This is a genomic window from Fructilactobacillus fructivorans (genome assembly GCF_000814735.1).
Taxonomy (GTDB): Bacteria; Bacillota; Bacilli; order Lactobacillales; family Lactobacillaceae; genus Fructilactobacillus; species Fructilactobacillus fructivorans.
This window is the reverse complement of the sequence record NZ_JOJZ01000007.1, coordinates 1-57,671: the sequence shown is the minus strand read 5'-3', so window position 1 is coordinate 57,671 and position 57,671 is coordinate 1. Positions and strand designations below refer to the sequence as shown.

Genomic DNA, 57,671 nt, shown 5'->3' with positions numbered 1-57,671 from the left:
GTTGACGGTTGTGACTGATAATTTTATAATTAAGTTAGTTAAATAACTGACCTTGATGAAAGATGGTTTATATTTATGACATCTCAGTGAAGCCACGATGGTGAGAAGTGGTCGATGTTAATATGGATTGGCACTTTCGGAGTCGTTTAATCTCGAGTTGCTGATTAAGTTCAGAAGTAGGGTGGAACCGCGAATAAATCGTCCCTATGTAGAAGTAGTGATACTTTTGCATAGGCTTTTTTATTTGCTTATTAATTAGGAGGAAAAAGTAATGACGGAAAAATTATCGGTTCAAGATATTATCAGTACTTTAGAGTCATATTGGAGTTCATTAGGTTGCATGAGGATGCAATCATATGACACGGAAAAAGGTGCAGGAACCATGAGTCCTTACACTTTTCTACGTGCAATTGGTCCAGAGCCCTGGAACGTTTGTTACGTGGAACCATCAAGACGTCCCGCTGATGGTCGTTATGGCGAAAATCCTAATCGACTGTATCAACATCATCAATTTCAAGTTTTGATGAAGCCCTCTCCGGACAACATTCAGGAACTGTACATTAATTCATTAGAGCAGTTGGGGATTAATCCTCTTGAACATGATATTCGTTTCGTTGAAGACAACTGGGAAAACCCTTCAATGGGATGTGCGGGAGTTGGATGGGAAGTCTGGCTTGATGGAATGGAAGTTACCCAGTTTACTTACTTCCAAGTTGTTGGTGGACTTACCATGGATCCTGTTGCCGTTGAAATCACATATGGACTTGAACGTTTGTCTTCATACATTCAAGATGTTAATAATGTTTTTGATCTTGAGTGGGGTAATGGAGTTAAGTATGGTGATATCTTTAAAGAACCTGAGTATGAACACTCCAAATATAGCTTTGAAGAGTCCGATCAGAAGATGTTGCACCAAATGTTTAATGCATATGAAAAGGAAGCTAAACGATTAATTTCCCTTGGACTAGTTCACCCTGCTTACGACTATATCTTGAAGTGTAGCCATACTTTTAATTTACTCGATGCCAGGGGCGCCGTTTCGGTAACCGAACGTGCTGGTTATTTATCACGAATTAGAAAGATGGCACATGCGATTGCGAAGGCTTTTGTAGCAGAACGTAAAAAGCGTGGTTTCCCACTCATTAAGGATGAAAAGAAACGACAAGAACTTTTGCATGATGATCAAAAAGATAAAAAGAAACATAAAAAACATGGTAATAATCGTAATAACGGAAAGGGGGAGAAATAAATGTCAAGAACATTTTTATTAGAAATTGGATTAGAAGAAATGCCAGCACATGTGGTTACTCCCAGTGTCAATCAACTGGCAGATAAGACGGCTGCATACCTAAAAGATCAACGAATTTCTTATGATCAAATCAAAAAATTTTCTACCCCACGCAGATTAGCAATTCAGATTACGGGGCTGGTTGATAAGCAGCCTGATGTCGATGAAGAAGTAAAGGGTCCTGCCGAAAAAATTGTAAAGGATAAAAATGGTGATTGGAGTAAAGCTGCCATTGGATTTACTAAGGGACAAGGATTATCTCCAGCGGACATTGTCTTCAAAGACGTCAAAGGCACAAAATATGCCTTCGTTAAAAAGCACATTGAAGGGAAACCAGTCCAGGTCGTCTTAAGCGGACTTAGTAATGTTGTTAAGTCCATGACATTTCCAACCCTTATGAAATGGGGAACAAATAAGTTTGAGTTTATTCGTCCCATTAAATGGATTGTGGCCTTGTTAGATGATGAAGTTATTCCAATGCAAATCGTTGATGTTCATTCAGGTCGAACTACTTGGGGACACCGATTCTTAGGAAAAGACGTCGAATTAAAAAATGCTAAGGATTATGAAGAAGCATTAACTAACCAACATGTAATTGCTGATGCAGACAAACGTAAGGACTTAATTCGGAAGCAAATTGAAGCCATTGCTAAAAAGCACAATTGGAAAATTAACATTGATAGTGACTTGCTTGAAGAGGTTAATAACCTGGTTGAATGGCCAACCAGCTTTGCTGGGAAATTTGATGATCATTTCTTAAAAATCCCACGTGAAGTTTTAATTACCTCAATGAGAAACCACCAACGTTTCTTTTATGTTGAAGATCAAGATGGCAATTTATTACCTTATTTTGTTTCCGTACGTAATGGGGACGAAAATCATCTTGATAACGTGATAGCTGGAAACGAAAAGGTTTTAACTGCGCGTCTTGATGATGCTGATTTCTTCTATAATGAGGATCAACAGCAAACAATTGATGACTATGTAAATAAACTTAAAACGGTAAGCTTTCATGATAAGATTTCATCTGAATATGATAAAATGCAACGTGTTCAAGTTATTGCAAAGTTGATTGGTGAAGAAGTGGGCTTGGATGAAAAACAGTTAAAGCATTTACAGCGAGCTGCCGAAATCTATAAGTTTGATTTAGTGACTGGAATGGTAGGCGAGTTTGCCGAATTACAAGGTGTGATGGGTGAAAAATATGCCCTATTAGCTGGTGAAGATCCTGAGGTTGCTACCGCAATTCGGGAACATTATCTTCCAATTTCAGCTGATGGACAGTTACCTAAAACTAAAGTTGGTGCAGTTCTTTCCGTTGCTGATAAGCTTGATAGTGTTATGACTTTCTTTGCTGCTGGCATGGTTCCAAACGGTTCTAACGACCCATATGCCCTTAGAAGACAAGCAGCTGGAATTGTTAGAATTGTTACCAATGAAAAATGGCGGATGCCACTTGTTCCGCTTATGAAAAATGCGATTGCTCAAGAGAAGCAAGCCGACGTTTTACCAAAGGTTAATCAAAATCCAATTGTTTCTGATGTGGTATCTTTTATTAAAGAAAGAATTAAGCGACAATTAAAATCACAGGATATTCGTTATGATCTGATTGATGCAGCCGTTGGTTCCACTGACAGTGACATCTACTTTAATGTAGAAACGGCAATGACGTTAAATGATCATAAGGATGATGCTCACTTTAAGGAAGCCATTGAATCCTTAACAAGAGTGGTTCGAATTGCACAAAAGGGTAATTTTAAAGACGGATTACTTGAAGTCGATCCGAACATGTTTGAAAATGACTCCGAAAGGGTCCTTAATGAACAAGTTGACCGAATCAGCCAAAACTTCGATGAATTAAATGCTAACCAAACTTTTGAAGAACTTACTTCTTTGCGTCCAGCCATTAATGATTATTTTGATCAAACCATGGTGATGGTTGATGATGAGAAAGTTAGAACGAACCGATTAGCTGAGTTAACTAATTTGGCACGTTTGATTGATCGATTTGCGGCGGTTGATGAAATCATTGTTAAATAAAAATAATAAATAGTAGTATGTAATCCTAAGAAGGGATGGTGATTTCATGGCAAAAATTCCCGAAACGGTAATTGATGATGTCTTAAATCAGACCAATATTACTGACGTTGTTAGTAAATACGTTAACTTGAAAAAGTCTGGGAATAACCTATTTGGTTTGTGTCCGTTTCATGAAGAGAGAACACCATCCTTTTCTGTGTCCGAAAGTAAGCAAATTTTTCACTGCTTTAGTTGTGGTCGTGGAGGGAATGTTTTTAAATTCCTAATGGATTTACAGGGAATTTCTTTTCCCGAAGCTGTAATTGCAGTGGCTAATGATGAGGGAATTAAGCTTCCTGATTCAATCCAAAATGGTGGTGATAACTCTCCGGTTCACACTGAGAAAAATAATCTTATTCAGTTACAAGAAGAGGCCGCCAAACTTTATCATCATGTGTTGGTTAACACCGAACTAGGTGTCCCAGCTCTTAAGTATCTTCATGATCGAAAAATCACGGATGACATGATCGAAACTTTTAATTTAGGTTTTGCTCCAGGGCAACGATTATTAAAGCCATTCTTTGAGAACAAAAAAGCCGATTATCAACTTTTGAGGAAGTCGGGGTTATTCATTGAAAATTCAGATGGAGAACTAAGCGATCGATTTACAAATCGAATCATGTATCCGATTAGGAACGATAGTTCTAAGACTGTGGGATTTTCAGGAAGGATTTTACACAAAGATCCTGATATTCCCAAGTATTTGAATAGTCCAGAGACAAGTATTTTTAACAAACGGAAAATCATTTATAACATTGATCTAGCTAAACCTAGCATTCGCAATGAACAAAACTTAATATTATTTGAGGGGTTCATGGATGTCATCTCAGCCTATCAAGCTGGAGTAAAAAACGGTGTGGCTTCAATGGGGACTAGTTTAACTAATGAACAAATTTACCAGTTTAATCAGTTAACTAATCAGGTCTATGTTTGCTACGATGGTGATAATCCTGGACAAAAAGCTACTAAACGTGCCATTTCACTTTTGGGTGATGAAGGTCAGTTTACGGTTGGCGTAATTCAAATGCCAAATGGGATTGACCCCGATGAATATCGGCGAAAATATGGAAACGACAAGTTTAAAGATGCGATTAAAAGTGCACGGGAGACTACTGTCTCTTTTGAGCTACGTTTTCTTAAAACCCAGTATGATTTAAGTAATGATGAAGAAAAGTTAAATTATGTGGATGCGGCTTTAAACGTAATTGCTAAAATTGATAAACCAGTTGAACGAAGTGTCTATCTAAAACAGCTTTCAGATGAATTTGAGTTAGATATGAATGCATTAACCGTTCAGTGCAAGCAAATTCGCTCAACATTTATTAACAAACGTCAAAGAAAACAAGTTCGGATGTTGAAAACCGATACAGTTCCCGAAGTGTTGAATCAAAATCCTAAGAAGATTACTCGGGTTGAGAGTGCGGAACGGTTACTTTTATCGCGAATGTTGAATAATTGTAACGTGTGGTTGAAAGTTACAGATGATCCTGAGTTCAGTTTCGTTCACGATCAGTATCAGACAATTTATTTATTAGCACAACACTATTTTCAAAATCATGATCATTATAGTGCGGCAGAGTTTAGTGATTTTTTGAAAGAATCTGATTTACAATCTACGCTTGCTAATATTGAAATGGCTGCTTTATCCAATGAGCCAAGTGAAAAAGAAATTGATGATTGTGTTAAAATAATAAGGCAAGCTTTAACTGGTGAAGTGTCACTAAAAACCAAGCATCAGGCCATGATGGACGCTGTAAAGTTGGGTGATATTGAGAAAGCTGCCCAATTGGGCAAGGAATACCAGGATTTGCAAAAGAAGTATCAGTAAAAAGACAGTAATGGGAGGCAATTTCTATGGCAGAAAAAGACATTAAGAAAAATGAAGTAAATTCTACAAATAAGACTGCGAAGGCAGCTCCCAAAAAGAGTAGTGCAACTAAAAGCACTAAGAAGACTACTGCAAAGAAAACCACAAGAACTAAAACTACTAGAGCCAAGAAGACCACTAGTAAAGAAAAATTTGATAAAACTGGATACAAAAAAGTTTTTGATGCGGTTGTGAAGAAGTACAAAAAGGTGGGTCATATCACTTATGGGGTCCTTGAAGAAGAACTCCAAATTCCATTCAGTTTGAACAAGAAGCAAATGAATGAATTAATGGAAAAAATTGAGGACTCTGGAATCAGTATCGTTGATGATAGTGGTGAGCCTGACCCCCGTGCTTTAAAGGCTGCTAAAAAAGTTACCCAAAAGGAATTAAAGAATGCTTCAAGTTCCAAAGGTGTTAAGATTAATGATCCAGTAAGAATGTACCTAAAAGAAATTGGACGTGTTCCGCTACTAACGGCTGACCAAGAAGTTCAGTTAGCTTTAAGAATTGAACAGGGTGATGAAACCGCTAAACAAGAATTAGCAGAGGCTAACTTACGATTAGTTGTTTCAATTGCTAAGCGTTACGTTGGTCGTGGAATGCAATTCCTTGATCTAATTCAAGAAGGTAACATGGGTCTAATGAAAGCCGTTGAGAAGTTTGATTATCGAAAAGGATTTAAGTTCTCAACCTATGCCACCTGGTGGATTAGACAGGCAATTACTCGGGCAATCGCGGATCAGGCTCGAACGATTCGAATTCCAGTTCATATGGTTGAAACCATTAATAAGTTGATCCGAATTCAACGTCAATTACTACAGGATCTTGGTAGAGAACCACTTCCATCAGAAATTGGTGCTGAAATGGATATGCCAACTTCAAAAGTCCGAGAAATTCTCAAAATTGCTCAAGAACCTGTATCACTTGAAACCCCAATTGGGGAAGAGGATGACTCTCATCTTGGTGATTTTATTGAAGATGAAGATGCAACGAGTCCGGCTGATCACGCAGCTTATGAACTTTTAAAGGAACAATTAGAAAGTGTCCTTGATACGCTTACTGATCGTGAAGAAAATGTTCTTCGGTTGAGATTTGGCTTAGATGATGGAAGAACTCGAACTTTGGAAGAGGTTGGAAAAGTTTTTGGTGTTACCCGAGAACGAATTCGTCAGATTGAAGCTAAAGCTCTGAGAAAATTGAGACATCCATCACGTAGTAAACAACTAAAAGATTTCTTAGATTAAAAAAAGTGGCAGAGATCCCAACGGATCGCTGCCTTTTTTATTGAATTTGGAGGAAGATAATGACGGCAAAAAAATTATCGCCACGACTGCAAGCAGTTTCTGATTTAGTTCCTAATGGATCCATTATGGCAGATATTGGCTCCGATCATGCATATGTTCCAGCTTACCTATTAAAACGAGATTTAATTAAGTATGCAATTGCTGGTGAAGTAGCTCCTGGCCCACTTAAAAATGCAACATCTGAGATGGAAGAGCAGCATTTGACTGATAAAATGACAACTCGATTGGGAGATGGACTTGATGTGATTAATCCTGATGATCACGTAAACGCCATTGTAATTGCTGGAATGGGTGGGGAATTGATCACCCAAATTCTTGAACGGGGAAAGCATAAACTAACTGATCAAACTGCTTTGATTCTTCAGCCAAACGTTGATGAAATTCGTTTACGTAGGTGGTTAGTATCCAACCAATATGGAATTAAAGCGGAAAACATTGTTTTTGATGCAGGACATTTTTATGAAATGATGTTGGCTAAGCCAGTTGTCAAACGGGTGGAATATTCTAAGCAGGAATTGCGATTTGGTCCTGTTCTTTTAAAGCAAAAGAATCCAGAATTTATTGATAAGTGGACCGATCGAATTCGCAAGAACAAGGTTGTGTTGAATAACTTGAATAATGCAACTAACCCACCATTAGATAAAATTCGCCATATTCAGAAAATTAATGCAGAATTAAAGGAGATTTTAAATGACCACAGTTAATGATTTGATCACTAGATTTGAAGAATTTGCACCTCTTTCACTTGCTGAACCTCATGATCCTACTGGATTTCAAATTGGATCAAAGGACCAGAAAATTAAGAACGTGATGACGACCCTCGATGTAAGGCCAGAGGTTGTAGAAGAAGCAATTAATCGAGATGTAGATTTTATATTTGCACACCATCCCGTTATGTTTCATCCAGCAAGGAATCTTGATCTGGCTGATCCACAAAATCAGATGTACGCAAATCTTTTAGAACATCACATTACCGTGTACGCTGCTCACACCAACTTGGATAATGCAAATGGTGGCATGAACGATTGGTTGGCAGATGCCATTGGTCTTCACAATCCTACTGGCCTTGTTCCTCATTTAGATTCAAACGGAAATCCAACTAATTATTCGATGGGGCGCTTTGGCAATTTAAAACGGCCAATGAAGGTGATTGATTTGGGAAGACTATGTAAACAAGTGTTTGGAATTAATGGTTTACGAATGGTAACGAATGATGATCAACAAAATGTTTCCCGAGTTGCTATTCTTGGTGGTGATGGAGGAAAGTTTTATCCAGAAGCAATTAAACGAGGCGTCCAAGTTTATATTACGGGTGATTTGTATTATCATACTTCTCAAGAGATGCTTTCTAATGGTCTGTCTGCAATTGATCCTGGCCACCATATCGAAAGTATTTGTAAAAACAAATTAGCTGAAATGTTTACGCGTTGGTCCGACGAAAATAATTGGAAAATCAATGTATTTGCATCGCAATTGAACACGGATCCATTTGAGTTTATATAGGAGGAAGAACTATGGCTGATAGTAAACAACTATTAGATCGCTTTTTAAAGTATGTACGGGTAAATACGCGATCTAATCCCAATTCTGATACGATTCCATCTGATCCAAAGGAAGTTGATTTTCTAAATGAACTTTCTTATGAGTTAAAGGACATTGGGATGAAAAACGTACGAACAAATGAAAAGAGTGGATACGTTTTTGCGGATTTACCTAGTAACATTGATCAAAAGGTTCCTAAAATTGGATTCATTTCTCACGTTGATACGGCTGACTTTAACTCCGAACACGTTCATCCTCAGATCGTAAAGGATTATGACGGAAAAACAGTTATTAATCTTGATAAAGACGGAAAGTACAAATTGGATCCTAACGTATTTCCAACCCTTAAGAAGTATGCTGGTCAAACGTTGGTTACTACCGATGGTTCAACTCTTTTAGGAGCCGATGATAAAGCTGGTGTGGCCGAAATCATGACCGCAATGAAGTATTTAATTGATCATCCTGAGATTAAACATGGTGATATTGTAATTGGTTTTGGACCAGATGAGGAAATTGGAACTGGTGCTGATCAATTTGACGTTACTGATTTTGGCGCTGATTTTGCCTATACTGTTGATGGTGGTCCGCTTGGAGATTTAGAGTACGAAACTTTCAATGCAGCTGCCGCTACAATTAAGTTTAATGGAACCGATGTGCATCCTGGTGATGCTTATGGTGTAATGGTGAATGCTTCACAACTCGCCATTGATTTTCATAATCAGTTGCCTAAGGATCAACGTCCGGAGAACACTAAGGATCGTCAGGGATTTTACTATCTATTGGCGATTGATGGGGTGACAGATCATGCAAAGTTAGATTACATTATCCGTGATCACGATAAAGATAAGTTCAATGAACGCAAAGAATTCATTCAGAAGTTAGTTGATCAATTTAATGAAAAGTACGGCGACGGTCGAGTCGAACTGGAAATGCATGATGAATATTACAACATGGCCGAGGTAATTAAGAAGGATATGACCCCGATTAATATTGCTAAAGATGCCATGAATGAGGTTGGTATTAAACCAAATATTTATCCTGTTCGTGGTGGGACTGATGGTTCTAAGATTTCTTTTCTTGGAATTCCGACACCTAATTTGTTTGCCGGGCCCGAAAACATGCATGGCCGTTTTGAGTATGTTTCACTTCAGACAATGGAAAAAGCGGTTGATTTGATCGTCAAAATTTCAGAAGACGTTGCGAAAGAATAAAAAAATAACCTGCAGATCAATCAACCTGCAGGTTATTTTTTGTTTATAATTAACGACTAATCAATCTAATTCCATTGAAAGCAATTAGTGCAACAACAGCGCCGATTACTCCAACTTGGATCCAATTATATGGTGCACCGACTAAAGCAGAGCCAATGTATCCAATAATTTCACCATAGACGAAACCCCAGAAAGCACCAGTCAAGTTAGCAGCAAATGTCTTCATAATTAACACCTCTCAATAAGAGTAGTTTATCACTATAACGGAAAAAATCAATTGCAAACATCAGCTAATGTCTGATAAATTTTACTAATTTCATTTGGTATAATGATTAGTGAAGTTTAAGAAGGGAGATGACAAATTTGGGATATAATCCATTACAAAATATTACTTCTTATAGCCTACTTCAAAGTACTGATACGGTTCCAAAATTAATCGAGAAGGCCAGGGCACGTGGTTATGACAGTGTTGCGTTAACCGACCGGAACGTACTTTATGGAGCAGTGGCGTTCTATAATGAAGCTAAACGCCAGGGGATTAAGCCGGTTATCGGTTTGACGGTGGTTTTAAGTGGAATGTTTTTTAAGGAAGAGCCATCTGAACTGGTTTTGATTGCTAAGGATCATACTGGGTATCAAAACTTGATGAAAATTTCATCATTATTGATGGATAATGAGCAAACGAATCTCATTGAGAAGATCAAGAATCAATTTCATCATTTATTTGTCATTTTTCCTGAAAATAGTGAATTAAGAAAGTTAATTGAGATTGGCAGAACTGATGATGCAAGGAAGCTTATTAATGATATTAAAACTGTTTCTGATTTAAATTCAGTCAAAATCGGAGTTAATTTAAGTTTATCTAAATTATTAATGAGCCACATTCATGATCTAGCTGCTGAACTGAACGTTGATTTGGTCGCCCTTAATTCGGTTGAATATTTGGATGCTAGTGATTATTTTCCCAATGAGGTTTTAAAGGCAATTGGGACTGGTAAAGTAATGGATCATCCAATGGAAAAGCAACATCAAGTCGGATCTAAGTGGCTAAAAGATCGCCATGACGTAGAGAGTCAGTACCACGAGTTGGGACTTGATCAGGCAGTTTTAAATAATCAGAAAATTGTTGATGCTGTAAACGTTGATATTCCTCAAGAGCAACCAAAACTACCAAGTTTTACCACACCGAACCAGCTAACTTCAAAAGCATACTTACGTCAGTTGTGTGAGCAGGGGCTAAAGGAAAGACAGCTTGATCAACCAGCATACCAAAAGCGACTTGATCGAGAACTAAGTGTAATCAATCACATGGGCTTTGATGATTACTTTTTGATTGTGTGGGATGTTTTAAACTTTGCACATCGGCATGGTATTATTACTGGTCCCGGACGTGGTTCATCAGCTGGTTCGCTAGTTGCTTATACCTTAAGAATTACCGATGTTGATCCAATTAAGTATAATCTATTGTTTGAACGGTTTTTAAACGAAGAACGGGCTCAAATGCCAGATATTGATTTAGATATTCCTGATGATCGGCGTGATGACATTTTACAGTATGTCCATCATAAGTATGGAAATGAGCATGTTGCCCAAATTGTAACGTTTGGAACCTTAGCCGCTAAACAAGCCATTCGTGATGTTGGCCGGGTCTTTGGAATGACTCCAACCCAGATGTCACAATGGTCGTCAGCAATTCCTAATCGATTGCATGAATCGCTAAGCAAAGCTGAGTCAGAATCACAAAAATTAAAGAATTTATTAGCAGACCAAAAAGTTAATCAATTGTTGTTTGATACGGCAGAAAAACTCGAAGGGTTACCACGTCATTTTTCAACGCACGCTGCGGGCTTGATTTTAAGTGAAGACCCGATTGTTGATCGTTCTCCACTCCAATCCGGAAATGATGGCTTATTAATGACACAGTATTCAAAATATTATGTTGAAAGCGTGGGACTATTAAAGATCGATTTTCTTGGACTACGAAACTTATCAACAATGGCTAATATTTTAAGAATCATTCATTCTGAAATTGATCCAAAATTTAAAATCAACGAAATTGATTTAAACGATCAGAAAACTCTGAAATTGTTTCAGGCTGGCAAAACTGATGGGGTCTTTCAGTTTGAGTCATCTGGGATTCAAAGTGTGTTACGTAAGCTAAAGCCTGACAATTTTGATATGGTAGCGGCCGTTAATGCTCTTTATAGACCCGGTCCAATTAAAAATATTGATATGTTTATTGCACGTAAGAATGGGACACAGAAAGTTAATTATCCTAACCAAACCATTAGGGATATTCTTGGATCAACGTTTGGCATCATTGTTTATCAGGAACAAGTGATGCAATTAGCATCAGCCATGGGTGGTTTTACGCTTGGGCAAGCTGACATTTTAAGACGTGCCATGAGTAAGAAGCACAAAAAAGAAATGGATGATATGAAGATCCAGTTTATTGATGGTGCAACTAAAAATGGATATCCTAGTGACGTTTCTGAAACAACGTTTGATTACATTGAACGGTTTGCTGACTATGGATTTAATAAATCACATGCAGTTGCTTATAGCAAGATGGCGTTTCAATTAGCTTATTTGAAGGTTCATTTTCCTGGTCCTTTTTTTGCATCTTTATTGAATTCTGTTCTGGGGAATTCGCGTAAAATTAAAAATTATGTACAAGAAGCAAAAGAGTTTGGGATTCAGGTTGAGCGTCCAGATATTAATGAAAGTATGGATGATTATACTTATCAAAATGGAAAAATCCGATTTGGATTTCGGGCAATTAAGGGCTTGCGAACTGATTTCATTAAAAACATTGATGACGAACGAAGCAAAAATGGGAACTTCCATGATTTACAGGAGTTAATCAGCCGAATTGATCCAAGATTTAGAAAAGTTGATCTCCTTAATTCATTGGCTTATTCTGGTGCGCTTGATGGGTTTGGCTATAATCGTCATGAACTGATTAATGCTATTCCAGAGTTTATTAGTTCGGCTGAATTAAGTGGGAATTCCATTGAATTAATCCAAGCACTTGCTCCCAAAATCAAAAAGATGGATGATTTCTCCGACTGGGATAAGCTTAACAAGGAAAATGAATATTTAGGCACTTATCTAACTGGGCATCCCGTCGAACATTATGCTGGTTTGCAGAAACGGATTCATGCTTTAAATACCAGCGACGTTCATGATCCAATTAAAAACGTCAAAATGATTTTATTTGTGTCCCACGTTAAAACCATTCGAACCAAAAAGGGACAATTAATGGCTTTCATCGATGGAAACGATCCGTTTGGTGATATTGACGTTACTATTTTCCCCAAACTTTATAATAAGATCAGTGGATGGTTAAAAAGTGGTATGGTTGTTGTAATTGCTGGTAATGTTGAAGTTCAAAGGGGACTTCAGTTAGTGGCCAATTCGATTGAACCAGCTGCAAACGTTGTTCATAATTCCGAAGCTAAAACCAGTGGGCCAAAGTTATATCTAAAAATTGATTCGGATCATGATGAAAGTGCCATTTATCAGGATATAATGCGGGTTATTCAAGATCATCCAGGCAATACTAGGATTTTAATTTATCGGACCGCAGATGACCGTAAACAACTCCTAGATAAAAAATATAATGTAGCGATTAATACAAGTTTGATGCAAGATTTATGGAACATTTTAGGGGATGGAAACGTTGTTACACAATGATAAATTTTGACTGTGAAAACAACGACAATCCTACGGAAAAGTGATACAATACACTTGAAATCAAATAATGCGTGGTGCACAGGTGTGTGCCGTGCAAAAAGGAGAGGCTTTACTTATGAAGAGAACAAAGATCGTAAGTACACTTGGTCCTGCAAGTACTGATGTTGATACCATCACTAAGCTTATTGAAGCAGGAGCAAACGTTTTTCGTTTTAATTTTTCACACGGAGATCATGCGGAACATTTAGATCGTATGAACAAGGTGAAAGAAGCGGAAAAGAAAACTGGTAAGGTTGTTGGAATTGTCTTAGATACTAAGGGTGCTGAAATCAGAACCACTGTACAAAAAGACGGAAAGATTGAATACCACACTGGTGATCAATTTAGAATTTCAATGGATGGTAACCTTGAAGGAACAAAAGACAAGATTGCTGTTTCTTACCCCGGTTTGTATGACGATGTTAAAGTTGGTGGACACGTTTTGTTCGATGATGGTCTTTTAGATACCAAAATCGACAAAAAAGACGATGCTAACAAAGAGTTGGTAGTTACTGCTCAAAATAACGGAGTCTTAGGTTCACGTAAGGGTGTTAATGCTCCAGGAGTTTCAATTAACTTGCCTGGTATTACTAAAAAAGATACTGATGATATCCTCTTTGGTTGTGACCATGGTATTAACTATATCTCTGCTTCATTCGTTAGAAAGCCACAAGATGTCTTAGACATCCGTGCCTTACTTGAAAGTAAGAATATGGAAGACGTTCAAATCTTCCCTAAGATTGAATCACAAGAAGGAATCGATAACTTTAATGAAATCATTAAAGTTTCTGATGGTTTGATGGTTGCTAGAGGTGACATGGGAGTTGAAATCCCACCAGAAAACGTTCCAACCGTTCAAAAGCATTTAATTAAGATTTGTAACGATTTAGGTAAGCCAGTTATTACTGCTACTCAAATGCTTGATTCAATGCAAGAAGAACCAAGACCTACTCGTGCCGAAGTATCTGATGTTGCTAATGCCGTTTATGATGGTACTGATGCTACGATGCTTTCTGGTGAAAGTGCTAACGGTGATTACCCAGTTAAATCAGTTTCAATGATGAGCAAGATCGACATTCAAGCTGACAAACATTTCTTTGAATTTGGAACTCCACGTCCAAAGTTTGGCAATGGTGACGTTACCGAATCATTAGGCGATTCAGTTGCTCGAATTGCTAAAGACATGGGAATTCATACCATCGTTGCTGCAACTGGATCAGGTTACACTGCTAGAATGATTTCTAAGTATCATCCAGATGCTGATATTCTTGCTTTAACCTTTAATGATCGTGTTCGTCGTGGATTGACGGTTAACTATGGAGTTCAACCAATCTTAGTTGACAAGCCTTCAAATCCTGATGAAATGTTCGAATTAGCTGCTAAGAAAGCAGTTGAAACCGGACTTGCTAAGGAAGGTGACATGATTTTGATCACATCCGGTGTTCCATTGGGTGATCAAGGAACTACTAACACTATCCGTGTTAAGTTGATTGGTACCAAGTTAGCTCAAGGACAAGGTGTCGGTGGTGAAACTGTTATTGGTAAGACAGTGGTTGCTAAAGATGCTCAAGAAGCTAATGATAAGGCCGTTGATGGTGGTGTTCTTGTTGTTAAAGACACAAACAAGGATTACTTACCAGCTATGAAGAAATCAAGTGCAATCGTTGTTGAAAACGGTGGTTTGACTTCATACGCTGCTGTTGTTGGTATTTCACTTAACATTCCTGTTATTGTTGGTGCTACCGATGCAGTTGAAAACATCAAAGATGGTCAATTAGTTACTGTTGATGGTCGTCGTGGAATCGTTTACGCCGGTAATCAATCAAAAGCTAAATAATAATTATTAATAATAAAGCATCCGAAAATATCGGATGCTTTTTTTATTTGGTATAATGGTCATTAAAAGCGTTGGGATGGAGAGATAATATGAATGAAGATCTTGGAACCGTAATTACAGGAAAAGTAATTGATGAAAATGATAAGGAATATTTTATCCAAAATAATGGGATTACCTATTCTTTGAACAAGGATGAACTGAAGAAACCCATCAAAATGGGTGGTAATTTCAAGGGATTTGTATACGAAAATGAAAAGCACCAAATGAAAATAACTCGTAATGTTCCCGATGTGGGTGTCGATAGTTACGCATGGGGAAAAGTAGTCGGTATTAAGTTTGGTTTAGGAATTTTTGTCAATATTGGTTTGCCAGATAAGGACGTGGCAGTCTCACTTGATGACCTCCCTGATATTAAATCGCTCTGGCCTGAAGTGGGTGATGAACTTCTAATTTCCCTTAAAAAGGATAGTAAAAATCGCATTTGGGGCGAATTGGCTGATTCACAGATATATAAAGCCATTTCTCAACCAGTGAATGATCCAAAGTTAAAGAATCGTGACGTAACGGCTTGGGTAATCAATCCCAAACTAATGGGAACTGAAGTTATTACCGATCATTATAATCTGGGCTTTATTGATAAGTCGGAAGAGGAACAACAACCGCGGTTAGGTGAAAAGGTGAATGCTAGAATTATTGGGATTCGTCCTAATAAAACCCTGTACTTATCCCTTCGCCCCCGAGCATATGAAGTAATCGGCGAGGATGCTAAGATGATTCAAACCATCTTAGAACATAAGCCAAACAATGAATTGCCCTATAACGATAAAAGTGATCCGCAAGAAATTAAAGATTATTTTGGAATTAGTAAAGCCCAGTTTAAACGAGCACTTGGGCGCTTATTAAAGGCCCGGATCATTGAAGAAACACCAACCGGAATTAAATTAGCTGAAACGAGATGAAAATAGTTGAATGACCAAGTTGAAGATTATCTTCACTATCTTTTGGTTGAACGGGGATTATCTGACAACACCATCAAAAGCTATCGGCAGGACCTAAAAGAATTCTGTACTGGTATGAAAGAAAAGCATGTTAATTCGTTTAAAGATGTTGATCAGTATGAAATCTTGAATTATATGGAAATGATGAAGCAAAAGGGCAAATCGCGTAATACTATCATTCGTTTTGTATCAACGTTACGTAAATTTTTTCAGTATCTTATGGAGTTTAAGATTATTAAACAAAATCCTATGAATAAAATTGATACACCCAAAAAGGGCAAGCATCTGCCAGATGTGCTATCTGTAGATGAAGTTGATCGTTTACTAAAAATGCCGGATACAAATAATAAGTATGGCATTCGAGATCGAACTATCTTAGAAGTGCTGTATGCCACGGGATTACGGGTTTCAGAATTGATTAATCTAAAGTTATCTGATCTTCATTTAGAGATGAATTTGATTCAAACCATTGGGAAGGGTGATAAAGAGCGAATTGTCCCAATTGGAAACGTTGCTCAAAATTGGCTTTCTAAGTATTTAAATGGTAGCCGTTTGAAGTTACTTAAACATCGAACTTCACCCTATGTCTTTTTAAATGCTCATGGTGGTCGCATTAGTCGTCAGAGTGTCTGGGAAAAGATCAAACGGTATGTAAGTTTGGCTGGGATTAAAAAGAATGTTACTCCGCATACTTTGCGTCATTCTTTTGCTACCCATATTCTCGAAAATGGAGCGGATTTAAGAACGGTTCAAGAACTGCTTGGCCACTCGGATATTTCGACAACTCAGATTTATACCCACATTTCTCATGAACGTTTAAGTCAGGTCTATGACAAGTACCATCCTAGAGCATGAGTTAGTCGGTATAATCAATTGGTTGAGGTGATTATAATGTTATTTAAGTATCGTAATGATTATGAGAAGATCGTGATGGGGATGTTGTCCCTTTCTAAAAGTAGTGATAAGACAAAACATCTCTTGGAAGAAATGAATTGGTATCGAAATGCGGATAATCGTGATATTTATCTGTGGAAAGATCAGTTTGGAAACTGGGCCGGGATCGTCGGGATTGAAGCTAATCCTAAGAATGTGGTTGTAAGAAGAATCACGCTGACTCCTGATGCAGATACTATTTTTAATGAATTTCGGATACTTGATAGTGTTGAAAATGAGTATCCAGATCAGAAGATCATGGGAACTTTTAATACCCAAGATGTTATTAGCAAATGGGAGCTGAGTCATGAGCAGCGACAATCTACAAATTCACTTAGATGATTTTGATGGGCCATTAGAACTTTTATTGCATCTTATTCATCAGTCTAAAATGGATATTTATGATATTAATATTAAAGATATTACTGAACAATATTTTGATTATTTGAATCAGATGAAACAACTAAATTTCGATGTTGCTGGTGATTTTTTTGTCATGGCAGCCAACTTAATGCGGATTAAGTCCAAGATGTTACTTGCTAAGGAGACCGACGATGATGAAGATGAGGATCCGCGAGATGATTTAGTGGGACAGTTGATTGAATACAAACGATTTAAACGGGCTTCCCAAAAATTACGAATAAAGGAAAAAGAACGCACTCAATATCATTTTCGGGATCGATCGTTTAATAAATCAGATGTAATGATTGGGGCAAACGAGTTTGAAGTTAGTTTGCTTGAACACGCTTGGGACAAAATTATGCGACGGCGACACCTGAGCTCAGCTCCACAGATTGAAGAGGTTCAGGATTGGGATTTTAGTGTAAATGAACAGAGTGAAATCATTAGACGGAAACTAGATTCTGCTGTAGATTATGAAATGCCATTTTCTAAGTTGTTAAGCGGTAATTATCCGCTTGAGGAATTGGTAACAGACTTTTTAGCACTGTTAGAGATGGTTAAGCACCAAAGCGTTCGCGTAGTTCAAACAAGTAATGATGGAGAAATCTTAATAAGGAAATGGAATTAATGAATTTAATGGCTGAAATTGAAGCACTCTTGTACGTGTCTGGAGACGCTGGAATGACAATTAAACAATTAATGAAGCTGACTAGTAAAAGTGAGAGTGAAGTCCAACGTGAAGTAGACGCATTAAAAAAACGATATGCAAGCACTCAATTTGGACTTTGTATACTGCAAAATGGTGATATCATCCATATGTCAACTAAGCGAGAGTATGCTGATGTTGTACAAAAATTTGTGAAAGCGGATGATGATCTGTTGACTCAATCGGCTTTGGAAACACTTACAATTATTGCTTACAAACAACCAGTCACTCGAATTGAAGTTGACAATGTTAGAGGAGTTAATAGCTCAATTTCAATCCGAAATTTACTTACGCAGAACTTAATTAAGGTTAATGGTGAAAAAAACGAACCTGGTAAACCCAAACTCTATGGCACTACAGATTTATTTTTAAGTGCATTTAACCTTGAAAAAATTGATGATCTACCAGAACTTGATGAAGGGAAAGATCCCAAAGATTACGTTCAAATATTTGATGATGAGATGAAACCATTGGAGGATCAATAAAATGAGTGAAAGATTACAAAAGGTAATGGCGCATGATGGGGTGGCTTCTAGAAGGAAATCAGAGGAGCTAATTAGCACTGGTCATGTCAAAGTGAATGGTAAGGTTGTTAATCAGCTAGGAGTTAAGGTGGATCCTACTGATCGAATTGAGGTTGATGGCACACCATTAAAGAAAGAACGCTTAGTGTATTTTGCGTTGTATAAACCGCGCGGGGTGATTTCATCAGTAAATGATGAGAAAGATCGCAAAACTGTCTTAAGTTTTTTTAAGAAAGTTCCAGAACGAATTTATCCCGTTGGAAGACTGGATTATGACACTAGTGGACTTCTCATTTTAACTAACGATGGGACACTTGATTTTCAATTGACCCATCCCAAATATGAGATCAAGAAGACCTACTTGGTTAAGGTAATTGGAAAACTTAATCACGAAGAGTTGAAAAAGATTCGTGAAGGTGTTTTAATTAATGGAAAGTATAAGAGTGCACCCGCAGAAGTAGAGGTGATTGCGAAGGCTGGTAATTCAAAAAATAATTCGATGCTGCGTCTAACAATTCATGAGGGTAAAAATCATGAAGTTAAAGAGATGCTAAAGGCAGTCGGTCATCCCGTTGAAAAATTAAAACGGGCGGAGTTTGCTGGAATTGGTTTAGAAAATTTACAACCTGGTGAATTTCGACAGCTTCGAAAACGAGAAGTACGAGATTTGTATGATTTAACTAAATAATTTATAAAACGTCTTCAAGGTCGGGTGAAATTCCCAATCGGTGGTTACAGCCCACTACCCAATGAAAATTGGTTGAGATGGTGAAATCCCATTGCCGACAGTAAAGTCTGGTATAAAGAAGATCAGTTTTTTATGGCGCAATTTACCCTAATTGACTTGGAGAACGTTTAATTGGAGGAAATTGTGATGATAGCTAAAGATGATCGAATTAAAAGAATTACTATAACTGCAGTGATTGGGGCGATCTCATTTTTATTGATGTTGATCTCATTTCCAATCATTCCTTACATGACTTACTTAAAATTGGATTTTTCGGATATTCCACTTTTAATTTGCCTGTTATTGTTAGGTCCTGCTGCTGCTATTGAGGCCACGGTGCTAAAGCTGTTCATCTATTGGATGGTAATGGGCTTTTCACCAATTGAATTAGTTGGCTTATCTAGTTCGTTTCTAGCATCCCTAACGATGATTTTGGTGTTTTACTTTTTGAGAAGGTACTTATTTAGAAGTCATATTATTGATTTTCTAATTGTGTTGGTAGAAACAGTTGCTTTAACAATTGTAGAAAGCCTTGCTAACCTGTTTATCACCACGCCCTTATACGTAAAATTAACGAATTTAAAATTAGATTTTCCATTAGCAAAGACCATTCTATTTGGAGTAGTACCCTTTAATTTGATTAAAGGAATTATTATTGGATTGATTTTTGTAATTATAGCAAAGCAAATGCAGAAATGGATTAAAAAGCGATCTTCATGGAAATGATTAATAGTACAAATGGGGCCCTTTGTCTTTTGGTTTTTAGCTCACACCAAAAGCGAAGGGTTCGATTAATTGAGAATCTGTTGACTGGTAAAAAGACTGTGGCAACGCTCTATTGGGCAATGAGATACCAACTTCTCGATCTTTTAGGAGTTGGTCGTTATTTCAATATTAATCAATTAGAGGTTAATCCCTTAGTTCAAAATGGTTTAATTATGAGAACTGATAATGATCAGGTTCAATTAACTGCCGCAGGTAAACAAGCAAAAGAAGAATTAATACAGGAAATTAATGGTTCTGACCTTTCTTTTGCATTACATACTTTTCAAAAGATTGATTTGACTAACTTTAAGCAGCGTTTTCAACTTTTAGTGCAAGTTCTTTCAGAACGGGTTCATCACGTTAGGCAATATTATCCAATTAACGTTGATGGAACCAATAAAGCTTTTATCAAAAAATATTATCGACAAATTGATCGTGATCAAGCAGGTGCACTTTTAAAAGATGAGTTAAACCAGTTTTTATCTTCACTTGAATTTGATCGTGCTAGTCTATTTGCTCAGGAACTAGTGGGATTTAATACCAATGGGTTAACGATGCAACAAATTGCAGCTAATTTAAATCAATCTTTATTTAAAACTGCTCTTAATGATTTAATTAACTATGCTAAGTTGGTCAGTTTTATGAGCCAACGTGACCATTCCATCGTTGCTCCATTACTGAACGGGCTATCCAAGCATTCCGTTTCTACTAGCGCTGAGGAGACTTTTACTGAATACCAACAATTACGTGATTTAAAGCAAGTTGAAAAGCGAAGAAAACTTCGTGAGTCAACTGTTTTAGAGCATTTGTTGGAGGTCGCGATTTATACGCCACTAGTTGGTTTTCCGTATCGTGATTTTGTGTCCTATGACTTAGAAAATAAGATAATCAGGCACCTAAGCGGAATTTCAGTCGATGACTGGGACTATCAGCAACTATCAGATTTTCTTTCTAATCATTTGAGCTTTTTTCAATTTAGATTACTTGAGATTAAACGGACGAAACAGGATGTTAAATAATGAATGGTATGAACTTGGCAACTAAAATCCTAAATAATCGGTTTGGCTTTGATGAGTTTAAATCAGGTCAAAGTGAAACCATTCGAGCCCTTTTAAGTGGATCAGATGTTCTTTCAATCATGCCAACGGGATCTGGTAAATCGCTCATTTACCAGTTGTACGGATATTTGGTTAATCAGCCAGTTGTGATTGTGTCACCGTTAATTTCATTAATGGGTGATCAAGTTGATCGAATGAATTTTATGGGAGAAAAGCGAGTTTGCGCTTTAAATTCTATGAATGACTGGAAACAGCGAAGAGGCTTGTTGCAACATCTTGATCAGTTTCGGTATATATTCGTTTCACCAGAATTATTGTCCAGTCCAGATGTACTTAGGCGCATGAAAAAATTAAATATTGGGTTGTTTGTGATTGATGAAGCGCATTGTATTTCTAAGTGGGGACTTGATTTTCGTCCCGAGTATTTGGATCTTGGCCATGAAATTAGAGCGTTGGGTCATCCACAGACACTGATGCTCACGGCTACTGCTTCCCGTAAAGTTCAAAATGACATTATTAGTCATCTTCAGCTTACTAATGTAAAAAAAATCATTGAAAATATTGATCGGCCCAATATTTTTCTTGCGGCTCATCAAAGTTCAAATGATGAAGATAAACAAGAAGAGTTGTTTCGCTTGATTAATAAGCTGAAGTATCCTGGTATTATTTATTTTTCTAGTCGTGATAAAGCAGATGAAATTGCTGAAAAGATTAGAGCAGATGGTAACGTGAAAGTGGCGTCCTATCATGCAGGCTTAAGTAATGATGATCGTTATCGGATTCAACACCAATTTATGGATAATGAACTTCAAATTATTTGTGCAACTAGTGCGTTTGGAATGGGAATTGATAAGAATGACATTCGGTTTGTGATTCACTACCACATGCCAACCGACATGGAAAGTTACGTTCAAGAGATTGGTAGAGCAGGGAGAGACGGGAAAGAGAGCATTGCAATTATGCTCTATTCAACTGGTGATGAACAAATTGCTCAAAGTTTGATCGCTAGTTCAATTCCTAGTGACCAACAGATTAACTCGTTTTTTGATGATCCTAAGGTTAAAATGAGTGAACAACCTAAAAGACTTCTTCAGTTTTACATGAATCATGACTATAGCTGTGAGGAGACTAAAAAAGTATTTGCAATGGTTGCGATGAATAAAGATCAAAGTTTAAGACAAGTTATTAGTTATATTAATAATGTTGGTTGCCGAAGAAAGTATTTACTTTCATTATTTGACGTAAGTTTTAATGATCATGATGATACTTGCTGTGATTTTGGCAACGAAAAATTCGATTTAGGTTCACTACATTTATTAAGAGGTCGTAATAAGAATACTTCTAAAATAAAAAATGATTGGCATAATATCTTAGCCAGACTTTTTTAATAATAATTTGGCTCAAAAAATGATATAATCACCATAGAAGTTTTGGAGGGATATATTTATGAAGGACGATAAACACGAAGATAATAAAAAGAAAGATCCGTGGGATGACTCATTTTCAGATGACACGGATCCAGATGGAAATCTTTCAAGAACGGAGTATCGAAAACATCATCGTAGTAATTCGTTAGTTGTGATTATGCTTGTTTCAATTATTGTAATTATTGCCCTTGTTGCATTAGTTTTCGGTCTTTCTAAAGAGCGTGCGGTTGGTACAGGTTCCACCAGTCAAAAGGCTCAATCAAGTAAGGTTAGTCATTCAAAAGCTAAGAGCAGTAAGCCTGATCGAAAGGCTAAGAAGTCATCTAGTTCAAGTAATTCTCAAGACGATGCTACCACTAATAGTGATACTACTGATGATGATGCTGGTTCATCTTCTGCTACACCGACCACTCAGGGTAATACCAGTACTAATGAAAGCACAACTCCAAGTAATGCAAATAGTGATAACTCAACCTCTGATAGCAAACAACCGACTCAAAAGTCTTCTCAGATAACGGATAATAATGATAATTCTGGAAGTAATGATTATGTTAAGGTGCAAAAGGGTCAAGGAGTTTATCGGGTGGCTACCAACGCAGGAATCAGCATGCAACAACTGTTAAAATTAAATGGTCTTAGTTCGTCCAGCCAAATTCATCCCGGACAAAGTCTTCGAGTTAAATAATTATAAATAAATAATAAGGATTGATTATTTTTGGGAAAGAATGGATTACAAGTAGCAATTGATGGGCCTGCTTCGGCCGGAAAAAGTACGGTAGCTAAGTTAGTTGCCAAAAAATTTCATTACATATATTGTGATACCGGTGCAATGTATCGATCAATCACTTTAAAAGCGATCAGATTAGGATTAGATCTAAATGATGAGGAAGCCATTCTCAACCTTTTAAAAAAGACGAGGATTGTTTTTGAACCTGGTGATCCAGTTCAGAAGGTTTTTGTTGATGGCAAAGAAGTTACAAATGATATTCGTAGTACTGAAGTAACTAATAATGTTTCGGCTGTTTCGGCGCTTGGATCAATTCGTTCAGAATTGGTCAAAAGACAACAGTTTCTGGCTAGAGATGGTGGAATTGTGATGGATGGAAGAGACATCGGAACCACGGTTTTACCTCAAGCTGATGTTAAAGTCTTTTTGATTGCGAGTGTTTCAGAACGTGCAGAACGTAGGTACAAAGAAGATCAAACCAAGGGAATTTCAGTTAGTCTAGATCAACTTAAGCAAGATATTGAAGATCGAGACTATAAGGATTCCCATCGAAAGATTTCACCATTAAAAAAAGCATCTGATGCTTCTGAGATTGATACAACTTCAATGTCGATTGATGACGTGGTGAAGGCAATCTCAAGATTAATCGAAAATAAAATTCAACAACTTTCAAATAATAAAGCCGATTAACTGGTATTTTATTTCCAACTAAGATAAAATAGCAGTTAGAGTTGTTGCAAGGAGGAAATGTTTGATGAGTGAAAACGATACTAATGCAAACAAGGATTTATTAGCCGCTCTCGATAATATTAAGCAGGTGAACGTTGGAGACGTTGTTAATGGTGAGGTTTTAGCTATTGATGATGACCAACAATTAGTCGTGGGAATCGAAGGCGCTGGTGTTGAAGGAGTTATTCCTAGAAAGGAAATCTCTGCACAAAGGGAAGATAACCCAACCTCAAACTACAAAGTTGGAGACAAAGTTAAGGTTGTTGTTGTATCTCGAATTGGTGATGACAAAGAAGGTGGAAGCTATCTTCTTTCAATCAGAAGACTTGAGGCTCTCAAGGTTTGGGATGAAATCAAGGAAAAAGCCGATAAGGGTGAAACAATCAACGTTACTGTTACCCGAGCAGTAAAGGGTGGACTAGTAGTAAATGCTGATGGAGTTCGTGGATTTATCCCAGCTTCAATGATTACCGATCACTTTGTTGATGATTTGAATCAATTCAAAGGTCAAGAACTTGAAGTTAAAATTATCGAAGTTGTTCCTGAAGAAAACCGTTTGATTTTGTCACATAGAGCAATTGCTGAAGCAGAACGTAAAGAGGCTCGTGATAGAATTATGAGCACACTAAAGCCTGGCGACATTGTCGAAGGTAAGGTGGCTCGTTTAACTAACTTCGGTGCTTTCGTTGATCTTGGCGGAATTGATGGACTTGTTCATGTTTCAGAGATTTCATATGAACACGTTAATAAGCCTAGTGATGTTTTGAAAGTTGGAGAAGAAGTTAAGGTTAAAGTTCTTTCAGTTGACCCTGACCGTAATCGTATTTCATTATCAATTAAACAAACCCAACCAGGTCCTTGGAGTGATATTGAAGAAAAAGCTCCTAAGGGAAGTGTTCTTGATGGAAAAGTTAAGCGCTTAGTTGATTTTGGTGCTTTCGTTGAAGTTTTCCCTGGTGTTGAAGGATTAGTTCACATCTCACAAATTTCACATAAGCATATTGACAAGCCAAGTGATGTTTTAAAGTCTGGTGAAGATGTTAAGGTGAAAGTTCTTGATGTACAACCAGAAGAACATCGATTAGCATTGTCAATGAAAGCTCTTGAAAAAGATCCAAGAGATGATCAAAAAGCTCCAAAGAAAAATGTGAGTGATAATTCAACCAATAACGCTCCTGAAGAAGAAAATGGTTTTACTTTAGGTGACATTGTGGGAAATGAATTAAACGATGATGACAATGAGTAATTAGAAAATTATCCTTCATGTTTATGAAGGATTTTTTTTATTCTTAAAAACGAGAGGTGATATAAAATGGCAAGACCAACTGTAGCAATTGTTGGACAACCTAATGTCGGTAAATCAACGATTTTTAATCGAATTGCTGGTGAGCGGATTTCGATTGTGGAAGATACGCCAGGTGTAACTAGAGATCGAATCTATGCTCATGGAAGCTGGCTTGGACATAATTTTAACCTAATTGACACTGGTGGAATTGAAGTATCGGATGAGCCCTTCATTAAACAAATTACTGATCAAGCTGAAATTGCAATTGATGAAGCTGACGTTATTGTGTTTATGGTGAATGGAAAACAAGGAATGACCGATGCTGATGAACGAGTGGCTCAATTGCTTTATCGTGCTAATACTCCAGTTGTGTTGGCGGTTAACAAGATTGATAATCCTGAAAGTCGGGCTGATATTTATGACTTCTATGCATTAGGATTTGGCGATCCATATCCAATTTCTGGTTCTCATGGGCTTGGAATTGGGGATCTTCTGGATGCGATTATTAAAAACTTTCCGGAAAACGCTGAAAATACTGATGATGATAGCATTAAATTTAGTGTGATTGGACGGCCTAACGTTGGAAAATCATCACTAGTAAATGCTATTTTAGGTGAAAATCGTGTAATTGTATCGGATGTGGCTGGTACAACGAGAGATGCCATTGATACTAAGTTTGAAAACGATGGCCAGGAATATACCATTGTTGATACCGCGGGAATTCGAAAACGTGGTAAAGTTTACGAGAAAACTGAGAAATATAGTGTTATGCGGGCAATGAGAGCCATTGATGAAAGTGATGTAACGCTGATGGTGCTTAATGCTGAAGAAGGCATTAGAGAGCAAGACAAGCGGGTTGCTGGCTATGCACACGAAGCTGGCAAAGGTGTCATTATTGTTGTTAACAAATGGGATGCTTTGAAAAAGAACAATCATTCGCAACAAGAATTCGAGGCGGACATTCGTGAACAGTTCCAATATCTAGCGTATGCTCCCATCATTTTTGTTTCAGCGACAACTAAACAGCATGTTAGCCAATTACCTTCCTTGATTAAACGTGTTAACGAAAATCATCAGCGTCGGATCCAATCATCTACGTTGAATGATGTTATTATGGATGCAATCGCAATTACTCCTACACCAACTAGAAATGGGAAACGACTTCGGATTTATTATGTTACCCAAGTTGCTGTGGGGCCACCTACGATTGTTCTGTTTGTCAATGATCCTGAACTGCTTCATTTTTCGTACAAACGTTATTTAGAAAATCAAATTAGAAAGAACTTCGACTTTGTCGGCACGCCAATTCACTTGATTGCGAGAAGGCGGAAATAACAACTAATGGTAATAATATTCTAATCATAATTATATTAAAAAAGTTTTAATAAATGTTGATTATAATCCCATTATTTGTTGCAATGGCACTATTCTTATGCTAAATTAAGACTAGAAATGATGTAGAAGTACATCGTTTCCACTGGCTTAATCTTTAACTTATTGGGTGTTTTTTACATAAAAAAACATCTACTCGGGAGGTGAATACACATGGCCAACAAAGCAGAATTAGTTAATGATGTCGCAAAGGCAACTGGTTTAACTAAAAAAGATGCCACCGCAGCTTTGGATGCAGTCTTTGACTCAATCCAAGACAAGTTGACTCACGGTGAGAAGGTACAATTGATCGGTTTTGGTAATTTCGAAGTACGTAATCGTGCCGCTCGTAAAGGACGTAACCCTCAAACAGGTGCAGAAATTCAAATCCCTGCAAGTAAAGTACCTGCCTTTAAACCTGGTAAGGCTTTAAAGGAAGCTGTTAAATAATTTTTATTTAACGCTTGACCAGTGCGCTTATGCGTACTGGTTTTTTTATTAGTAGGAGGACATGTGTAATGACTTATTCAGAGAAAGCCCTAGAAGCCCTAAAAAAGGGTGATGTGAACCAATTTAATGATGATATTAAAAATGCTAAGGAAAATGATAGTGATGATATGCTATATTCTTTGGCAGAAGAACTTTATTCACTTGGATTTTTAAACGACTCACTTGATATCTATAAGGGTTTGCTAAAAAAATATCCAGATGAAGATGAATTACGGACTAGTATTGCCGATATTTTAATTTCTGAGGGCAAGATCGACAAAGCCCTCAACTACTTGAGTGAAATTAAACCAGATTCACCTAATTATGTGAATGCATTAATGGTTGAAGCTGATCTTTATCAAACTCAAGAGATGTACAGTGTGAGTGAGCATAAACTATTAGAGGCTGAAAAAATTGATCCTGATGAGAATGTGATTAAATTTGCGTTAGCAGAATTATATTTCTCAACGGGACAGTTTGATAAGGCGATTCCCATCTATTTAGGGTTGATTAAACAAGGTGAATTAAATATTTCGTCTGTGAACCTTGTTGAGCGATTAGGGGTAGCGTATGCTAACGCTGGTCATTTTGAACAGGCCATTGGGTATCTTGAACAGATTAAACCAATTGACATGACTCCTGATGTTAAGTTTGAAACTGGATTTACGTATCTTCAACTGAAAGATTATGCTAAGGCAATTGAAATGCTTAAACAGTTGAGAGAGGATGATCCTCAGTATGCTTCCCTATATCCTTACTTAGGTGAGGCCTACATTGAAATGAATGAACCAGAGAATGCCCTCAAAGTCTATCAAGAGGGGATGAGTGTTGATCAGTATAACGTTAATATGTACATTCGGGCTGCTGATGTGGCTGCTAAATTATCTGAAGAAGATTTAGCGTTAAAGTACCTCAAAGAGGGACATAAAGTTGACCCTGATAACATGGAACTCATTATTAAATTATCCAACTTGTACGTAAAACAAGGTGAATACCAAAAGAACGTTGACTTTTTGGCCCAGTACGTAAAAAATGAGGAGACTGATCCGCAAATCTACTGGAATTTAGCTGTTTCTTACGCACACCTTGAAAAATATGATGAAGCTCAAAAGTACTATCAACGGGCATTGCCATACTTTGATGACAATCCAGATTTCTTACATGAAGCCATCCTGTTATTTAGAGAAAACGGACAAATTAAAGAAACCATTAAGTTGTTGAAACGTTATGTGAAGTTAGTTCCAACTGATGATGAAATGGCTTATATGCTTGAAGACCTAGAAGATTATGAATAAAAAATAGGGAATAAAATATCACTAAAGATATTTTATTCCCTATTTTTGTGCTAATTTTTGATAATATAACAGCGAAGCAGGATCCATTCGAAGGTTCCGACTAAGCGTTTTATCGTTATCCTTTTGATGTTGACTTAAGTAGTTAATGACAAATGATTGATAAAGATACTTGGGACTTAGGTTCATTTGTAAATATTCACTATCTGGTTTCAAATATTTGTGAAGCCCTGCTGAAGTGATGTGACAGTCCTTTGCGATTCGTTGTTTTAAAAAAAGATCTTTAGTATGATGACGAATCTGAAGTGGAGTAATAAACGTCATGAATTGTGATAGGAAAGTGCGTTCTTCTGATGAAAATTTAATGTGATCAAGTTCCTGATAAAACCCCGGAAGTAAGAATTCAGACGACTGATATCCCTTACTGATGAGTAGTAGAGTCATTCTAGTGTAATAGTGGAGCTCGTTATCTTCTAGAATAACGGGTAAAGAGTAAAGCCATTTTGTGATGTAAGAAGTATGCTCGTTTTTATCTTTGCTTTTAATGTTAATGGTCGGAAGGTGCGTATTAAGGTTGTCATTAAATAAAAATTTAAAATAAACGTTAATTTGGGACAAGATCTTATTATAAGTGTTATTTCCATTGTTTCTTTTGGAAACAATCATATCCAGATACTGCTCGATGTCACGATCAAAGATTTGACTGACACGATGATCCTGCTGGTATCCAACGTTAAAATTGGATAAATAATTAAAAAGATCTGATAAGGTTTTCGAATACTCTCTGATGGTAATGCCTGAGAGTTCTTTTTTTCTTAAATAACGTTCAAAATGATCTTGATATGGATAATTATTTGTCATAATTAGTCTCCTGTAATAAGTTACTTTAACTTAACTATAACACAACAACAAATGTAAGGTCTAACTTTTGTATGATAATTTTGGTAGAATGAGATTAATGAAAGTGGGTGGACCATGAAGATAGAAAATTTACCCAATGAGTTTACTGATGCAAGAAAAGTTTTACAAGTAATTGAAGATGCTGGTTATCAAGCATATTTTGTTGGCGGATCCGTTCGTGATACAATTTTGCATACACGAATTAACGATGTGGACATTGCTAGTAGTGCTTATCCAGAAGAAATTAAGTCGATTTTTAAGAAGACCATTGACACTGGCATTGAGCATGGGACTGTGACCGTCATGTATGATGGTAAATCGTATGAGATTACCACCTTTCGTACTGAATCGGGGTATCAAGATTATCGGCGACCAGACCAAGTTACTTTTGTTAGATCACTTAAAGATGATCTTAAGCGCCGTGACTTTACCATCAATGCACTTGCCATGAAAGAAAATGGGGAAGTAATTGATTTATTTGGTGGGATAGACGACTTAAAAAAGCATATCATTCGCGCCGTAGGCGATCCTGAGCAGCGTTTTAATGAGGATGCATTACGGATGATGCGAGCGGTTAGGTTTGCCAGTAAATTGGACTTTACCATTGAAGCAGAAACCTTTACAGCGATTACCAAGCATAGTTATTTGCTAAAAAAAATTGCGGTAGAGCGGATTAACGTTGAATTTGTCAAAATGATGTTAGGGAAAGCCCCAAGTAGAGGACTAAACCAGATGATTGAAACGAAACTAATTCAGTATGTGCCGATCTTTAATAACTATGTTTCAAACATAGCTGACTTAGCTACTTTATCAATTTCAGATTATTTAAACAATGAAACGCAGGTATGGTCTTTGTTAGCGGTTCAATGTGGTTTAAACGACGATCAAATTAATCATATGATGAAAGCATGGAAATGTTCTAATAAACTAACTGAAAACGTTCGCTTAGTCGTATTAGCGTGTCGTAAAATTATGACAGATAATTTAGATGCTATGACAATGTACTTGGTTGGTAAAGAAGACTTGGATAATGCTTGTCAAATTGCTTTGGCATTTGGCCATTTGGTTGATGATGATCGGATTGAAAACGAGTATGAACATCTTCCCATTAAAAGTAAAAATGAATTAAAGATTAACGGTAAGATCTTAATAAACCATGGATTTAAACCTGGTCCACAGCTGGGAAGAGTCTTAAAACATCTAGAACAAGCAGTTGTTAGCGAACAAGTTAATAATGATTATGATTCACTACTTGCTGCGTCGAAGAAAATAATTAACAGGCAATAATTGGAGCAGATATTGTGCAAACATTAAAAGCAGAAAATCTAACAAAAACGTATGGAGAAAAAAGCCTTTTTAAAGATTTGGATTTTATTATTAATGAACATGATCGAATTGGATTAATTGGTACCAACGGAAGTGGAAAGTCATCCCTTTTAAATACCATTTCTGGTATTGATCATGATGTTAATGGAACCATCACAACTTCCAAATCATATACGATTGGGTACTTGAAGCAGGTTCCAGATTTAGACGGCAAATTAACCGTAATGGATGCGGTGTTTGCTGGTGACCAAAAGATATTTAAGATTATTAGAACATATGAAAAGGCGTTAAAGGATTATTCACAAAATCCCGAGAATGCCGATTTTGAAAAACGTTTTGAGAATGCCGAAGCTAAAATGAACGAGGAAGATGCTTGGACGGCTGAGGTAGACGTAAAAAATATTCTTAATCAACTAAAAATTACTGATTTAGATCAAAAGGTTGGTAGTATGTCTGGTGGTCAGCAAAAGCGGGTTGGATTGGCTCAGGTTTTAATTCAATCGCCTGATCTTTTACTGCTAGATGAGCCAACTAATCATTTAGACTTTGATTCAATTGATTGGTTGGAACAATTTTTAAGTAAATATAAGGGAGCGCTAGTTTTCGTTACCCACGATCGTTACTTTTTGGATCAGATTGCAAATCAAATTTGGGAGTTATCCTTTGGAAAACTCTATAAGTATCCTGGTAACTATCAGGATTATGTTCAACGAAAAGCAGAATTAGATGAAGAGCAGGCGGAAGCTTCTCATAAGCAGCAGCGTTTGTATAAACAAGAACTTAAATGGATGAAGAAGGGTGCTAAAGCTCGGTCCACTAAACAACAAGCCCGAATTAATCGGTTTAACGATTTAAAGGAAGACGTTAGTCAGGGGAATCCAACTGATGAAGACGTTGATATTACCATGGGACAAAAACGGCTTGGCAAGAAAGTGATTGACATCCAACATGCTGATTTGACCATTGCTAAAAAGCCCATCTTAAAGGACTTTAGTATGTTAATTCAAAATGGACAACGAATCGGAATTAGTGGTGAAAACGGAGCTGGGAAATCCAGCTTTTTGAATGCAATTGCTGGAAAGATCCCCCTGCAGTCTGGAACCATTGATATTGGGGAAACCGTGAAAATGGCCTACTATACTCAGCAGATGGAACCAATCCCAGAGGATAAGCGTGTGATCAGTTACTTAACTGATGTTGGTCAAAATGTAATTGATGAAGATGGCAATAAGGTAAGTGTAACTAATCTACTAGAACAATTTCTCTTTCCTAAGTTTATGCATGGAACTTTAATTAGAAAGCTTTCTGGAGGAGAGAAGCGACGACTTTATCTGCTGAAATTATTAATGGAGCAACCCAATGTGTTGTTGTTAGATGAACCTACTAATAACTTGGACATTGGAACTTTAACCGTGTTAGAAGACTACATTCAGCATTTTAGTGGTACAACCATTACTGTTTCACATGACCGTTATTTCTTGGACAAAGTGGCGGATCGCCTGTTAATTTTTGATGGGGATGGCAAGATTGAGCGTTACACCGGACAATTTACTGATTATCTGCAAAAATTAAAGGATAGAAAAAAACAAGTGCGCCATGAGAGTCATGTTAATCATGATCGAAAGACTAATCAGGCCAAACCCACTTCTACTGATTCTAAGGGATCAGCTAGTTCAAAGGCCAAGACAAAATTAACGTATGCTGAGAGGATTGAGTGGAATAAAATTGATGATAAGATTGATTCACTTGATCAACAAACCAAGCATGTTAAAAAACTCATGCAGGAAAATAGTGCTAATTATGATAAATTAGCTGAATTACAGCGTCAACTGGATGAATTAAACCAAAAATCAGATCAGTTAATGAATCGTTGGGAATATTTAAGTCAGTACGTTAATGATTAATGATTTTAATAAAGGAGAAGATAACCGATGTTAGAAGATGCATATTTAAATCTGGAACGTTACGTTTTAGAGCATGGGCACAAGAAATCTGATCGGACTGGGACTGGAACAATTAGTACCTTTGGGTACCAGATGCGGTTTAATTTGCAAGAAGGATTCCCTCTTTTAACCACTAAAGCAGTTCCATTTCGATTGATTAAGTCAGAATTACTCTGGTTTTTAAAGGGTGATACTAACATTCGTTACCTACTTCAACATAATAATCACATATGGGATGAATGGGCCTTTGAAAAATGGGTAAGTTCTGATGAATATCAAGGCCCTGACATGACCAATTTCGGCCTACGTTCAGAAAGTGATCCAGTGTTTAATCAGGAATATCAAAAGCAAAAGAAGATCTTTTGTGATCGGGTTTTAAATGATGATGACTTTGCTAAAAAATATGGGGATCTTGGCCTCGTTTATGGAAGTCAGTGGCGTAAGTGGAAGACCAGTCATGGGGATACCATTGACCAAATTAAAAATGTGATTGAAACCATTAAGAATAATCCAGATTCAAGACGAATGATTGTAAGTGCCTGGAATCCAGAAGACATTGGAAGTATGGCACTCCCTCCGTGTCATGTAATGTTTCAATTTTACGTTAACGACGGAAAACTGAGTTGCCAGTTGTATCAGCGGAGTGGCGACATTTTCCTTGGAGTTCCGTTTAACATCGCTAGTTATGCTCTTTTGACTAACTTAATTGCAAAAGAGGTAGGTCTTGAGCCCGGTGATTTTGTTCATACTCTAGGAGATGCTCACATTTACAGTAATCATATTGAACAGGTAAAGGAACAATTGAGTCGTAAGCCACATCAGGCACCCAGTCTTTGGCTGAATCCCCAAAAGGAGAGTATTTTTGATTATGGCATGGATGATATCAAAGTTATTGATTATCATCATGACAAACCAATTAAAGCGCCTGTAGCAGTTTAGGAGGTTACTATGTTAGCTTATATTTGGGCGGAAGCTTCGAATCATGTGATCGGACAAAATGGTAAATTACCATGGCATTTACCTGATGATATGCAGTTTTTTAAAGATCAAACCATTAACCATCAGATTTTGGCCGGGAAAAGAACCTACGATAGTTTTGGTCGTCCTCTTCCGAAACGAAAGAATCTAGTTTTAACTCATTTTCCCCAATCTGATTTTCCAGCCGGCGTAAAAGTTTTTAAAACCATTGATGAGTTTTTACAGTACGCGAAGGGTTATCCAAATGAGGTCATTTTTGTTGTTGGTGGGACTTCTGTCTTTAAGGAACTTCTGCCATACGTGGATTACCTATACCGTACGAGTATTAATCATGAGTTTAATGGGGATGTGCGAATGATTGATATTGATTATTCACAGTTTGAATTAGAACAACAAGTTCCAGGAAAGGTGGATAAGAACAATGTTTATCCGCATACTTTTGATGTATTTAAAAGAAAAAAATAATAAGAGGTAAAAATTTGAGAAAAAGTTTCTATGAGTTTTTAATGACACAGAGGCATCCCGGAAGTTCGGATCCAATCGCTGAATTTGCGAATAATGCTTTTTTTGATCAGTCTTTCCCAAAACAAGAAGATGACTTTGAGAAGCTTTCCAAATATTTGGAAGAAAATGCTGGATACTTGCCTTCAATGACCATTTTTGACGATGCTTGGAAAGACTATTTGGCTTATCTTGATTAACAGAGAGGAGAAATAATGGGAAGTAACATACAATGGTTTCCTGGTCATATGGCCAAGGCAATTCGGCAGTTTGAAGAAAATGTTCATGTAGTTGATATTATCTTTGAATTAGTTGATGCACGAATTCCGTACTCTTCAGTTAATCCAGAAATCAAGCGGGTTGCTGGCAATAAACCGCGTCTATTTATTTTAACTAAGTCGGATTTAGCTGATCCTAAGATGACGCAGAAATGGTTGGATTATTTTAACCAGACTGGATTATCAGCAATTTCGATTGACTCAAAAGCACATGGGGTAAGAAAGAAAATTGAAGCAGCTGCACGTCAGGTTTTAAAACCACAGTTGGAAAAGTCACAAGCAAAGGGAATTAAGAAAGATATTCTTAAAGCGGTTTGTGTTGGTGTGCCCAATGTTGGAAAATCGACGTTATTGAATCAACTAGTAAGTAAACGGTCAGCAGCTGTTGGTAATCGACCAGGTGTTACTAAGGGTCAGCAATGGTTAACTTCTAGTCCAACGATGGAGTTACTAGATACACCAGGGATCTTATGGCCAAAGTTTCAAAATCAGGAAATCGCCGATAAATTAGCTCTGACCGGTGCCATTAAAGAAAGCATTTATCATCCTGATGATATTGCGTTATTTGCACTACATTTTTTCCGAACCAATCATGAAGACGAAATTTTAAAGCGATATCATTTAAATGCCAATGACTTGAATTTAAGTGATGTTGATTTATTACTCAAGATTACGGAAAAGATCGGGATGAAAGACGACTATGATCGAGCCAGTATTCGGATTATTAATGACGTACAAAAGGGAAAATTAGGACGATTTACCTTAGATTCACTTGAACTAGTAAATGGGAATGAGCATAGTAATGACAATTAGGGAAATTGCTGAGCGGTTTGCTAACGTTACTGACGTTAGTGATCCGCTTTTTGTCCAATTTGATGGCGATCATCGAATTGGCGTTCAAAAGATTATTAAGAAAACGCTGAAGCGACTAAAAGAAGAAAATGAGCGCCAACATGAATTCTTTAATCGGTTTAAATATGAAAAAGAACTATGGCACAAGGGAATTAAGTATGTTGCTGGAGTTGATGAAGTTGGAAGAGGGCCGTTAGCTGGACCAGTGGTAGCTGGTGCTGCAATTTTACCGTCTGACTTTGATTTAGTAGATGTAAATGACTCTAAACAATTGAGTGATGAAAAGCGGCGGGAACTGGTCCCACTGATCCAAAAAGAAGCCATCGCATATAGTTGTATTCCCATTTCAAGTCAGATAATTGACGAGATCAATATTTATGAGGCTACTAGGGTGGCAATGAAAAGGGCCGTTTATAAATTAGATCCACAACCAAGTCATATTATTGTTGATGCGATGACGATTACTAATGATATCCCGCAAACGCGGTTAATTAAGGGTGACGCTAAATCTGTTAGTGTAGCCGCTGCTAGTATTTTGGCAAAGGTTTTTCGGGATGATCTAATGGATGAGTATGCGGTTCAATATCCACGATATGGCTTTGAGCACAATGCTGGTTATGGAACCAAACAACATTTGTTAGCTTTGGCTAAGTATGGCCCGACTCCGATTCATAGAAAAACATTTTCACCAGTTTTAAAAACGATTCATCATTAATTGCGTATTTATTCATAGAATAGAAAGGAAGAGAAAAATGGATAAACGCAATTTATTGCTTAGAATCAAACTGTGTCCTGGAATTGGAATTAAAGGTGAGGCAATGCTGGCTCATTGGATTAAGCATGCATCAATCGAAGCAGATTCAGACGTCTCAATTTTGAATCAATTAACCGTCATTCTTAAAAAACATCATTTAAAGTATGAACGGTTTGAACGGTGCTTTTTAAGCGATGAGGTAAACAAAAGAGTGGATTTAAATCAAAAGCAGCATTGGATTACGATTTTAGATGCTGAATATCCGCAGCAATTGGCTGATATTTATTGTCCGCCGATAGTTCTTTTTTTCGTAGGTGATGTAACTATTCTGAAAACACGATCAATTTCCATTGTTGGAGCTAGACAATGCACCAATTATTCGATTGCAGCCATTAAGTCCATCTTGACCAAGAGAGTTTTGAAGAGATTTACCATTGTGTCAGGATTAGCTAAGGGAGTTGATTGTTTAAGCCACCAATGTGCGTTAGCTAATAATGAACGGACAATCGGAGTGATTGGAACTGGATTGGATGGCTCGTATCCAAGTGAATGTATGAATATTCAAAATGAGTTAATGAATACTAATCTGGTAGTTAGTGAGTATCCGTTGGGAAGCAAACCACTTAAGTACCACTTTGTAGAACGAAATCGGATCATTGCGGGGCTTTGTGAGAAATTAATTGTGGTGGAAGCAAAGCAGAAGTCGGGAAGTTTGATTACGGCTAGTTTGGCATTATCAGAAAATCGGGATGTTTTTGCTGTGCCGGGGAATATTACCTCACCGCTATCGATTGGCTGTAATCAATTAATTGCTTCTGGTGCACGTCCATGTTTGAGTGATAATGATGTTTTGGAAGAATCTTTAGTTTGACAGGCTTCATAAACTGCAATATGATATGGAAGAAATTTAAACGGAAATTATCATGTATTCATGTATTAATGAAGAAAAAAATAACGAGGATAATTTTAATGGCGACAACTTCTGTAACAAAAACTAAAAAAACAACTAAAACGAAAAAAAGAAAAACAAGGACCAATAAGAAAAAGCTAGTGATTGTTGAATCACCTGCTAAAGCAAAGACCATTCAGAAATACTTGGGTAGTACCTACAAAGTAGTAGCAAGTAAAGGACATGTCCGAGATTTACCTAAGAGTCGGATGGGCGTGGATATTGGTGATGATTTTAAGCCCGATTATATCTCAATCAGGGGTAAGGGTGATGTCATCAAGATGTTAAAATCTGAAGCTAAAAAATCGAAAATGATTTATCTGGCGTCTGACCCGGATCGTGAGGGTGAAGCAATTGCGTGGCATGTTTCGCATGTGTTAAATCTGGATGTAAACGATCAAAATCGGGTGGTTTTTAATGAAATCACAAAGGATACGGTTAAGGATGCTTTTAAACACCCTCGAACCATTGATATGAATTTGGTCGATGCCCAGCAAGCTCGTCGAGTACTTGATCGATTAGTAGGATATTCCATCTCACCCTTACTTTGGAAAAAAGTGAAGAAGGGATTAAGTGCGGGACGTGTGCAATCAGTTGCATTATGGTTAGTCATTGACCGTGAGCGACAAATCAGAAAATTTGAGCCGGAAGAGTATTGGACGATTGATTCGGAATTTAAATCCGGTCGTTCTAAGTTTAAAGCTAGTTTCTATGGTTTAAATGGTAAAAAGACTAAGCTTGCGAATAATGATGACGTTCAAAAAGTCCTAAAAAAAATTGATTCGAAGGGTGATTTTGATGTTAATAAAGTCACTAAAAAAGAACGACGAAGACAACCTAATCCACCATTTACGACTAGTACCCTTCAACAGGATGCTAACCGGAAATTAAATTTCAAGACCGGACGGACCATGATGGCTGCTCAGCAGCTTTATGAGGGAATTAACATTGGTAAAGAAGGCAGTCAAGGGTTAATCACTTACATGCGGACTGATTCAACTCGGATTTCTTCAATTGCTAAACATGAAGCTGCTACTTTTCTTCATGAAAAGTATGGAGCAGAATACTCAGCAAATAAGCCGATTAAAGGTAAAATGCCTGAAGGAGCTCAGGATGCTCATGAAGCTGTTCGACCGACTTCAGTCCATCGGACACCTGCTAGTATTAAACAATATTTATCTAAGGACCAATATAAGCTTTATAATCTGATTTGGTCGCGTTTTGTGGCTAGTCAGATGACTCCAGCAATTATGGATACTGAAACGGTGACAATTGAGCAAAACGGCGTAACCTATCGGGCTAATGGATCCAAGATGAAGTTTGAAGGCTTTTTGAAGGTTTATTCAAATGGAAAAGAGAAAGATAACATTTTGCCTGACTTAAACCGTGGTGACACCGTGAAATTAGCCAAGAACAACCCAGATCAACACTTTACACAACCACCAGCTCGGTATACCGAAGCAAACTTGATTAAAACTCTGGAAGAGAATGGGGTTGGACGTCCATCGACTTACTCTCCAACGCTTGGAACCATTCAGAAACGATACTACGTTAAATTAGTGGGAAAGCGTTTTGAGCCAACTGAACTTGGTGAAATTGTTAATAAGATCATTGAAGAATATTTTCCTGATATTGTTAACGTTGATTTCACTGCCGACGTAGAAGGCAAGCTAGATGAAATTGAAGAAGCCAAAGAAAAATGGGTTGAGGTTGTTGATCATTTCTATCAACCATTTTCTAAGGAAGTTGATCACGCTGAAAAGCTCATGGAAGATGTTCAGATTAAAGATGAGTTAGCAGGATTTAACTGCGAAATTTGTGGTGCTCCCATGGTCGTCAAGATGGGGAAGTATGGCAAGTTTTACGCCTGTTCACGTTTTCCAGATTGTCGAAATACCCAAGCAATTGTTAAAGAAATTGGGGTAACGTGTCCAAAATGTAAAAAAGGACAGGTTATTGAGCGCAAAACGAAAAAGAATCGTTTATTCTATGGATGCTCACGATATCCTGAATGTGACTTTGTTTCATGGGATAAGCCAATTGGACGAGATTGTCCTAAGTGTGGTCATTTCTTAGTTGAGAAAAAGGTCCGAGGCGGCATGCAGGTAATTTGTCCAAATGGTGATTATAAAGAAGACATTCAAAAATAATTAAATTAACTGTTCTTCGGAACGGTTTTATTTACAAGGTAAAATGTAAAAAGTTACTTTAACCTAAAAGAAAGAAACAAACAATGAAAACAAAAAACCAAGATCTAATCAATCTATTTATCAAGTACATCATAAATGAACGCCAATATTCGGACGATACCGCCAAGGCATATAAGGATGATGTGGAAGAATTTAATACTTTTTTGAGGGATTCTGGAAAACAAAAAGATTTTAAAGCAATTGATAATTTTGATGTGGAAGTTTTTTTGAGTAGTTTACATGATCGTGGTGATGAAAATAGTACTATTGCAAGAAAAATTTCGTCATTAAGATCATTTTTCAATTTTTTATTAAATAATGAGTTAGTTTCAGACAATCCATTTGAATATGTTCATATAAAAAAGCATAATAAACACTTGCCGAGATTTTTTTATCAGAAGGAATTGGATATTCTGTTTAAAACTGCTCGTAAAAATCATAATAAACAAATGGCAACGCGTGACAGCGCTATTCTTGAAGTACTATATGGAACTGGAATGCGTGTCAGTGAATGTTCCAATTTAACCTTAAGTAATATTGATTTTGGTAATCGGATCATGCTAGTTTTAGGAAAAGGGAACAAAGAACGCTATCTTCCATTTGGTCGGTATGCCAAAAATGCAATTCTTAAATATTTAGAAGTATGTCGAACTCCGCTTATGAATAAATACCATAAGGATCATGATTTTTTGTTTATCAATCAGCATGGAGATCAACTATCAAGTCGTGGGATTGAATACGTTTTGGATAAAATCATGAAAAACAGTGGCATGAATGGATCAATTCATCCCCACATGTTGCGACATACGTTTGCCACTCAAATGTTAAATAATGGTGCTGACTTGAGAACCGTTCAAGAATTATTAGGGCATTCTGATTTATCTACCACCCAAATTTACACCCACGTAACTAAGGAAGGATTGCTTAAAAATTATAGTAAGTTCTTTAAGCGTCCAGATGAAGACAATCCGAATTAAGTTTTGAAAGGAATTAATTATGACAGTAAAGTTTGAAGCTACTACAATTTGTGCCATTAGGCATAATGGTCATGTTGCTCTTGCAGGTGATGGTCAAGTCACCATGGGAGAAAAGGTGATTATGAAAGGGACTGCTCACAAGATTCGTCGTATCTTCGATGGAAAAGTTGGAGTAGGATTTGCTGGCAGTGTCTCTGACGCCTTCAATTTAGAAGAAAAGTTTGAGCAAAAATTAAAAGAATATAGTGGCAACCTAAAGCGGGCTTCAGTTAAATTAGCCCAACAGTGGCGTGGTGATCAACAATTACAAAAGCTTGAAGCAATGCTAATCGTAGCCGATCACGATAATTTATTGTTAGTATCTGGCTCTGGTGAAGTAATTGAACCCGATGATGATATTCTAGCCATTGGATCTGGTGGTAATTTTGCGTTAGCGGCAGCAACAGCTATGAAGCATCATGCACCGGAAATGTCGGCTGAAGACATTGCAAAAGCTGCTATTAACATTGCTGCAGATATCGATATTTTTACTAATCACAACGTAATTTCTGAAGAATTATAAAATGAGGTATGATTAATGACACAAGAAGAACAAATGACACCCAAAGAAATTGTTTCACAATTAGATAATTACATTGTAGGACAAGATGAAGCCAAAAAGTCAGTTTCAATTGCCTTACGTAATCGCTACCGTCGGCTCCAATTAGATCCGCAGATGCAGGAAGATATTACTCCTAAAAATCTTCTAATGATTGGTCCAACTGGAGTTGGTAAAACAGAAATTGCACGAAGACTTGCTAAAATTGTGGATGCACCTTTTGTTAAGGTAGAAGCAACTAAATTTACTGAGGTTGGATACGTTGGTGGTGATGTTAATTCAATGGTTCGAGATTTAGTTGAAAATTCAGTTCAAATGGAAAAGAAGATCCAATTCAGAAATGTTCGACGTGAGGCAGAAAAGAAGGCCAACCAAGATTTAGCTGAAATTATTTCACGTGAAGAAAATCATGTTGATGATGCTCAAGAAAAGTCCAATAACGATAAAAAACTCCAAGACACCGTCAAGGAGCTCAATAAGGCCTTCAAAAAAGGGAAACCGATGGATTTATCATGGCTGAACGAAAAGGATCCCTTCATGGATCAAAACGAAAAAGATAAGATTAAAGATGATTCTGGTCGAATTTTGGCTCAAATTGAAAATGGTGAGCTAGAAGATCGAGAAGTTAAAATCTCAATTGATGATCCCTCAGCCGCATTAAACGCTGATAACAGTAAAATGGAACAAATGGGAATTAACTTGCAAGGATTGGAAAACATGTTACCAAAGAAGCAAGTTGAGCGAGTTTTACCGTTAAAGGAAGCGCGTGAAGCTTTGATTAATCAAGAATCTGAGACTTTAATTGATGACGCTAAGGTTAATGGAGCTGCAATTAAACGTGCGGAAAATACCGGAATTATATTTATTGATGAAATTGATAAACTTACTGGTGGAAATAAGCAAACACGTGGTGAAGTTTCCAGAGAAGGTGTTCAACGGGATATTTTACCAATTGTCGAGGGAGTTAATGTAAATACAAAATATGGTGTCATCAATACTAATCATATCTTGTTCATTGGCTCTGGTGCTTTCGCTGATAGTAAGCCATCTGACCTAATTCCCGAACTTCAAGGTCGTTTTCCAATTCGAGTTGAATTAAATGACTTAAGTAAAGATGATTTTGTTAAAATTTTAACTGAACCTAGTGATGCATTGATTAAGCAATATGTAGCTTTAATCGGTACTGATAACATTAAAGTTACCTTTACTAAAGAAGCAATTGAAAAAATTGCTGATATTGCCTACTCTGTTAACCATGATACTGATAATATAGGTGCTAGAAGACTTCATACCATTCTAGAAAAATTACTCGAAGATATTTTGTATGAAGGTCCTGACATGCATATGGGTGACATTACCATTAATCAGAAGTACGTAGAAGATAAAGTCGGTAATTTAGCTGCTGATGAAAATGTAGCCCGTTATATTTTGTAGGTTTGAAATTTGTGAAGTACGAAGTACTAGGTATAAGGAAAGTGAGGGATTAGATTGCCAGTTACGTTAAAAAATGATTACTTGACGGTTAAAATTAACCAAAAGGGTGCAGAAATTGTATCTGTTAAGGATCAAAAAGGAACTGAATACATTTGGGGTGCTAATAAAGAATACTGGAAGCGCCATGCACCAATATTGTTTCCAATTGTTGGGCGACTTCAAGATGATGATTACATTTATGATGGGAATAGTTATCATATGTATCAACATGGATTTGCTAGAGATAGTGAGTTTGAAATCGAATCTCATAATAAAACTGAGGTTAATTTCATGTTGCATTCCAATGCGGCAACTAGAAAAATTTATCCCTTTAACTTTAACTTATCCATTCATTATGAGTTAGATGAACATACAATTGCAGTTGAAATGGTGGTAGAAAATATTAATCCTGATCCAATGTACTTTTCATTGGGAGCCCATCCAGGGTTTAACGTTCCACTCTTTCCTAAGCGTGAAACGTTTGATGATTATTCGGTTTCAGTGGCTCCTAAACATGATTACAAAATCGTAAGAATTGATCAAAATGGATACAGTAACATCAAACATCCCGTTGAAAAGACTTTAGATAATCCACTTCAATTAAAACGCGATTTGTTTAAACATGATGCCAAAGTACTAGATGTCTCCGATAATGAACAGACAACTGTTATGCTTCAATCTGATGTCACAGATCATGGGGTGGCTCTTACTGCTTACGATTGCAAATACATTGGCATTTGGTCAACTTATCCTAAAGAGGCCCCATTCGTATGTTTAGAACCATGGTGGGGAATTGCTGATGAAGAAGAAAGTACCGGATTTTTAAAGGACAAAGCTGATATTAGTAAACTTGATCCTAATGAAAGTTTAAATGCTAATTTTGATATTACCTTCTTCTAATCAAAAGAAAAAATAAGGGACGCTCAGAGAGTGTCCCTTATTTATGCTGTTGTTTAGGATGAATTGTTTTTTTGATGTACTTCAGATACCAATAGTAAAGTCCAAAGGGTACCAGATTTTCGTTTCCATGAATAATTTTAATAATATTATTACGATGTCGATAGAAAGTGAAGATGGTCAGACAGATTGCTAAAATCGTAAGGGCAGGATCGTGTTCGAAAAACGATGCAATTACGATAATAGTAAATCCAAGCATACTAGCAAGGCTTACCATACTAGTAACAAAGATACAAGTAACCCAGGTACCTGCTGCAATACAGAAAAACACGAAATTATACGCCCATAACATTCCGGCACTGGTAGCAACTGCTTTTCCACCACGAAAATGATCAAAGATAGAGTAAGTATGACCTAAAATTGCTGCTAGGCCGAAAATTAATGGATACCAAGAATGGATGCCAAATTGCATTGGCAGCCATGTAGCAATGGCACCCTTAGCAATGTCTAGAACCATCACGATTGTTCCAGCAAACCATCCCAGTACTCGATAAGTGTTAGTGGCCCCAATGTTTTTGGAACCATGTCGTCTAATATCGATATGAAAAAATATTTTACCGATCCAAATTCCGTTTGGAATTGAGCCAAGTAAATAGGCCAAGATCAGGAGAATAATAAATTTAACCATATCTTCCTCCATATTTATTAATATATGCTCACAAAGTTTTATTTTAGCATTAAAAAGATCATTTTAAAATTTAGTTTGAAAGATTGTGGTGGACTTTGAAACGTCTTTCCAATCAAGTTTAAATAGGTTATTATTAAAAACGATGATTAAAAGAAGGAGTCTTTCCTAATGACACAGGCAAAAAAACAAGAATATGATGCCTCTTCAATTCAAGTCTTACATGGTTTAGAAGCAGTTAGAAAACGACCTGGTATGTACATAGGTTCGACTGACTCGAAAGGACTACACCATTTAGTATACGAAATCGTAGATAATGCAGTTGATGAAGCACTCGCTGGATATGGTGATGAAATTAACGTCACCATTCATGAAGATGATAGCATTACCGTTGTTGACCACGGACGTGGAATGCCAACGGGAATGCATTCTTCTGGGAAACCAACTCCAGAAGTAATTTTAACGGTTCTTCATGCTGGTGGAAAGTTTGGACAAGGAGGATACAAGACCTCTGGTGGTCTTCATGGGGTTGGTTCAAGTGTTGTTAATGCACTTTCAACTCATTTAACCGTTCAAATTGTGCGTAATGGTCAGCTTTATCAGGAAGATTTTGCTGATGGTGGGAAACCAGTTGGAACCTTAAAAAAACTTGGTAAAACAAGTAAACACACCGGAACGACTGTCACATTTAAACCTGATCCAGACATTTTCACTACTACAACTTACAATTACGACATTTTGGCAGAACGGCTTCGTGAGTCTGCCTTTTTGCTGAAGGGCGTTAAAATTACTCTCAAAGATGAACGACCAGGAAAAATTCGCGAAGATGAATTTCAATTTAAAGATGGAATCAAAGAGTTTGTTGATTATTTAAACGAGGGTAAAAGCACTCTTGGAAAAGTTATGTATTTTGATGGTAAAAAAGACGGCATTGAAGTTGAAGTAGCTGCTCAATACAACGATGGTTACACGGAAAATATGCTTTCATTTGTTAATAACGTTCGCACAAAAGACGGTGGGAGTCATGAAGCTGGCTTTAGAAGTGCTTGGACCAAGTCCTTTAATGAATATGCAAGAAAAGTGGGCTTATTAAAAGATAAAGATAAAAATCTTGAAGGTAATGATGTTCGAGAAGGTTTAACTGCGATAGTAGCACTAAAAGTTCCAGAAGAATTACTTCAATTTGAAGGACAAACCAAGGAAAAATTGGGAACACCAGTAGCTCGATCTGTCGTAGATAACGTGGTTTCCGAACAGTTATTGTATTATTTAATGGAAAATAGTGATTTTGCTAATACATTAATTAAGAAAGCTACCAATGCTCGAACTGCACGTGAAGCCGCTAAAAAGGCACGAGAAGAAAGTCGTCATGGTAAAAAAAGAAAGAAAAGAGAACGTTTACTTTCTGGAAAGTTAACCCCAGCTCAATCTAAGGATACAAGTGAAAACGAACTATTTTTGGTTGAGGGTGACTCCGCCGGTGGGTCAGCTAAACAAGGCCGAGACCGTAAGCATCAAGCCATCCTACCGTTGCGAGGAAAAGTTTTAAACACAGAACGTGCTAAGCTTCCTGATATTATGAAAAATGAAGAGATTAGTACGATCATTTACACGGTTGGCGCTGGTGTAGGAGTGGACTTTAAGATTGACGAATCCAATTATGACAAGATTATTATCATGACTGATGCTGATGATGACGGTGCTCATATCCAAATCTTGCTACTAACTTTTTTTTATAAGTACATGCGTCCTATGATTGAAGCTGGTAAAGTATACATTGCCTTACCACCACTTTATAAATTGCAACATGGAAAGGGCAAAAGAGCGAAAGTAGAATATGCTTGGACTAACGAAGAGCGAGATCAAGATATTAAAGATTTTAGATCGGGATATTCGTTACAACGTTTTAAGGGTCTTGGTGAAATGAATGCTGACCAGTTATGGGAAACAACAATGGATCCTGCCAAACGAACCCTGATTAGAGTAAGAATTGATGATGCGGCTGATGCAGAACGACAGGTTTCTACGCTAATGGGTAACAAGGTTGAGCCACGTCGAAAATGGATTGAAAGCAATGTCCAATTTAACCTTGAAGAAGACGGAAGTATTTTGGATAATACGGAAAAAAATTAGTTTGGAGGTGATGAAATGGCACATAGATCAAAAATTAAAGATTTGACTCTTTCGGAAGTTATGGACGAACGATTTAGCCGTTATTCCAAATCAATTATTCAGGAACGAGCCTTACCAGATGTTCGCGACGGATTAAAACCCGTGCAAAGAAGAATTTTGTACGCTATGAATAAAGATGGGAATACTTCATCTAAAGGTTTCAGAAAAGCAGCAAAATCAGTTGGTAACGTAATGGGTAATTTTCATCCCCATGGTGATAGTTCAATTTATGAAGCTATGGTTCGAATGAGTCAGGATTGGAAATTAAGGGAACCATTAATTGAAATGCACGGAAACAATGGTTCTATGGATGGAGATCCACCTGCAGCAATGCGTTATACTGAGGCACGTCTAAGTAAGATTTCAGATGAAATGCTTCGTGATATCGATAAAGATACCGTTGATTGGATTCTAAATTTTGATGATACAGAATATGAGCCTGTTGTACTTCCATCACGATTTCCTAATTTATTGGTAAATGGGGCAACTGGGATTTCTGCTGGATATGCTACCGAAATTCCACCACACAATCTTGGTGAAGTGATTGATGCATTAATCTACTTGCAAAAGCATCCCGATGCCACTTTAAAGAACCTGATGAAGTATGTAAAAGGCCCTGATTTTCCAACTGGTGGAATTATTCAGGGATTAGATGGAATTAAACAAGCTTACGAAACCGGTAAGGGACGTATCATGATTCGGTCCAAAACCTCGATTGAATCATTGCGTGGAAATAAGCAAATGATTAAAGTAACTGAAATCCCTTATGAAGTAAATAAAGCTCAATTAGTTAAACAAATTGATGAAGTACGAATTAACAAAAAAGTAGATGGAATTGCGGAAGTACGTGATGAGTCCGATCGTGAAGGATTGACCATTGCAATTGAATTAAAACGAGACGTAGATAGTACTAGTGTTTTAAATTATTTATTTAAAAATACTGACCTTCAAGTTTCATACAATTTTAATGTAGTTGCTATTAGCAATATGGCTCCTAAACGCCTTTCTCTAAAAGAAATTCTGGTTGCATATTTGGACTATCAACGTGATGTAATTGCCAAACGAACTAAATTTAACCTAGATAAAGCTAATGCTAGACAACATATTGTTTTGGGTTTAATTAAGGCATTATCAATTCTTGATCAAGTCATCAAGACCATTCGTGCTAGTAACGACAAGAAGAATGCACGTGACAATTTAGTTGCTGAATATGACTTTTCTGAAAAACAAGCAGACGCAATTGTAGCTTTACAACTTTATCGTTTAACTAATACTGATGTGACCGAATTAAAGAAGGAAAATGCAGATTTAGCAGCTAGAATTGCCGAATATGAAGCAGTTTTAGCTAATCCTGATGAGTTAGATTCTGTTCTTAAGAAGGAATTACGTGATATTGCAAGGCGTTATCGTAATAAGCGCCGGACTAAGATCGAGGATAAAATTCAAAATTTGGAAGTCAGTGAAGAGGTGACTCTTCCAGATGAAAACGTGATGGTACTAGTCAGTAATGATGGGTATCTGAAACGAAGTAGTCTTCGCTCGTTTAATGCGTCTGAGATCACCGATAACGGCTTAAAAGAGGATGACCATGCCGTTTACCTAAATGAATTAAACACGCGTGATTCGCTGTTTATGTTCACTGACAAGGGGAACATGATTTATCGTCGAGTTTATGAGGTTGAAGATACTAAGTGGAAGGATACTGGAGAACATATTTCTAGAATGAATGGCTTAGATTCAAATGAGAAAATTATTTCCGTTTATGCCTTCCCCGATCTAAAACAAGATGGAGAATTCGTCATTACTACCAGTGGAGGTCACATTAAGCGAACTGAGTTTAGTAAATTACTTCCTAGTAGAACTTACAAAAGTCGAGCCGCGGTCTATGAGAAATTAAAGGGTCCTTTGTCAAGAGTAGTAGACGTTTCATATAATCGAACTGAAGATCCTGGAAGTGTTCTACTAATGACGGAAAAGGGATTAGCACTTAGATATGATTTGCAAGAAGTTTCTCTAAGTGGACCACGAACCACTGGAGTTAAAGCTATCAGTCTTGATGATGACGACCACGTGATTAATATGCAGTTTGTAGATGACAATTCTGAGATAGCACTTATCTTTCAAAATGGTAATTTTAAAAAGATGAAAGTGTCTGATATTCCAGTAACGAGCAGGGCTCGTAAGGGAATTAAAGTCCTTAAAGAATTTAAGACCAAAAGTAATCTATTAGCCGATTTTATTAAGATTGAATCTAATGATGAAACTCTCAAAGTTTATACTGATCACATGACTTCACATGATGTAATCCTCGGTGATCACGGAATTTCCGGTCGTTTATCTAATGGTTCACCCGTGATGGATACTAAGATGATTGGAACACCAATTATGATTACTCATGATGCTTTGAAACAGTCTCAAATTGATAGTTTACTATAGTAAATATAGTAATTCCGTGATAATATACACAATATAATAATAAATGTTAGTGCGAGGTATTAATTTTGAGAGAATCTAAAAGAGAATCATTATTTTCATCAAAAGCTTTAGTATATTTCTTACAATTATCCGAATCGCTAAATTATACAAAAGCTGCTGGTGTTTTAGGAATTACACAGCCGGCACTATCTCAACAAATTAAAAAATTGGAAAATAAACTACATGCCAATCTATTTTATTCAGTTGGAAAACAAATTCACTTAACAGATGCTGGATACACTTTAAAAAATGCAACTGAAGAAGTTTATGGAATTCTGGACAACGCTACTGATGAAATTGAATCCTATTCAAGCTCCATTCGGGGAACCATTAAAGTTGGAATTCTTTCGGCAATTGAAGATGAAATCTTTGAAAACTTTGCTTTATATTTCTATGAAAAGAATCCAGACTTAAGAATTGAAATGTATATGTTAACCCAGCAAACATTGATTTCTGACCTTGAAAGTGGAAAAATTGATTTAGCAATTATGTATTTACCAAACGAAAAATTACATAATTGGAAGGGTATGGCAATTAAGCCAATTCTTCACGATACCCTGTGTTATGTTCACCATGATAAGAGTAAGGTAGGTAGCAAAATCAATCTTAAAAAGGTTGAGGGACCAATGGTTGGGTACCCTAATGGATACTATTTTAATCAGTTTTTAAAGAATATTTATAGTGCTAAACGTTATGAAATGCCTAAGATGGTAGCTTGTTTTACGAGGCCAGTGCAAATTATGGAATTTGCATTATCATCTGGATTAAACACTATTTTGCCAAAAACGTTTATGATGACCCGGGATCGAAGTAAGATGGCTGAAAAAATACTTACTATACTGAAATCATTCCTGACTTTTCCCTTCAGGCCGTCGCCGTTTATCGTGATACTAAAGATGGTATCCCACGGTTGAATAAATTATTTGACGAATTTAATGGCTTTATTGGGGAATATGCTCAGGCTAAAGATGTATACTTAAATAGTATTAATATTGAAGTTAGAGATCGTCAGAGACTCTTGGAAATATGGAAAAAGAGGAGAGAGAATCATGAGTAAAGAATTAGTTTTTGGACACAAAGTGCCCGATACAGATGCAATTGTTGCTGCAATGGCACTTGCATACTTAAAGAAGCAGGATGGTTATGACGTTGAAGCAGTTGCTTTAGGTGAACCCAATGCTGAAACTAAGTATGTTTTAGACTATTTTGATACTAAGGCACCACGAGTAATTAGCAGAGCCAAACCTGAAGTTGATAAGGTCATGTTAGTTGATCACAATGAACCACAACAAAGTGTCAGTGACATTGATCAATTGACCGTTACCGACGTCGTTGATCACCATCGAATTAATGGTTTTAATACGGCGGCTCCTTTATACTACCGAGCTGCTCCTTATGGTTGTTGTAGCACGATTTTAACTCAAATGTTTTCTGAAGAAGGAATTAAGATTCCTAAGAAGTTGGCTGGCTTAATGTTATCCGCCATTATTTCTGATACTTTGCTATTAAAATCTCCAACTACCACTGATTTTGATCGTGATGCTCTGAAAGCTTTGGCTGATATTGCTGGAATCGATGACTATGAAGATTACGGTGTCAAAATGCTTAAAGCTGGTACAGATGTTGATTCAAAGACCGACCAACAATTAATTGACGGTGATGCTAAGTCATTTACCATGGGTGGTAAGAGCGTTCGAATTGATCAAATTAATGTGGTTGATTTAGATGACATTACTAAACGAGCTGATGATGTTAAGAAAGCCATGGAAGCTGAAGCTAAAGATAAAGGATACGATTTATTCTTAGTCTTAGTAACTAATATCTTAGACAGTAATTCGGAATTAATTGTTGTTGGTGAACCAAAGAGTGTTGTTGAAAAGGCATTTGATAATAAATTTAATGCTGATGACATCATGAATCTACCTGGAGTAGTTTCACGTAAGAAGCAAGTGGTTCCACCATTAACTGATGCATTAGAAAAATAATAATTAGAAAACCCCGCTTAATTAACGCGGGGTTTTTAGTTAAAAACAAATTGTTTGCTATTTAATTGGATAAGATATAAGTTATATATAAACGTAAATAGGGGGTTTATATTATGGCTGAAAACAACAAAGAAGATTTAAAAAATCGTTTAACACCTGAACAATATAATGTGACTCAAAATGCAGGAACTGAACCTGCTTTTACAGGAAAATACGATGATTTCTACAAGAAGGGAATCTACGTTGATGTTGTGAATGGTAAACCATTATTTAGTTCAGCTGATAAGTATGATGCTGGATGTGGTTGGCCATCATTTACTAAACCAATTAATGAAGATGAGCTAAAGAGTGATACCGATACTTCATTCGGTATGATCAGACAAGAAGTTCGTGGTTCAGATTCTAAGTCCCATTTAGGTCATGTCTTCCCAGATGGTCCTCAGGATAAAGGTGGATTAAGATACTGCATTAATTCTGCTGCCTTGAAATTCATCCCTTATGATAAGATGGATGAAGAGGGTTATGGTAAGTACAAAAAGTTTGTTGAATAATACAAATAACCAAATTAGAGGTGTTTATTAATGAATGATAAAGAAGAAACTGCAATTTTTGCTGGTGGATGTTTCTGGTGTATGGTTCAACCATTTGATCAGATGCCCGGAATTATTTCCGTTGTATCAGGATATACCGGAGGTCATGTACCTAATCCAACCTACGAACAAGTTGCTTCTGGCACAACTGGCCACACTGAAGCAGTTAAAATTACATTTGATCCAAGTATTATTTCATATAAGAAACTAGTTGAAATTTACTGGCATCAAACCGATCCGACCGATGCAATGGGACAATTTCAAGATCGTGGTGATTCTTATCGTCCAGTTATCTATGTAAATAGTCCTGAACAACGTAAGATTGCTGAAGAATCAAAGAAAGAATTAGAAAATAGCGGAGAATTTGATGAACCAATCGTTACCAAGATTGAAGATGCACAGCCATTTTATCCGGCTGAGGATTATCATCAAGATTTCTATAAGAAGAATCCACTTCGTTATGCAATTGAAGAAAGTGGTGGACGGAAAAAGTTCATTAATGATCATTGGAAAAAGTAAACAAATAAAAAGAATGTCCATGTTGGCATTCTTTTTTAATGTAGTGGTTAACATATTGTATAATTAAGTAGTATGAGATTGGCTATATAAAACAGTTAATCCTTTACTAATACTGAATTTAACTTAGGAGGTATTTATAATGGCTGAGAAAAAAATAAGTCCAGACAAATCACAAGATGTTTGGAAAGATACGGGTGAAAACGTTGAATTTGCAACGCTAGAATTAACTCGTAAGGATCAAAAAGCAGCTCAAGAGGGAATTCAAGACTTTGCTGATCGTTCCCAATCAATTATTCGATCAATGCGAATTAGAGAACCTGAAGCTAATTTAAGGGTTGCAATTGGATTTAGTAGCAAGGCCTGGGATTACTTATTTCCTAAAGCTAATAAGCCCAAGGAACTTATTGATTTTGAGGGAGTTAAGGGTCCAAAGTATTCGATGCCATCTTCTGAGGGAGATATTTTTCTTCATATTCGTGCTAATACCGAAGCAGTTGTATATGAAGTGACGACTCAGTTCATGCTTTTTCTAAGAGATTTTACGAAGGTAGTTAATGAGACGCATGGATTCCGATACCTTGAAGGTCGTGCTATCATTGGATTTATTGATGGAACCGAAGTACCACAAGTTGAAGACATTGCTCCATATGCATTGATTGGTGATGAGGATCCTGAATTTATCAACGGATCATACGCGTTTGCTCAAAAATGGCACCATGACATGGATTACTGGAATAAATTAAATACCACTACGCAAGATAAAGCGATTGGGAGAGAGAAGTTTTCTGATCTTGAATTACCCGATGAAGAAAAGTTTAAAAATGCGCACAATGTAACTTCCAATACATCGGTTAACGGGGTCGAACAAAAAATTGTTAGAATGAATGTTCCGTATTCTGATCCAGCTAATAATGATACAGGAACTTATTTCATTGCATATTCGCGCTATTGGCATGTTATTCAAGGCATGTTGCAGCAAATGGTTGATCAAAATGATTTTCTATTAACTTTTTCAACGCTTTTAACTGGTCAAACTTTCTTTATTCCATCTAGACCGTTGCTTGGGAAGATTGCTGATGGTGATTTGAACTAATAATTAAGTTTTAAGAGATTTGCAAAAAACTTTCGATCATTTCGAAAGCTTTTTTATTTTAATTTTATGAATTACCATTTTTAGCGTAATATTTAAATAGGTAATATTACGAAATTAAGAGGTAATTATAAACATGCTATATGTATTTGATGTTGACGGAACACTGAGCTTTAATGGTGTTGAAATAGATTCAGAAATTGTAAATGCAATTAAGCAATTAGCAAAACATAATGAAATTATCTTTGCTTCAGCCAGGCCAATCAGAGATCTAATACCAATCGTACCAACGTTTAAAAACCATATATTAATAGGTGCAAACGGGGCGCTCGTATCGAAAAATGGTCATATTTATTCAATTAAACCCATTAGTAATTGTGATATACAATTGACTAAAAATATCATTAAAAAATACGATTTAAATTACATAATTGATAGCAATTGGGATTATAGTGCCAAAGTAAGCGCTTTAAATCCAATATTTAAGCAATTGGATCCAGATCAATTAGCTGAAAATGTAGCTATCTCATCAATCAAAAAAGCCGTTAAAATCATCTTATTAGACGTAAATAACGATTTAATTGATAAAATATCAGCATTTATTAAACAAAATACGTCATTATCAGTTATCAAACATACTGACGAAAATAATATTGATCTGACAGCACAAAATATCAATAAATTCAGCACATTAAGAACTATAACTGATAGCAACTATATTGCGTTTGGAAACGATAGTAACGATCAAGAATTACTCGTGAATGCTTTTAAAAGTAATTGGGTTGACGATGGTAGCAATAAACTTAATCGGATGAATCTACAGCCAGATCAAATTGTTTTGAATTCAAATGATGAAGTTGCAAAACTAATTCAAAGTTATACAAATGATGATAATCTAAAATAAGTATAAATTGGTCTTTTTTTAATATTAGTCTACTTCGTATAATATATATTATGTAAAGTAGACAAATAAAATATTAATATTGTCCTTCCCTCATACATATGTATTAAAAAAACACCATTTCTGGTGTTTTCAATCGTTTATTTAAAAACGTTGGGTTTAAAATGCTGGATGGTCTTATTATTCATTAATATATAAAGAATAATAATTTGAATCGGAATCATAATTATATTTTTTACCAATCTAAGTGGTAAATAATAGAAAAATGACGTATGAGCCATCACAGAAATCCACAACGTATTTAGTCCTATGTTTACTATTAAAGTAATTAATACGACTGCAACAATCACTCTTAGCCAACTAACTTTTCCTTGATTATAGAAAGCAAAACTAAAAATTAATGCTGCAATGATTCCAGAAAATGTAAATCCAATGAAGAACCCATATCCATTAATAATGGATGTTAGTACATCAACTAGAATAGCTACGATTGTCGACCAGAACGGTCCAAACCACCATGCAATAAATGCAACTGCAATAAAACCAAATCCAATTTCCAGATAACTCGTCTGGAACTGGAATTTATTCAGGACAATCTCAATTGCCATTAAAATGGCAATATAAGTTAATCCCTTGATACTAAGAGGACGTAATCCCCAATGTTCTAATTCCTTCATAATTGACATCTCCTAAGTGGAGCTGCCACCAAAAATGGCAATATAGTGGCGAATGCGGATCTAGCACCGCAAACGATTAGTTTTTCGTTCAGCGTTCACATTCCGTTCCGCCGACACTTAACGCGCTAGATCCTACTCCTAAATTTTTAGAACATTATTAATTATACACCTTTTATTTTTATTTGCTCATGTCTCTAATCCAACCCAAAGCAAGTGCCCCACTACCCAGATGTGTTCCAATCGCTGGGCCAAAGTATCCACGACTCACTTTCATGTTCGGATATTTATCCTGGATAGTTTTTTGCCAAATGTCAGCTTCCTTTGGATTATTGGCATCAATCACTGCTACTTCAATTGGATAGTCCGACTTTTCAACTGCTTGCGAAAATAAATCTTCTACTCTTTTAAGTGCTTTTTTCTTTGATCGTACTTTATCAAATGCTACAATTTCATCCGTTTGATTATCAAAAGTTAAAATCGGTTTAATGTTTAATAACCCACCAACAAAAGCACTAGCATTCGATAAGCGTCCGCCTTTTACTAAATTATCTAAATCGTCTACCACAATGAGTTCGTCGATTGTAGAACGTAATCTCTTTAATTTATCGATAATTTCGCTCGGATTAACGCCCTCTTGAGCCAATTTAGCAGCGTACTTAACTAAAGCAGCCATCGGATCAACGGTAATTCCAGAATTAAATGGATAAATTTGAATGTTATCCATCATTTTTGACACATTGCAAACCGCCTGATACATTCCCGATATGGTTGATGCAAGATGAATACTAATAACTGCATCATAACCTTCGTCAGCTAGTTTATTATATTCCTTCACTAAAGCACCAATTGGTGGCTGTGAAGTTGTTGGTAACTTGGTCGATTCTTGAAGCTTTTTATAAAACTCATCATTTGTAATATCGATTCCCTCACGGTAGTCCTTACCGTCTAAGATTACGGAGATTGGAATAATATGAACATTATATTTTTTGAGATCTTCTTTAGATAAATATGATGTACTATCAGTGACAATCGCTGTCTTCATTTTTTTCACCTATCTTATTTACGGATTTTTTTCATACTTGTTTCTAATCGGTTGAGCAAAATTTTTAGAAGATTCTTTTCTTCATCTGTCCACTGATTAAAAATTCGTGTGGAAAGATCTGCATAATCAGAGTTAATCTGATTGCAGGCATTTTTACCCTTATCAGTAATACTGTAGATCAACTGACGCTTGTCCTGCCCGACAGCTTTTTTACGGATCATTTCTTTTTCAACGAGTCGTTTTAATTGTCGCGATAAAGTTGATGTATCCAATTCCATTGACTGTGAAAGGGATTCTTGCGTAGTGTAACCGTCAGTAATAGCGATCAATAATTGCCACTCTGAAATAGTAAGATTTGATTTTTTAGTAAGTGCTTGAAGCTGTTGTTGATGGATTTTTCCTACAACTCTAAGAGCAGTTAAACTATTTTTCATTGATATTCCTCCGTAAAATATTATACCATTAATTGCCTAATACAAGATTAGCGATTTAATATTCGTGTGATGTACGAGAAGATATAAGTTATACTGGACAATGAAGTAAAAAGGAGTGTTATATATGTCATTTGACGGATCATTTACACATGCAATGACTCAAGAGTTAAAAAACGACTTGTTAAATGGACGAGTTTCTAAAATAAACGAACCATATCCCAACGAAATCATACTAACCATTCGTTCTAATCATAATAATTATCAATTATTACTCTCAGCAAACCCGTCTTACGCACGGGCTCAAATTACAAACGTCCCCTTTACTAATCCCAAAGTTCCAACGAATTTTGCCATGACATTAAGGAAACATCTTAGTGGAAGCTTTATTAGTAAAGTTCATCAGGTTAATAATGATCGAATTATTCATCTTCATTTCAATACCAGAAATGAACTTGGAGATATAGAAGAACTAGTGCTAGTAATTGAAATTATGGCTCGTCATAGTAACATTATTTTAGTCCAGGCTAAGGATTCAACTATCATTGACTCGGTGAAAAGAATTTCTTCTTCTCAGAATCGCTATCGTACCATTCTGCCAGGTTCCAAGTATATCCAACCCCCCAAGCAAAATTTGGTGGATCCCTTTCAAGTCCAAGATAATGAAATAACTCGAATCGAACGAATCAACCGTGAATTTCCAAACGTTGACGTGTTTGCTAGTAAACTTCGCAAGTATCTTCAAGGACTTGGAACTGATACTGCTTATGCACTTGCTAGTGCACTTCATGTCTCAGGATCATCCATCAAGCAAAAATACTGGGAATTCTTTGATCATTTTGATAGTCCTAAACCAGTTATTGGTGATGATTCTAAGGGGAAATTACAGTTTTCCGCTTTCCCTTACATCGGGATCGAGCCACAGCAAGGATTCGATAATTTGAGTTCAATGCTTGATGAATATTATCAAACAAAGGTTCAACGCGAACGTGTTCGAGAGCAAGGGTCCCAACTAATCCGAATTACGAAAAATGAATTAAAAAAGAACCACAAAAAGCTCAAAAAACTACAAAAAACTTTAGAAGAGTCAGAACATGCTGATGACCTCCGTATCAAAGGTGAAATTTTAATGACCTATTTGAATCAAGTCAAAGTTGGTTCTAATAGTATCAAATTACCCAATTTTTATGACGATAATAAAGATATTGTAGTATCCCTTAATCCTGCTCTTTCACCCTCAGAGAATGCACAAAAATATTTTAAAAAATATGATAAAAAAAGAAATGCTAAGGATTACGTAATAAAACAGATTCAAGAGTGTCAATCAGAAATCGACTATTTTGATAATATTGAATCTCAGATTGAGATTGCCAATCCTCAAGATTTAAGTGATATCAAGACCGAATTAAAAGACGGCGGATACATTAAAAAAACAAAGAAAAATGCCGGAAAACGTCGTAAAGTTAAAGTTAGTAAACCCGAAAAGTTTATTTCTGATGATGGCGATGTAATCCTCGTTGGTAAGAATAACCTTCAAAATGATCAATTAACCTTAAAAACAGCTGACAAGCGTGATACCTGGCTTCATGTTCAAAACATTCATGGATCTCATGTTATCATTCGTTCTTTCGATCCTAGTGAGCAAACTGTTTTACAGGCTGCTGAACTTGCTGCCTACTTTTCTAAGGCAAGAGAATCAGCAAATGTGCCAGTTGATTACGTTAAGGTAAAGGCTGTCAAGAAACCTAATGGTGGTAAACCTGGGTTTGTTACCTATCGTGGTCAGAGTACAATGTACGTAACTCCAAGTGATGAAATTGTAAAACATCTAAGAGAAAATAATAAAAAGCAAGATGCAAAATAGCATCTGATGTGAACCCATAAAGTTGGACACATTATATAATTTTTCTAGGCGGTTTGTTTCCGATATTGAATTGGAGATAACCCGCCTAGTTTTTCTTTAATCCGATCATTATTGTAATAGTTAATCCAAGCCTTGACGGCTTGGGTAAGTTCCGACTTATTTTTGTATGATTGGTTCATTTCCGCCTTTAAAATGTGAAAAAATGATTCCATAACTGCGTTATCAAGACAAGTTGCTTTTCGTGACATACTCTTGATAACGTGGTTTTTCTTAACTAAACTAATAAATTTTCGATGCTGATAATGACAACCTTGATCAGTGTGAAT

The 57,671-nt window shown here is 36.6% G+C and carries 53 protein-coding genes and 2 riboswitches; of the genes, 46 read left to right on the top strand and 7 right to left on the bottom strand.

Features of this window, described 5'->3' with window-relative positions; genetic code table 11:
* Window positions 1–271: 271 nt before the first annotated feature.
* The 7 genes from glyQ to pepT are packed head-to-tail and all read left to right on the top strand — an operon-like array spanning window position 272 to window position 9,294.
* Window positions 272–1,249, top strand: coding sequence for a glycine--tRNA ligase subunit alpha (gene glyQ / locus LfDm3_RS00350; RefSeq protein WP_010021385.1), 978 nt, complete (start codon window positions 272–274; stop codon window positions 1,247–1,249).
* Window positions 1,250–3,328 carry a glycine--tRNA ligase subunit beta gene (gene glyS / locus LfDm3_RS00345; protein WP_039142959.1) on the top strand — a complete coding sequence of 693 codons (2,079 nt, stop codon included), beginning with the start codon at window positions 1,250–1,252 and terminating at the stop codon, window positions 3,326–3,328.
* Between the two features lie 46 nt (window positions 3,329–3,374).
* Window positions 3,375–5,195, top strand: a complete 1,821-nt coding sequence (gene dnaG / locus LfDm3_RS00340) for a DNA primase (protein ID WP_039142953.1) — start codon at window positions 3,375–3,377, stop codon at window positions 5,193–5,195.
* Between the two features lie 26 nt (window positions 5,196–5,221).
* Window positions 5,222–6,481, top strand: a complete 1,260-nt coding sequence (gene rpoD / locus LfDm3_RS00335; RefSeq protein WP_082019935.1) for an RNA polymerase sigma factor RpoD — start codon at window positions 5,222–5,224, stop codon at window positions 6,479–6,481.
* 59 nt (window positions 6,482–6,540) lie between these two features.
* On the top strand, window positions 6,541–7,245 hold the full coding sequence (locus LfDm3_RS00330; RefSeq protein ID WP_010021391.1) for a tRNA (adenine(22)-N(1))-methyltransferase: 705 nt from the start codon (window positions 6,541–6,543) through the stop codon (window positions 7,243–7,245).
* A complete protein-coding gene (locus tag LfDm3_RS00325) occupies window positions 7,232–8,044 on the top strand; it encodes a Nif3-like dinuclear metal center hexameric protein (protein ID WP_039142950.1) in 813 nt (270 codons plus the stop codon). Before LfDm3_RS00330 ends, LfDm3_RS00325 begins: the two co-directional genes overlap by 14 nt.
* An 11-nt stretch (window positions 8,045–8,055) precedes the next feature.
* Window positions 8,056–9,294 carry a peptidase T gene (gene pepT, locus LfDm3_RS00320; RefSeq protein ID WP_039142947.1) on the top strand — a complete coding sequence of 413 codons (1,239 nt, stop codon included), beginning with the start codon at window positions 8,056–8,058 and terminating at the stop codon, window positions 9,292–9,294.
* Window positions 9,295–9,343: 49 nt separating this feature from the next.
* Here pepT and LfDm3_RS06735 read toward each other — a convergent pair whose 3' ends face one another.
* The gene (locus LfDm3_RS06735; RefSeq protein WP_010021395.1) at window positions 9,344–9,520 is read right to left on the bottom strand and encodes a YjzD family protein; all 177 of its coding nucleotides are present in this window, start codon (window positions 9,518–9,520) and stop codon (window positions 9,344–9,346) included.
* 128 nt (window positions 9,521–9,648) lie between these two features.
* Here LfDm3_RS06735 and dnaE point away from each other — a divergent pair, with 128 nt between their 5' ends.
* From dnaE to LfDm3_RS00235, 17 genes are all read left to right on the top strand, one after another.
* Entirely contained in the window at window positions 9,649–12,990 is a 3,342-nt protein-coding gene (gene dnaE, locus LfDm3_RS00315; protein ID WP_191978906.1) for a DNA polymerase III subunit alpha, read from the top strand.
* 115 nt (window positions 12,991–13,105) lie between these two features.
* Window positions 13,106–14,866, top strand: coding sequence for a pyruvate kinase (gene pyk / locus LfDm3_RS00310; RefSeq protein ID WP_039142941.1), 1,761 nt, complete (start codon window positions 13,106–13,108; stop codon window positions 14,864–14,866).
* Between the two features lie 89 nt (window positions 14,867–14,955).
* Window positions 14,956–15,825: a CvfB family protein gene (locus tag LfDm3_RS00305; RefSeq protein WP_039142938.1), complete on the top strand. Its 870-nt coding sequence runs from the start codon at window positions 14,956–14,958 to the stop codon at window positions 15,823–15,825.
* Between the two features lie 6 nt (window positions 15,826–15,831).
* Window positions 15,832–16,719 carry a site-specific tyrosine recombinase XerD gene (gene xerD, locus LfDm3_RS00300; RefSeq protein WP_039142935.1) on the top strand — a complete coding sequence of 296 codons (888 nt, stop codon included), beginning with the start codon at window positions 15,832–15,834 and terminating at the stop codon, window positions 16,717–16,719.
* A gap of 36 nt (window positions 16,720–16,755) precedes the next feature.
* Window positions 16,756–17,139, top strand: a complete 384-nt coding sequence (locus LfDm3_RS00295; RefSeq protein WP_039142932.1) for a hypothetical protein — start codon at window positions 16,756–16,758, stop codon at window positions 17,137–17,139.
* Window positions 17,105–17,827, top strand: coding sequence for a segregation and condensation protein A (locus LfDm3_RS00290; RefSeq protein WP_039142930.1), 723 nt, complete (start codon window positions 17,105–17,107; stop codon window positions 17,825–17,827). Before LfDm3_RS00295 ends, LfDm3_RS00290 begins: the two co-directional genes overlap by 35 nt.
* Window positions 17,818–18,390, top strand: coding sequence for an SMC-Scp complex subunit ScpB (scpB, locus tag LfDm3_RS00285; RefSeq protein ID WP_039142927.1), 573 nt, complete (start codon window positions 17,818–17,820; stop codon window positions 18,388–18,390). Before LfDm3_RS00290 ends, scpB begins: the two co-directional genes overlap by 10 nt.
* Window position 18,391: 1 nt before the next feature.
* Window positions 18,392–19,117 carry a pseudouridine synthase gene (locus LfDm3_RS00280; protein ID WP_039142924.1) on the top strand — a complete coding sequence of 242 codons (726 nt, stop codon included), beginning with the start codon at window positions 18,392–18,394 and terminating at the stop codon, window positions 19,115–19,117.
* Window positions 19,118–19,123: 6 nt separating this feature from the next.
* A riboswitch (FMN riboswitch) is annotated at window positions 19,124–19,244 on the top strand.
* 59 nt (window positions 19,245–19,303) lie between these two features.
* Window positions 19,304–19,882, top strand: coding sequence for an ECF transporter S component (locus LfDm3_RS00275; protein WP_039142921.1), 579 nt, complete (start codon window positions 19,304–19,306; stop codon window positions 19,880–19,882).
* Window positions 19,879–20,940 carry a helix-turn-helix domain-containing protein gene (locus LfDm3_RS00270; protein ID WP_191978905.1) on the top strand — a complete coding sequence of 354 codons (1,062 nt, stop codon included), beginning with the start codon at window positions 19,879–19,881 and terminating at the stop codon, window positions 20,938–20,940. The genes LfDm3_RS00275 and LfDm3_RS00270 overlap by 4 nt, the downstream gene beginning before the upstream one ends.
* The gene (locus LfDm3_RS00265; RefSeq protein ID WP_039142915.1) at window positions 20,940–22,367 is read left to right on the top strand and encodes a RecQ family ATP-dependent DNA helicase; all 1,428 of its coding nucleotides are present in this window, start codon (window positions 20,940–20,942) and stop codon (window positions 22,365–22,367) included. The genes LfDm3_RS00270 and LfDm3_RS00265 overlap by 1 nt, the downstream gene beginning before the upstream one ends.
* Window positions 22,368–22,425: 58 nt before the next feature.
* Window positions 22,426–23,091, top strand: a complete 666-nt coding sequence (locus tag LfDm3_RS00260) for a LysM peptidoglycan-binding domain-containing protein (protein ID WP_039142908.1) — start codon at window positions 22,426–22,428, stop codon at window positions 23,089–23,091.
* 30 nt (window positions 23,092–23,121) lie between these two features.
* Entirely contained in the window at window positions 23,122–23,823 is a 702-nt protein-coding gene (cmk, locus tag LfDm3_RS00255; protein ID WP_039142906.1) for a (d)CMP kinase, read from the top strand.
* A gap of 64 nt (window positions 23,824–23,887) precedes the next feature.
* Window positions 23,888–25,108: a 30S ribosomal protein S1 gene (gene rpsA, locus LfDm3_RS00250; protein ID WP_039142904.1), complete on the top strand. Its 1,221-nt coding sequence runs from the start codon at window positions 23,888–23,890 to the stop codon at window positions 25,106–25,108.
* Between the two features lie 66 nt (window positions 25,109–25,174).
* Window positions 25,175–26,482 (top strand): ribosome biogenesis GTPase Der, encoded by a 1,308-nt coding sequence (der, locus tag LfDm3_RS00245; RefSeq protein WP_039142899.1) that lies wholly within the window; start codon window positions 25,175–25,177, stop codon window positions 26,480–26,482.
* A 210-nt stretch (window positions 26,483–26,692) separates the two neighbouring features.
* Window positions 26,693–26,968 carry an HU family DNA-binding protein gene (locus LfDm3_RS00240; protein ID WP_010021419.1) on the top strand — a complete coding sequence of 92 codons (276 nt, stop codon included), beginning with the start codon at window positions 26,693–26,695 and terminating at the stop codon, window positions 26,966–26,968.
* A gap of 68 nt (window positions 26,969–27,036) precedes the next feature.
* Window positions 27,037–28,302, top strand: coding sequence for a tetratricopeptide repeat protein (locus LfDm3_RS00235; RefSeq protein ID WP_039142887.1), 1,266 nt, complete (start codon window positions 27,037–27,039; stop codon window positions 28,300–28,302).
* Window positions 28,303–28,341: 39 nt separating this feature from the next.
* On the opposite strand, the gene LfDm3_RS00230 is transcribed toward LfDm3_RS00235, so the two are convergent.
* On the bottom strand, window positions 28,342–29,160 hold the full coding sequence (locus tag LfDm3_RS00230; protein WP_010021422.1) for a site-specific integrase: 819 nt from the start codon (window positions 29,158–29,160) through the stop codon (window positions 28,342–28,344).
* A gap of 114 nt (window positions 29,161–29,274) precedes the next feature.
* Here LfDm3_RS00230 and LfDm3_RS00225 point away from each other — a divergent pair, with 114 nt between their 5' ends.
* The 13 genes from LfDm3_RS00225 to LfDm3_RS00165 all read left to right on the top strand — a co-directional run bounded on the left by LfDm3_RS00225 (window position 29,275) and on the right by LfDm3_RS00165 (window position 42,917).
* The gene (locus LfDm3_RS00225; protein ID WP_039142884.1) at window positions 29,275–30,486 is read left to right on the top strand and encodes a CCA tRNA nucleotidyltransferase; all 1,212 of its coding nucleotides are present in this window, start codon (window positions 29,275–29,277) and stop codon (window positions 30,484–30,486) included.
* 14 nt (window positions 30,487–30,500) lie between these two features.
* On the top strand, window positions 30,501–32,429 hold the full coding sequence (locus LfDm3_RS00220; RefSeq protein ID WP_039142881.1) for an ABC-F family ATP-binding cassette domain-containing protein: 1,929 nt from the start codon (window positions 30,501–30,503) through the stop codon (window positions 32,427–32,429).
* 27 nt (window positions 32,430–32,456) lie between these two features.
* Complete coding sequence (locus LfDm3_RS00215) at window positions 32,457–33,407, top strand: thymidylate synthase (protein ID WP_039142879.1); 951 nt, start codon at window positions 32,457–32,459, stop codon at window positions 33,405–33,407.
* Between the two features lie 9 nt (window positions 33,408–33,416).
* Window positions 33,417–33,911, top strand: coding sequence for a dihydrofolate reductase (locus LfDm3_RS00210; RefSeq protein ID WP_039142876.1), 495 nt, complete (start codon window positions 33,417–33,419; stop codon window positions 33,909–33,911).
* Between the two features lie 14 nt (window positions 33,912–33,925).
* A complete protein-coding gene (locus tag LfDm3_RS00205) occupies window positions 33,926–34,147 on the top strand; it encodes a YozE family protein (protein WP_039142873.1) in 222 nt (73 codons plus the stop codon).
* 15 nt (window positions 34,148–34,162) lie between these two features.
* Window positions 34,163–35,038: a ribosome biogenesis GTPase YlqF gene (gene ylqF / locus LfDm3_RS00200; protein ID WP_039142871.1), complete on the top strand. Its 876-nt coding sequence runs from the start codon at window positions 34,163–34,165 to the stop codon at window positions 35,036–35,038.
* Window positions 35,028–35,792: a ribonuclease HII gene (locus LfDm3_RS00195; protein WP_039142863.1), complete on the top strand. Its 765-nt coding sequence runs from the start codon at window positions 35,028–35,030 to the stop codon at window positions 35,790–35,792. Before ylqF ends, LfDm3_RS00195 begins: the two co-directional genes overlap by 11 nt.
* Window positions 35,793–35,829: 37 nt before the next feature.
* Window positions 35,830–36,702 carry a DNA-processing protein DprA gene (gene dprA, locus LfDm3_RS00190; RefSeq protein ID WP_039142861.1) on the top strand — a complete coding sequence of 291 codons (873 nt, stop codon included), beginning with the start codon at window positions 35,830–35,832 and terminating at the stop codon, window positions 36,700–36,702.
* A 98-nt stretch (window positions 36,703–36,800) separates the two neighbouring features.
* On the top strand, window positions 36,801–38,930 hold the full coding sequence (topA, locus tag LfDm3_RS00185; protein WP_039142858.1) for a type I DNA topoisomerase: 2,130 nt from the start codon (window positions 36,801–36,803) through the stop codon (window positions 38,928–38,930).
* A gap of 83 nt (window positions 38,931–39,013) precedes the next feature.
* Window positions 39,014–39,946 carry a tyrosine recombinase XerC gene (gene xerC, locus LfDm3_RS00180; RefSeq protein ID WP_039142845.1) on the top strand — a complete coding sequence of 311 codons (933 nt, stop codon included), beginning with the start codon at window positions 39,014–39,016 and terminating at the stop codon, window positions 39,944–39,946.
* Between the two features lie 19 nt (window positions 39,947–39,965).
* Window positions 39,966–40,508 carry an HslVU peptidase proteolytic subunit gene (gene hslV, locus LfDm3_RS00175; RefSeq protein WP_039142837.1) on the top strand — a complete coding sequence of 181 codons (543 nt, stop codon included), beginning with the start codon at window positions 39,966–39,968 and terminating at the stop codon, window positions 40,506–40,508.
* Between the two features lie 15 nt (window positions 40,509–40,523).
* Window positions 40,524–41,978: an ATP-dependent protease ATPase subunit HslU gene (hslU, locus tag LfDm3_RS00170; protein WP_039142834.1), complete on the top strand. Its 1,455-nt coding sequence runs from the start codon at window positions 40,524–40,526 to the stop codon at window positions 41,976–41,978.
* 54 nt (window positions 41,979–42,032) lie between these two features.
* Window positions 42,033–42,917 carry an aldose 1-epimerase family protein gene (locus LfDm3_RS00165; RefSeq protein WP_039142832.1) on the top strand — a complete coding sequence of 295 codons (885 nt, stop codon included), beginning with the start codon at window positions 42,033–42,035 and terminating at the stop codon, window positions 42,915–42,917.
* Window positions 42,918–42,954: 37 nt separating this feature from the next.
* On the opposite strand, the gene plsY is transcribed toward LfDm3_RS00165, so the two are convergent.
* Complete coding sequence (gene plsY, locus LfDm3_RS00160; RefSeq protein ID WP_010021439.1) at window positions 42,955–43,602, bottom strand: glycerol-3-phosphate 1-O-acyltransferase PlsY; 648 nt, start codon at window positions 43,600–43,602, stop codon at window positions 42,955–42,957.
* Window positions 43,603–43,770: 168 nt separating this feature from the next.
* On the opposite strand from plsY, the gene parE reads away from it, so the two are divergent.
* From parE to LfDm3_RS00120, 8 genes are all read left to right on the top strand, one after another.
* Window positions 43,771–45,732 (top strand): DNA topoisomerase IV subunit B, encoded by a 1,962-nt coding sequence (gene parE, locus LfDm3_RS00155; protein WP_039142830.1) that lies wholly within the window; start codon window positions 43,771–43,773, stop codon window positions 45,730–45,732.
* Window positions 45,733–45,747: 15 nt separating this feature from the next.
* Complete coding sequence (parC, locus tag LfDm3_RS00150) at window positions 45,748–48,207, top strand: DNA topoisomerase IV subunit A (protein WP_039142828.1); 2,460 nt, start codon at window positions 45,748–45,750, stop codon at window positions 48,205–48,207.
* A 65-nt stretch (window positions 48,208–48,272) separates the two neighbouring features.
* Window positions 48,273–49,160 (top strand): LysR family transcriptional regulator, encoded by an 888-nt coding sequence (locus LfDm3_RS00145; protein ID WP_052236534.1) that lies wholly within the window; start codon window positions 48,273–48,275, stop codon window positions 49,158–49,160.
* 135 nt (window positions 49,161–49,295) lie between these two features.
* On the top strand, window positions 49,296–50,231 hold the full coding sequence (locus LfDm3_RS00140) for a manganese-dependent inorganic pyrophosphatase (RefSeq protein WP_010021445.1): 936 nt from the start codon (window positions 49,296–49,298) through the stop codon (window positions 50,229–50,231).
* A gap of 113 nt (window positions 50,232–50,344) precedes the next feature.
* Window positions 50,345–50,782 (top strand): peptide-methionine (R)-S-oxide reductase MsrB, encoded by a 438-nt coding sequence (gene msrB, locus LfDm3_RS00135; protein ID WP_039142826.1) that lies wholly within the window; start codon window positions 50,345–50,347, stop codon window positions 50,780–50,782.
* A 30-nt stretch (window positions 50,783–50,812) separates the two neighbouring features.
* Entirely contained in the window at window positions 50,813–51,340 is a 528-nt protein-coding gene (msrA, locus tag LfDm3_RS00130) for a peptide-methionine (S)-S-oxide reductase MsrA (RefSeq protein ID WP_039142825.1), read from the top strand.
* A 139-nt stretch (window positions 51,341–51,479) separates the two neighbouring features.
* Window positions 51,480–52,433: a Dyp-type peroxidase gene (locus LfDm3_RS00125; RefSeq protein WP_039142823.1), complete on the top strand. Its 954-nt coding sequence runs from the start codon at window positions 51,480–51,482 to the stop codon at window positions 52,431–52,433.
* Between the two features lie 133 nt (window positions 52,434–52,566).
* A complete protein-coding gene (locus LfDm3_RS00120) occupies window positions 52,567–53,334 on the top strand; it encodes an HAD-IIB family hydrolase (protein ID WP_039142820.1) in 768 nt (255 codons plus the stop codon).
* A gap of 137 nt (window positions 53,335–53,471) precedes the next feature.
* Here LfDm3_RS00120 and LfDm3_RS00115 read toward each other — a convergent pair whose 3' ends face one another.
* From LfDm3_RS00115 to LfDm3_RS00105, 3 genes are all read right to left on the bottom strand, one after another.
* A complete protein-coding gene (locus LfDm3_RS00115; protein WP_039142818.1) occupies window positions 53,472–54,008 on the bottom strand; it encodes a folate family ECF transporter S component in 537 nt (178 codons plus the stop codon).
* A gap of 44 nt (window positions 54,009–54,052) precedes the next feature.
* Window positions 54,053–54,150: riboswitch (THF riboswitch) on the bottom strand.
* Between the two features lie 36 nt (window positions 54,151–54,186).
* Window positions 54,187–55,050, bottom strand: coding sequence for a DegV family protein (locus tag LfDm3_RS00110; protein ID WP_039142816.1), 864 nt, complete (start codon window positions 55,048–55,050; stop codon window positions 54,187–54,189).
* A gap of 14 nt (window positions 55,051–55,064) precedes the next feature.
* Window positions 55,065–55,484: a MarR family winged helix-turn-helix transcriptional regulator gene (locus tag LfDm3_RS00105; RefSeq protein WP_010021456.1), complete on the bottom strand. Its 420-nt coding sequence runs from the start codon at window positions 55,482–55,484 to the stop codon at window positions 55,065–55,067.
* 124 nt (window positions 55,485–55,608) lie between these two features.
* Between LfDm3_RS00105 and LfDm3_RS00100 the strand changes: the two genes are divergently transcribed.
* A complete protein-coding gene (locus tag LfDm3_RS00100; RefSeq protein WP_039142813.1) occupies window positions 55,609–57,345 on the top strand; it encodes an Rqc2 family fibronectin-binding protein in 1,737 nt (578 codons plus the stop codon).
* A gap of 44 nt (window positions 57,346–57,389) precedes the next feature.
* Here the strand turns inward: LfDm3_RS00100 and LfDm3_RS00095 are convergent.
* Window positions 57,390–57,671: IS3 family transposase (locus tag LfDm3_RS00095; RefSeq protein ID WP_156112316.1), on the bottom strand; the 282-nt coding region annotated here is incomplete at its 5' end.

What these genes read in the sequence shown, in the direction of transcription:
- glyQ (WP_010021385.1), top strand. Translation starts at nt 272, where the DNA reads ATGACGGAAAAATTATCGGTTCAAGATATTATCAGTACTTTAGAGTCA.
- glyS (WP_039142959.1), top strand. Translation starts at nt 1,250, where the DNA reads ATGTCAAGAACATTTTTATTAGAAATTGGATTAGAAGAAATGCCAGCA.
- dnaG (WP_039142953.1), top strand. Translation starts at nt 3,375, where the DNA reads ATGGCAAAAATTCCCGAAACGGTAATTGATGATGTCTTAAATCAGACC.
- rpoD (WP_082019935.1), top strand. Translation starts at nt 5,222, where the DNA reads ATGGCAGAAAAAGACATTAAGAAAAATGAAGTAAATTCTACAAATAAG.
- LfDm3_RS00330 (WP_010021391.1), top strand. Translation starts at nt 6,541, where the DNA reads ATGACGGCAAAAAAATTATCGCCACGACTGCAAGCAGTTTCTGATTTA.
- LfDm3_RS00325 (WP_039142950.1), top strand. Translation starts at nt 7,232, where the DNA reads ATGACCACAGTTAATGATTTGATCACTAGATTTGAAGAATTTGCACCT.
- pepT (WP_039142947.1), top strand. Translation starts at nt 8,056, where the DNA reads ATGGCTGATAGTAAACAACTATTAGATCGCTTTTTAAAGTATGTACGG.
- LfDm3_RS06735 (WP_010021395.1), bottom strand. Translation starts at nt 9,520, where the DNA reads ATGAAGACATTTGCTGCTAACTTGACTGGTGCTTTCTGGGGTTTCGTC.
- dnaE (WP_191978906.1), top strand. Translation starts at nt 9,649, where the DNA reads ATGACAAATTTGGGATATAATCCATTACAAAATATTACTTCTTATAGC.
- pyk (WP_039142941.1), top strand. Translation starts at nt 13,106, where the DNA reads ATGAAGAGAACAAAGATCGTAAGTACACTTGGTCCTGCAAGTACTGAT.
- LfDm3_RS00305 (WP_039142938.1), top strand. Translation starts at nt 14,956, where the DNA reads ATGAATGAAGATCTTGGAACCGTAATTACAGGAAAAGTAATTGATGAA.
- LfDm3_RS00295 (WP_039142932.1), top strand. Translation starts at nt 16,756, where the DNA reads ATGTTATTTAAGTATCGTAATGATTATGAGAAGATCGTGATGGGGATG.
- LfDm3_RS00290 (WP_039142930.1), top strand. Translation starts at nt 17,105, where the DNA reads ATGAGCAGCGACAATCTACAAATTCACTTAGATGATTTTGATGGGCCA.
- scpB (WP_039142927.1), top strand. Translation starts at nt 17,818, where the DNA reads ATGGAATTAATGAATTTAATGGCTGAAATTGAAGCACTCTTGTACGTG.
- LfDm3_RS00280 (WP_039142924.1), top strand. Translation starts at nt 18,392, where the DNA reads ATGAGTGAAAGATTACAAAAGGTAATGGCGCATGATGGGGTGGCTTCT.
- LfDm3_RS00275 (WP_039142921.1), top strand. Translation starts at nt 19,304, where the DNA reads ATGATAGCTAAAGATGATCGAATTAAAAGAATTACTATAACTGCAGTG.
- LfDm3_RS00270 (WP_191978905.1), top strand. Translation starts at nt 19,879, where the DNA reads ATGATTAATAGTACAAATGGGGCCCTTTGTCTTTTGGTTTTTAGCTCA.
- LfDm3_RS00265 (WP_039142915.1), top strand. Translation starts at nt 20,940, where the DNA reads ATGAATGGTATGAACTTGGCAACTAAAATCCTAAATAATCGGTTTGGC.
- LfDm3_RS00260 (WP_039142908.1), top strand. Translation starts at nt 22,426, where the DNA reads ATGAAGGACGATAAACACGAAGATAATAAAAAGAAAGATCCGTGGGAT.
- rpsA (WP_039142904.1), top strand. Translation starts at nt 23,888, where the DNA reads ATGAGTGAAAACGATACTAATGCAAACAAGGATTTATTAGCCGCTCTC.
- der (WP_039142899.1), top strand. Translation starts at nt 25,175, where the DNA reads ATGGCAAGACCAACTGTAGCAATTGTTGGACAACCTAATGTCGGTAAA.
- LfDm3_RS00240 (WP_010021419.1), top strand. Translation starts at nt 26,693, where the DNA reads ATGGCCAACAAAGCAGAATTAGTTAATGATGTCGCAAAGGCAACTGGT.
- LfDm3_RS00235 (WP_039142887.1), top strand. Translation starts at nt 27,037, where the DNA reads ATGACTTATTCAGAGAAAGCCCTAGAAGCCCTAAAAAAGGGTGATGTG.
- LfDm3_RS00230 (WP_010021422.1), bottom strand. Translation starts at nt 29,160, where the DNA reads ATGACAAATAATTATCCATATCAAGATCATTTTGAACGTTATTTAAGA.
- LfDm3_RS00225 (WP_039142884.1), top strand. Translation starts at nt 29,275, where the DNA reads ATGAAGATAGAAAATTTACCCAATGAGTTTACTGATGCAAGAAAAGTT.
- LfDm3_RS00215 (WP_039142879.1), top strand. Translation starts at nt 32,457, where the DNA reads ATGTTAGAAGATGCATATTTAAATCTGGAACGTTACGTTTTAGAGCAT.
- LfDm3_RS00210 (WP_039142876.1), top strand. Translation starts at nt 33,417, where the DNA reads ATGTTAGCTTATATTTGGGCGGAAGCTTCGAATCATGTGATCGGACAA.
- ylqF (WP_039142871.1), top strand. Translation starts at nt 34,163, where the DNA reads ATGGGAAGTAACATACAATGGTTTCCTGGTCATATGGCCAAGGCAATT.
- LfDm3_RS00195 (WP_039142863.1), top strand. Translation starts at nt 35,028, where the DNA reads ATGACAATTAGGGAAATTGCTGAGCGGTTTGCTAACGTTACTGACGTT.
- dprA (WP_039142861.1), top strand. Translation starts at nt 35,830, where the DNA reads ATGGATAAACGCAATTTATTGCTTAGAATCAAACTGTGTCCTGGAATT.
- topA (WP_039142858.1), top strand. Translation starts at nt 36,801, where the DNA reads ATGGCGACAACTTCTGTAACAAAAACTAAAAAAACAACTAAAACGAAA.
- xerC (WP_039142845.1), top strand. Translation starts at nt 39,014, where the DNA reads ATGAAAACAAAAAACCAAGATCTAATCAATCTATTTATCAAGTACATC.
- hslV (WP_039142837.1), top strand. Translation starts at nt 39,966, where the DNA reads ATGACAGTAAAGTTTGAAGCTACTACAATTTGTGCCATTAGGCATAAT.
- hslU (WP_039142834.1), top strand. Translation starts at nt 40,524, where the DNA reads ATGACACAAGAAGAACAAATGACACCCAAAGAAATTGTTTCACAATTA.
- plsY (WP_010021439.1), bottom strand. Translation starts at nt 43,602, where the DNA reads ATGGTTAAATTTATTATTCTCCTGATCTTGGCCTATTTACTTGGCTCA.
- parE (WP_039142830.1), top strand. Translation starts at nt 43,771, where the DNA reads ATGACACAGGCAAAAAAACAAGAATATGATGCCTCTTCAATTCAAGTC.
- parC (WP_039142828.1), top strand. Translation starts at nt 45,748, where the DNA reads ATGGCACATAGATCAAAAATTAAAGATTTGACTCTTTCGGAAGTTATG.
- LfDm3_RS00140 (WP_010021445.1), top strand. Translation starts at nt 49,296, where the DNA reads ATGAGTAAAGAATTAGTTTTTGGACACAAAGTGCCCGATACAGATGCA.
- msrB (WP_039142826.1), top strand. Translation starts at nt 50,345, where the DNA reads ATGGCTGAAAACAACAAAGAAGATTTAAAAAATCGTTTAACACCTGAA.
- msrA (WP_039142825.1), top strand. Translation starts at nt 50,813, where the DNA reads ATGAATGATAAAGAAGAAACTGCAATTTTTGCTGGTGGATGTTTCTGG.
- LfDm3_RS00125 (WP_039142823.1), top strand. Translation starts at nt 51,480, where the DNA reads ATGGCTGAGAAAAAAATAAGTCCAGACAAATCACAAGATGTTTGGAAA.
- LfDm3_RS00120 (WP_039142820.1), top strand. Translation starts at nt 52,567, where the DNA reads ATGCTATATGTATTTGATGTTGACGGAACACTGAGCTTTAATGGTGTT.
- LfDm3_RS00115 (WP_039142818.1), bottom strand. Translation starts at nt 54,008, where the DNA reads ATGAAGGAATTAGAACATTGGGGATTACGTCCTCTTAGTATCAAGGGA.
- LfDm3_RS00110 (WP_039142816.1), bottom strand. Translation starts at nt 55,050, where the DNA reads ATGAAGACAGCGATTGTCACTGATAGTACATCATATTTATCTAAAGAA.
- LfDm3_RS00105 (WP_010021456.1), bottom strand. Translation starts at nt 55,484, where the DNA reads ATGAAAAATAGTTTAACTGCTCTTAGAGTTGTAGGAAAAATCCATCAA.
- LfDm3_RS00100 (WP_039142813.1), top strand. Translation starts at nt 55,609, where the DNA reads ATGTCATTTGACGGATCATTTACACATGCAATGACTCAAGAGTTAAAA.